Annotated in this window: 56 protein-coding genes (1 of these 56 running past the window's edge); 51 read left to right on the forward strand and 5 right to left on the reverse strand. The window is 69.5% G+C overall.

Annotation, left to right across the window (positions count from 1 at the left end):
* The first annotated feature begins 194 nt into the window (after positions 1-194).
* From thrS to QM591_RS14100, 3 genes are read left to right on the forward strand one after another with little or no spacing between them, the layout of a single operon-like run.
* Positions 195-2,255 carry a threonine--tRNA ligase gene (gene thrS / locus QM591_RS14090; protein ID WP_415133134.1) on the forward strand — a complete coding sequence of 687 codons (2,061 nt, stop codon included), beginning with the start codon at positions 195-197 and terminating at the stop codon, positions 2,253-2,255.
* Entirely contained in the window at positions 2,252-2,812 is a 561-nt protein-coding gene (locus QM591_RS14095; protein WP_415133136.1) for an HIT family protein, read from the forward strand. The genes thrS and QM591_RS14095 overlap by 4 nt, the downstream gene beginning before the upstream one ends.
* Complete coding sequence (locus tag QM591_RS14100; RefSeq protein WP_415133138.1) at positions 2,809-3,258, forward strand: SMI1/KNR4 family protein; 450 nt, start codon at positions 2,809-2,811, stop codon at positions 3,256-3,258. The genes QM591_RS14095 and QM591_RS14100 overlap by 4 nt, the downstream gene beginning before the upstream one ends.
* A gap of 60 nt (positions 3,259-3,318) precedes the next feature.
* Here the strand turns inward: QM591_RS14100 and pdxY are convergent, their stop codons facing one another.
* Together pdxY and QM591_RS14110 are read right to left on the reverse strand one after the other, a co-directional pair.
* On the reverse strand, positions 3,319-4,170 hold the full coding sequence (gene pdxY / locus QM591_RS14105) for a pyridoxal kinase PdxY (protein WP_415133140.1): 852 nt from the start codon (positions 4,168-4,170) through the stop codon (positions 3,319-3,321).
* Between the two features lie 6 nt (positions 4,171-4,176).
* Entirely contained in the window at positions 4,177-5,511 is a 1,335-nt protein-coding gene (locus QM591_RS14110; RefSeq protein WP_415133335.1) for an aminotransferase class I/II-fold pyridoxal phosphate-dependent enzyme, read from the reverse strand.
* A 58-nt stretch (positions 5,512-5,569) separates the two neighbouring features.
* On the opposite strand from QM591_RS14110, the gene pdxS reads away from it, so the two are divergent.
* From pdxS to QM591_RS14160, 10 genes are all read left to right on the forward strand, one after another.
* Complete coding sequence (gene pdxS / locus QM591_RS14115; RefSeq protein ID WP_415133142.1) at positions 5,570-6,490, forward strand: pyridoxal 5'-phosphate synthase lyase subunit PdxS; 921 nt, start codon at positions 5,570-5,572, stop codon at positions 6,488-6,490.
* Positions 6,480-7,082 (forward strand): pyridoxal 5'-phosphate synthase glutaminase subunit PdxT, encoded by a 603-nt coding sequence (gene pdxT, locus QM591_RS14120; protein ID WP_415133144.1) that lies wholly within the window; start codon positions 6,480-6,482, stop codon positions 7,080-7,082. Before pdxS ends, pdxT begins: the two co-directional genes overlap by 11 nt.
* A gap of 57 nt (positions 7,083-7,139) precedes the next feature.
* Positions 7,140-7,898, forward strand: a complete 759-nt coding sequence (locus QM591_RS14125; protein WP_415133146.1) for a YebC/PmpR family DNA-binding transcriptional regulator — start codon at positions 7,140-7,142, stop codon at positions 7,896-7,898.
* 49 nt (positions 7,899-7,947) lie between these two features.
* Positions 7,948-8,511 carry a crossover junction endodeoxyribonuclease RuvC gene (gene ruvC / locus QM591_RS14130; RefSeq protein ID WP_415133148.1) on the forward strand — a complete coding sequence of 188 codons (564 nt, stop codon included), beginning with the start codon at positions 7,948-7,950 and terminating at the stop codon, positions 8,509-8,511.
* A 48-nt stretch (positions 8,512-8,559) separates the two neighbouring features.
* Positions 8,560-9,189 (forward strand): Holliday junction branch migration protein RuvA, encoded by a 630-nt coding sequence (gene ruvA, locus QM591_RS14135; RefSeq protein WP_415133150.1) that lies wholly within the window; start codon positions 8,560-8,562, stop codon positions 9,187-9,189.
* Complete coding sequence (gene ruvB, locus QM591_RS14140) at positions 9,182-10,213, forward strand: Holliday junction branch migration DNA helicase RuvB (protein ID WP_415133152.1); 1,032 nt, start codon at positions 9,182-9,184, stop codon at positions 10,211-10,213. The genes ruvA and ruvB overlap by 8 nt, the downstream gene beginning before the upstream one ends.
* Positions 10,214-10,288: 75 nt before the next feature.
* Positions 10,289-10,753, forward strand: a complete 465-nt coding sequence (locus tag QM591_RS14145; RefSeq protein ID WP_415133155.1) for a preprotein translocase subunit YajC — start codon at positions 10,289-10,291, stop codon at positions 10,751-10,753.
* A 37-nt stretch (positions 10,754-10,790) separates the two neighbouring features.
* Positions 10,791-12,524 carry a protein translocase subunit SecD gene (gene secD, locus QM591_RS14150; protein ID WP_415133157.1) on the forward strand — a complete coding sequence of 578 codons (1,734 nt, stop codon included), beginning with the start codon at positions 10,791-10,793 and terminating at the stop codon, positions 12,522-12,524.
* Positions 12,524-13,513: a protein translocase subunit SecF gene (gene secF, locus QM591_RS14155; protein ID WP_415133159.1), complete on the forward strand. Its 990-nt coding sequence runs from the start codon at positions 12,524-12,526 to the stop codon at positions 13,511-13,513. Before secD ends, secF begins: the two co-directional genes overlap by 1 nt.
* A 54-nt stretch (positions 13,514-13,567) precedes the next feature.
* Positions 13,568-15,832 carry a RelA/SpoT family protein gene (locus QM591_RS14160; protein WP_415133161.1) on the forward strand — a complete coding sequence of 755 codons (2,265 nt, stop codon included), beginning with the start codon at positions 13,568-13,570 and terminating at the stop codon, positions 15,830-15,832.
* Here QM591_RS14160 and QM591_RS14165 read toward each other — a convergent pair.
* The 3 genes from QM591_RS14165 to QM591_RS14175 form a co-directional block, all read right to left on the reverse strand.
* The gene (locus QM591_RS14165; protein ID WP_415133163.1) at positions 15,819-16,373 is read right to left on the reverse strand and encodes an SAM-dependent methyltransferase; all 555 of its coding nucleotides are present in this window, start codon (positions 16,371-16,373) and stop codon (positions 15,819-15,821) included. The genes QM591_RS14160 and QM591_RS14165 overlap by 14 nt on opposite strands.
* An 87-nt stretch (positions 16,374-16,460) precedes the next feature.
* Positions 16,461-17,822, reverse strand: coding sequence for a DUF349 domain-containing protein (locus QM591_RS14170; RefSeq protein WP_415133165.1), 1,362 nt, complete (start codon positions 17,820-17,822; stop codon positions 16,461-16,463).
* A gap of 67 nt (positions 17,823-17,889) precedes the next feature.
* A complete protein-coding gene (locus QM591_RS14175) occupies positions 17,890-18,201 on the reverse strand; it encodes a dioxygenase (RefSeq protein WP_415133167.1) in 312 nt (103 codons plus the stop codon).
* A 106-nt stretch (positions 18,202-18,307) separates the two neighbouring features.
* On the opposite strand from QM591_RS14175, the gene QM591_RS14180 reads away from it, so the two are divergent.
* From QM591_RS14180 to trpC, 38 genes are all read left to right on the forward strand, one after another.
* Complete coding sequence (locus tag QM591_RS14180; RefSeq protein WP_415133169.1) at positions 18,308-19,657, forward strand: replication-associated recombination protein A; 1,350 nt, start codon at positions 18,308-18,310, stop codon at positions 19,655-19,657.
* A gap of 23 nt (positions 19,658-19,680) precedes the next feature.
* A complete protein-coding gene (locus QM591_RS14185) occupies positions 19,681-20,574 on the forward strand; it encodes a tetratricopeptide repeat protein (protein ID WP_415133171.1) in 894 nt (297 codons plus the stop codon).
* A gap of 218 nt (positions 20,575-20,792) precedes the next feature.
* Complete coding sequence (rpsD, locus tag QM591_RS14190) at positions 20,793-21,422, forward strand: 30S ribosomal protein S4 (RefSeq protein ID WP_415133173.1); 630 nt, start codon at positions 20,793-20,795, stop codon at positions 21,420-21,422.
* Between the two features lie 72 nt (positions 21,423-21,494).
* A complete protein-coding gene (locus tag QM591_RS14195) occupies positions 21,495-21,791 on the forward strand; it encodes an ATPase (RefSeq protein ID WP_415133175.1) in 297 nt (98 codons plus the stop codon).
* Positions 21,792-21,856: 65 nt separating this feature from the next.
* The gene (gene alaS, locus QM591_RS14200; protein WP_415133177.1) at positions 21,857-24,526 is read left to right on the forward strand and encodes an alanine--tRNA ligase; all 2,670 of its coding nucleotides are present in this window, start codon (positions 21,857-21,859) and stop codon (positions 24,524-24,526) included.
* Positions 24,523-24,993: a Holliday junction resolvase RuvX gene (ruvX, locus tag QM591_RS14205; protein WP_415133179.1), complete on the forward strand. Its 471-nt coding sequence runs from the start codon at positions 24,523-24,525 to the stop codon at positions 24,991-24,993. Before alaS ends, ruvX begins: the two co-directional genes overlap by 4 nt.
* Positions 24,993-26,480 (forward strand): endolytic transglycosylase MltG, encoded by a 1,488-nt coding sequence (gene mltG, locus QM591_RS14210; protein WP_415133181.1) that lies wholly within the window; start codon positions 24,993-24,995, stop codon positions 26,478-26,480. Before ruvX ends, mltG begins: the two co-directional genes overlap by 1 nt.
* A 3-nt stretch (positions 26,481-26,483) precedes the next feature.
* A complete protein-coding gene (locus tag QM591_RS14215; protein WP_415133183.1) occupies positions 26,484-27,317 on the forward strand; it encodes a shikimate dehydrogenase in 834 nt (277 codons plus the stop codon).
* A gap of 4 nt (positions 27,318-27,321) precedes the next feature.
* Positions 27,322-28,533: a chorismate synthase gene (gene aroC, locus QM591_RS14220; RefSeq protein WP_415133185.1), complete on the forward strand. Its 1,212-nt coding sequence runs from the start codon at positions 27,322-27,324 to the stop codon at positions 28,531-28,533.
* Entirely contained in the window at positions 28,530-29,039 is a 510-nt protein-coding gene (locus QM591_RS14225; protein WP_415133187.1) for a shikimate kinase, read from the forward strand. The genes aroC and QM591_RS14225 overlap by 4 nt, the downstream gene beginning before the upstream one ends.
* Positions 29,036-30,112 (forward strand): 3-dehydroquinate synthase, encoded by a 1,077-nt coding sequence (aroB, locus tag QM591_RS14230; RefSeq protein WP_415133189.1) that lies wholly within the window; start codon positions 29,036-29,038, stop codon positions 30,110-30,112. Before QM591_RS14225 ends, aroB begins: the two co-directional genes overlap by 4 nt.
* Complete coding sequence (locus QM591_RS14235) at positions 30,109-30,669, forward strand: GNAT family N-acetyltransferase (RefSeq protein ID WP_415133191.1); 561 nt, start codon at positions 30,109-30,111, stop codon at positions 30,667-30,669. The genes aroB and QM591_RS14235 overlap by 4 nt, the downstream gene beginning before the upstream one ends.
* A gap of 10 nt (positions 30,670-30,679) precedes the next feature.
* A complete protein-coding gene (locus tag QM591_RS14240) occupies positions 30,680-31,156 on the forward strand; it encodes a type II 3-dehydroquinate dehydratase (RefSeq protein ID WP_415133193.1) in 477 nt (158 codons plus the stop codon).
* A gap of 74 nt (positions 31,157-31,230) precedes the next feature.
* Positions 31,231-31,791 (forward strand): elongation factor P, encoded by a 561-nt coding sequence (gene efp, locus QM591_RS14245; protein ID WP_067159965.1) that lies wholly within the window; start codon positions 31,231-31,233, stop codon positions 31,789-31,791.
* A gap of 18 nt (positions 31,792-31,809) precedes the next feature.
* Positions 31,810-32,220 carry a transcription antitermination factor NusB gene (nusB, locus tag QM591_RS14250; protein ID WP_415133195.1) on the forward strand — a complete coding sequence of 137 codons (411 nt, stop codon included), beginning with the start codon at positions 31,810-31,812 and terminating at the stop codon, positions 32,218-32,220.
* 40 nt (positions 32,221-32,260) lie between these two features.
* On the forward strand, positions 32,261-35,173 hold the full coding sequence (locus QM591_RS14255; protein WP_415133198.1) for a DEAD/DEAH box helicase: 2,913 nt from the start codon (positions 32,261-32,263) through the stop codon (positions 35,171-35,173).
* An 82-nt stretch (positions 35,174-35,255) separates the two neighbouring features.
* On the forward strand, positions 35,256-36,809 hold the full coding sequence (locus tag QM591_RS14260; protein WP_415133200.1) for a Rieske 2Fe-2S domain-containing protein: 1,554 nt from the start codon (positions 35,256-35,258) through the stop codon (positions 36,807-36,809).
* Positions 36,810-36,907: 98 nt separating this feature from the next.
* The gene (gene pyrR, locus QM591_RS14265) at positions 36,908-37,465 is read left to right on the forward strand and encodes a bifunctional pyr operon transcriptional regulator/uracil phosphoribosyltransferase PyrR (RefSeq protein WP_415133202.1); all 558 of its coding nucleotides are present in this window, start codon (positions 36,908-36,910) and stop codon (positions 37,463-37,465) included.
* The gene (locus tag QM591_RS14270) at positions 37,462-38,433 is read left to right on the forward strand and encodes an aspartate carbamoyltransferase catalytic subunit (RefSeq protein WP_415133204.1); all 972 of its coding nucleotides are present in this window, start codon (positions 37,462-37,464) and stop codon (positions 38,431-38,433) included. The genes pyrR and QM591_RS14270 overlap by 4 nt, the downstream gene beginning before the upstream one ends.
* Positions 38,430-39,737 carry a dihydroorotase gene (locus tag QM591_RS14275; protein WP_415133206.1) on the forward strand — a complete coding sequence of 436 codons (1,308 nt, stop codon included), beginning with the start codon at positions 38,430-38,432 and terminating at the stop codon, positions 39,735-39,737. The genes QM591_RS14270 and QM591_RS14275 overlap by 4 nt, the downstream gene beginning before the upstream one ends.
* Positions 39,734-40,267: a hypothetical protein gene (locus QM591_RS14280; RefSeq protein WP_415133208.1), complete on the forward strand. Its 534-nt coding sequence runs from the start codon at positions 39,734-39,736 to the stop codon at positions 40,265-40,267. Before QM591_RS14275 ends, QM591_RS14280 begins: the two co-directional genes overlap by 4 nt.
* Entirely contained in the window at positions 40,264-41,436 is a 1,173-nt protein-coding gene (gene carA / locus QM591_RS14285) for a glutamine-hydrolyzing carbamoyl-phosphate synthase small subunit (protein ID WP_415133210.1), read from the forward strand. The genes QM591_RS14280 and carA overlap by 4 nt, the downstream gene beginning before the upstream one ends.
* Complete coding sequence (gene carB, locus QM591_RS14290; protein ID WP_415133212.1) at positions 41,429-44,716, forward strand: carbamoyl-phosphate synthase large subunit; 3,288 nt, start codon at positions 41,429-41,431, stop codon at positions 44,714-44,716. The genes carA and carB overlap by 8 nt, the downstream gene beginning before the upstream one ends.
* The gene (pyrF, locus tag QM591_RS14295) at positions 44,713-45,570 is read left to right on the forward strand and encodes an orotidine-5'-phosphate decarboxylase (RefSeq protein ID WP_415133214.1); all 858 of its coding nucleotides are present in this window, start codon (positions 44,713-44,715) and stop codon (positions 45,568-45,570) included. The genes carB and pyrF overlap by 4 nt, the downstream gene beginning before the upstream one ends.
* Complete coding sequence (gene gmk, locus QM591_RS14300; protein ID WP_415133216.1) at positions 45,563-46,459, forward strand: guanylate kinase; 897 nt, start codon at positions 45,563-45,565, stop codon at positions 46,457-46,459. Before pyrF ends, gmk begins: the two co-directional genes overlap by 8 nt.
* A 97-nt stretch (positions 46,460-46,556) precedes the next feature.
* On the forward strand, positions 46,557-46,811 hold the full coding sequence (gene rpoZ / locus QM591_RS14305) for a DNA-directed RNA polymerase subunit omega (RefSeq protein WP_067159920.1): 255 nt from the start codon (positions 46,557-46,559) through the stop codon (positions 46,809-46,811).
* 103 nt (positions 46,812-46,914) lie between these two features.
* Entirely contained in the window at positions 46,915-48,108 is a 1,194-nt protein-coding gene (gene metK / locus QM591_RS14310; protein WP_415133219.1) for a methionine adenosyltransferase, read from the forward strand.
* A 4-nt stretch (positions 48,109-48,112) separates the two neighbouring features.
* Entirely contained in the window at positions 48,113-50,092 is a 1,980-nt protein-coding gene (locus QM591_RS14315) for a primosomal protein N' (protein WP_415133221.1), read from the forward strand.
* A 26-nt stretch (positions 50,093-50,118) separates the two neighbouring features.
* Positions 50,119-51,057: a methionyl-tRNA formyltransferase gene (fmt, locus tag QM591_RS14320; RefSeq protein WP_415133223.1), complete on the forward strand. Its 939-nt coding sequence runs from the start codon at positions 50,119-50,121 to the stop codon at positions 51,055-51,057.
* Positions 51,054-52,409 (forward strand): RsmB/NOP family class I SAM-dependent RNA methyltransferase, encoded by a 1,356-nt coding sequence (locus QM591_RS14325; RefSeq protein WP_415133225.1) that lies wholly within the window; start codon positions 51,054-51,056, stop codon positions 52,407-52,409. Before fmt ends, QM591_RS14325 begins: the two co-directional genes overlap by 4 nt.
* Before the next feature lie 61 nt (positions 52,410-52,470).
* The gene (gene rpe / locus QM591_RS14330) at positions 52,471-53,142 is read left to right on the forward strand and encodes a ribulose-phosphate 3-epimerase (RefSeq protein WP_415133227.1); all 672 of its coding nucleotides are present in this window, start codon (positions 52,471-52,473) and stop codon (positions 53,140-53,142) included.
* A gap of 64 nt (positions 53,143-53,206) precedes the next feature.
* Positions 53,207-53,470, forward strand: coding sequence for a phosphoribosyl-ATP diphosphatase (locus tag QM591_RS14335; protein WP_415133229.1), 264 nt, complete (start codon positions 53,207-53,209; stop codon positions 53,468-53,470).
* Between the two features lie 69 nt (positions 53,471-53,539).
* Positions 53,540-54,382, forward strand: a complete 843-nt coding sequence (hisG, locus tag QM591_RS14340) for an ATP phosphoribosyltransferase (RefSeq protein WP_415133231.1) — start codon at positions 53,540-53,542, stop codon at positions 54,380-54,382.
* A gap of 30 nt (positions 54,383-54,412) precedes the next feature.
* A complete protein-coding gene (hisF, locus tag QM591_RS14345) occupies positions 54,413-55,177 on the forward strand; it encodes an imidazole glycerol phosphate synthase subunit HisF (protein ID WP_415133233.1) in 765 nt (254 codons plus the stop codon).
* Positions 55,174-55,536, forward strand: a complete 363-nt coding sequence (gene hisI, locus QM591_RS14350) for a phosphoribosyl-AMP cyclohydrolase (protein WP_415133235.1) — start codon at positions 55,174-55,176, stop codon at positions 55,534-55,536. The genes hisF and hisI overlap by 4 nt, the downstream gene beginning before the upstream one ends.
* Positions 55,533-56,126, forward strand: coding sequence for a Trp biosynthesis-associated membrane protein (locus QM591_RS14355; protein ID WP_415133237.1), 594 nt, complete (start codon positions 55,533-55,535; stop codon positions 56,124-56,126). The genes hisI and QM591_RS14355 overlap by 4 nt, the downstream gene beginning before the upstream one ends.
* A gap of 64 nt (positions 56,127-56,190) precedes the next feature.
* Positions 56,191-56,421, forward strand: a complete 231-nt coding sequence (locus QM591_RS14360; protein ID WP_067159889.1) for a DUF6704 family protein — start codon at positions 56,191-56,193, stop codon at positions 56,419-56,421.
* A 1-nt stretch (position 56,422) separates the two neighbouring features.
* Positions 56,423-57,173, forward strand: partial view of an indole-3-glycerol phosphate synthase TrpC gene (gene trpC / locus QM591_RS14365; protein WP_415133240.1) — the 5' portion only. Its footprint extends 26 nt past the window's final position; only the first 751 of its 777 coding nucleotides appear in the window; its start codon is at positions 56,423-56,425; its stop codon lies off the right edge, out of view.

Genomic DNA, 57,173 nt, shown 5'->3' on the forward strand with positions numbered 1-57,173 from the left:
ACACCGCTAACCAGTACCCCACCACCACGCGGCCCACCATCTGCCGGCTTTCCCCGCCGGCGGGGGGGGCGCGTCGGCCCCCCCGCGGCACCTCGGTAGACTGGGCACCATGGAACCGCTCCGGATCAGGTCGATGATGGCGGTCACCGTCGTCGGCACGCGAACGCTTCACGCCTGAGCGGGCGGAGCGCGCGATGCGCTCGAAGCTGAGTAGCCTTGATTCGAGCCTTGACGGGAGAGTTCCCTTGACTGACGCCATCACCCCGGCCGAAGCGTCTTATCCGACCGACGGATTCGCGCTGTACCCCGACCGTTCCATCGTCGCTCTGCGCGTGAACGGCGAGCTGAAAGACCTCGCCACGGTCGTGGAGGCCACCGACGATGTCGAGCCGATCGCGGTCGACAGCGCCGACGGACTGTCCATCCTCCGCCACTCCACGGCCCACGTCCTGGCGCAAGCCGTCCAGCGCGTGCGCCCGCAGGCCAACCTCGGCATCGGTCCGCCGATCGTCGACGGCTTCTACTACGACTTCGGCGTCGAGGAGCCGTTCACCCCTGAAGACCTGAAGGCCATCAAGAAAGAGATGGAGCGCATCGTCCGCGAGGGACAGCGCTTCGTCCGACGAGTGGTCTCCGACGACGAAGCGCGCGAGGAGCTGGCCGGCGAGCCCTTCAAGCTGGAGCTCATCGGGCTCAAGGGGGGTACGAAGGAGGCGGCGGAGGGCGCATCCGTCGAGGTCGGCGCCGGCGAGCTCACCATCTACGACAACGTCACTCGCGACGGCGAGGTCGCCTGGAAGGATCTCTGCCGCGGGCCGCACGTGCCCTCCACCCGCGTCGTCGGAAACGGCTGGGACCTCACCCGGATCGCGGGCGCGTACTGGCGAGGCAGTGAGAAGAACCCGCAGCTGCAGCGAATCTACGGCACCGCCTGGGCGACGAAGGACGAGCTGCGCGCCTACCAGCAGCGTCTCGAAGAGGCCGCCAAGCGCGACCACCGCAAGCTCGGCAGAGAGCTCGACCTCTTCTCGTTCCCCGACGAGATCGGTTCGGGTCTGAGCGTCTGGCATCCCAAGGGCGGGATCGTCCGCGGTGAGATGGAGCAGCACGCGCGGCGCCGCCACATCGAAGGCGGCTACTCGTACGTCTACACGCCGCACATCTCGAAAGAGGACCTCTTCCTCACCTCCAACCACCTGGTGACCTACAAGGAGGGCATGTTCCCTCCGATCCGGATGGACGAGGAGCGCGATGCCGACGGTGTCGTCACCAAACAGGGCCAGGACTACTACCTCAAGCCCATGAACTGCCCGATGCACATCCTCATCTACAAGGAACGTGCGCGCAGCTATCGAGACCTGCCGCTCCGGCTCGCCGAGAACGGGACGGTGTACCGCAACGAGCTCTCCGGCGCGCTCCACGGGCTCACTCGCGTCCGCGGATTCACGCAGGACGATTCGCACCTGTTCGTGACGCCCGATCAGCTGGAGGAGGAAGCGACCCGGGTACTGGAGTTCGTCATCTCGATGCTGCGCGACTTCGGGCTCGACGAGTTCGAGCTCGAGCTGTCGATGCGCGACGACGAGAAGGAGAAGTGGATCGGTTCGGACGAGTTCTGGGCCTCCTCCACACAGGCATTGCGCAACGTGGCTGTGGCCAGTGGTCTCAAGCTCACCGAGGTGCCGGGCGAGGCCGCTTTCTACGGCCCGAAGATCGACCTGAAGACGAAGGACGCCATCGGGCGCACCTGGCAGCTGTCCACGGTGCAGGTCGACCCGAACCTGCCGGAGCGCTTCGGCCTGGAGTACACCGGGCCCGACGGCGAGAAGCACCGCCCGATCATGATCCACCGGGCGCTGTTCGGCTCGATCGAGCGGTTCTTCGCGATCCTCCTGGAGCATTACGCCGGCGCATTCCCGGTGTGGCTTGCCCCCGTCCAGGTGGTGGGCATCCCCGTCGCAGAGGACTTCGCGCCCTATCTCGACGACATCGTCGCCCGGCTCCGCTCGGCCGGGGTCCGCGCCGAGGTGGATCACTCCGCCGACCGTATGCAGAAGAAGATCCGCACGCACACGACCCAGAAGGTGCCCCTGCAGCTCATCGCGGGGGAGCAGGATCGCAGCGCCGGCACGGTGTCGTTCCGCTTCCGCGACGGCTCCCAGACCAACGGCATCCCCGTTGACGAAGCGATCGCCAAGATCACCACGGCCATCGCCGACAAGGTCCTCGTCAACTCCGCGGAGGACCTCGCGTGACCACGGAGGACACCGGCGACCGCCGCCTCGAGGAGGCGAGCGCGTTCGCCGGTGTCCCCGACGGCTTCCAGCGGCTGTGGACGCCGCACCGGATGGCCTACATCAACACAGGCGCGGAGGCGCTGCGCGGCTCTGGATGCCCGTTCTGCGCGGCACCGCAGAAGACGGACGCCGATGGCCTCATCGTGCATCGCGGGAAGAGCGCGTACGTCCTGCTCAATCTCTTCCCGTACAACTCGGGTCACCTGCTCGTCTGCCCGTACCGTCACATCGCCACCTACGATCAGGCGACGACCGAGGAAGTCGCGGAGATCGGTGCGCTGACCCAGACGGGCATGCGGATCCTGCGGGAGGTCTCCCGGTGCGATGGATTCAACATCGGGATGAACCAGGGCGCCGTCGCCGGTGCCGGCGTCGACGAGCACTTGCATCAGCACATCGTGCCGCGGTGGGCGTCGGACGCGAACTTCTTCCCGATCATCGCGCGGACAAAGGCCCTCCCGCAGCTCCTGGGAGAGGTGCGGGAGTCCCTCGCCACCGCCTGGCCCACGGAATGACAGCGGACCGTGCGGCCGGCGTCGATGCCGCCGAACACCGGCTGCGCGCCCTTCCGGCCGGCGTCGTAGAGCTGAGCGGTGATGTCACCGCTTTCGACGCACGACGTGCCGTCGCAGAGACACGTGAGCGGCAGGACCCGATCTACTGGGTCGATCTCGAGGTCGCCGCGGAGTGGTTCGTGATCGGAGACAACGGACAAGGCGACGAATGGTGGTTCGGTCCTCGCGGCGACGTGTGGTTCTTCGATCACACGGACGGCGAGCGGTCGATCTCACGCTTCCATGCGATGCACCTGTCTGTCACGGAGTGGATCATGACGGGTCATCTCCTCGGAGCATTCGAGAAGATCGACGATCCGACCGACGGCGATGTGGCACGGCTCCACGCCGGGATGGAAGCGATCTCGGCCGAACTCCCGAGCCGCTGGCCCTACGCACCTGTCTGAGCGCGGGAGCTCTCCGGCCTGCGGCCAACGGGGATGGCGAGCCTGCGGAGCGGGCTGAGGTCAGCGGACCTGGGTCACCTCGAACTGGAGACGGGGATGGGCGTAGAACTCCTGCGCTTCGACGAGCTGGAGCTCTCGTTCACCGGAGTCGAAGGTGGTCTGGAGCAGATCGTAGACACTGGAGACCGTTCGGGCGAGGGCGTCGGCGGGGTCGCCCGTCGTCCGCAGGTGCGCCGTGAAGAGCGCGGCGGTGACGTCGCCGGAGCCATTGGCCTTCATCGGGATCCGCGGCGTCTGCACGATCCAGGCGCCCTCGTCGGTGACGGCCAGCATCTCGATCGTCCCCTCGGGCGCGTCCGGACGCTCGACCGAGGTGACGAGGACCGTTCGCGGGCCCATCGCGCGTGCGGCGTCCGCCGACGCCAGCGTCGAGGCGAGGTCGTGCGGATCGGTGTCGGTGAGGAACCCCAGCTCGAACTGATTGGGCGTGATGATGTCCGCCGCCGGAACCACGCGGTCGCGCAGGAGCACGGGAATGGCGGGCGCGACGAAGCAGCCGCTCTTCGCATTCCCCATCACCGGATCGCACGCGTACACGGCCGACGGATTGGCGGCCTTCACTCGGGCAACGGCGTCCAGGATGACGTCGGCGATGCCCTCGCCGCCCTGGTAGCCGCTCAGCACCACGTCGATGGCCCCCAGCACTCCGCGCTCCTCGATGCCCGTGATCACCTCACGCACGTCGTCGGGCGAGATCAACGGCCCGCGCCACGCGCCATAACCGGTGTGATTCGAGAAGTTCACGGTGTAGACGGGAAGCACCTCCACGCCGATGCGCTGCAACGGGAAGACGGCGGCGGAGTTGCCCACGTGTCCGTAGGCGACGGCGGACTGGATCGAGAGGATCTTCATCGGAGATCATCCTGCTTTCGGGGTCGCGACCGCGGCGTTCGCGGCGGCCAGGTCGGCGACCAGACGCTCGAGCTCGGCATCGGTCAGATCGTGGACGGTGAGGCGCAGGTGCCGCGCCGCGAGATCATGCTCCAACACGAACTCGTCGCCGGGACGGGCGAGCCAGCCGCGCCGCATGAGCTGCTCCGACACCGCGCGCGCGGGCACGGGGAGCGGTACCCAGAGGCTGAGGCCGTCGCCGGCGGCGACCGGAATGCCGCGCTCGGAGAGCGCTCGGGCCGCAGCCCTGTTGCGGGCGGCGTAGTGCTGGGATGCGTCAGCGACCGCCCGAACCGCCTCACGGTCGGTCAGGAGCTCGAGCGCAAGGCGTTGCAGCAGGTGACTCACCCAGGTGGCCCCAGGATTGAGTCGCTGGGCCAGCCTCTCGGCGGTCTCGGGATCGGAAGCGACGACCGCGAGGCACATGTCGGGACCGAGGAACTTCGAGACGGAACGCACGAGGGCCCAGCGTCGGTGCTCGGGGCCGATCACGGAGTGGAGCGGCTGCGAGGACAGCAGTGAGAAGTGATCGTCCTCGATCACCAGGACGTAGGGATGATCGACCAGCAGGTCGCGCAGCGCCGCCGCACGCGCAGCGCTCAAACTCGCGCCGGTGGGGTTCTGGGCGCGCGGGGTCAACAGCACCGCGCGGACGCCCGCCTGCAGCGCCGAGCGCAGTCCTTCGACCGTCATGCCCTGCTCGTCGACGGGAACCGCAACGGGCCGGTAGCCGCCGAGACGGACGGTGTTGAGGCTCGCGAGGAAGCACGGGTCCTCCAGCGCGACGGCGTCATCGCGCGTGAGCGTCTGTGCGAGCAGGCGTTCGATCGCGTCGGAGGCGCCCCCCGTGATCGTGAGCCGCAGTGGTCGGTCATCACCGACGGCCTCGTGCATCCACGTCTGGGCCCAGGCCTCCAGTTCCCTGTCGATCACCGGCTCGCCGTACAGCACCGGGCGAGCGGCAATCCTCCCCAGGGCCTCACGCAGATCCGGGAGGCGCCGCGGATCGGGGTTGCCCGCCGCGAGGTCGCGCAACACCGTGCCCTGGGCGAAACCCTCCTGAGCGACGGGAGTGTGCACGGCGACGCGTGTTCCGGCGCGGCCGCGCGCCTCGACGAGTCCCGCCTGCGTGAGGAGCCGGTAGGCCGCGACGATCGTGTTGCGATTGACGCCGAGGTCTTCCGCGAGGGCACGCACCGGCGGCAAGAGGTCGCCGGGGGCGAGCACACCGCGCTCCACGTGCTGGCGCACACTGTCGGCGATCTCGGTCGCCGTTGCACCGAGGATGCGCACACTGTGCATCGGCGGGGCATCGGTCACGCGACAAGTCTATGTGACAGGTCATGCTATGTTTTGGCCTATGTCAAATGATCGCGCCGTCGACACCGAGTCCTCCTCCGCCACCACCGGGTCTACGCGGGTCAAGCGCGGCCTCGCCGAGATGCTCAAGGGCGGCGTGATCATGGACGTCGTCACGCCCGAGCAGGCCCGCATCGCCGAGGACGCGGGGGCCGTCGCGGTGATGGCGCTCGAACGGGTGCCGGCGGACATTCGTGCCCAGGGCGGCGTGTCGCGGATGAGCGACCCCGACATGATCGACGGGATCATCGAGGCCGTGTCCATTCCGGTCATGGCCAAGGCTCGCATCGGGCACTTCGTCGAGGCACAGGTGCTGCAAGAGCTGGGCGTCGACTACATCGACGAGTCCGAGGTGCTCTCGCCCGCCGACTACGTGCATCACATCGACAAGTGGGGGTTCACGGTGCCGTTCGTCTGCGGCGCCACGAACCTCGGCGAGGCGCTCCGTCGCATCACCGAGGGCGCGGCGATGATCCGGTCGAAGGGCGAAGCCGGCACGGGTGACGTCTCGGAGGCCATGAAGCACATCCGCACGATCCGCTCCGAGATCGCGGCGCTGCACGCGCTCTCCCGCGACGAGCTGTACGTGGCGGCGAAGGAGCTGCAGGCCCCGTACGAGCTCGTTGCCGAGGTCGCCGCGACCGGAGCGTTGCCGGTGGTCCTCTTCGTCGCCGGGGGAGTGGCGACTCCGGCCGACGCCGCCATGATGATGCAGATGGGGGCGGACGGCGTGTTCGTGGGCTCGGGGATCTTCAAGAGCGGCGATCCGGCCAAGCGCGCCGCGGCGATCGTGAAGGCGACGACGTTCGCCGACGACCCGCGCGTGATCGCCGAGGTATCGCGCGGTCTCGGGGAGGCGATGGTGGGCATCAACGTCTCCGATCTGCCGGCACCTCACCGGCTCGCCGAACGTGGCTGGTAGCCCGCGCGTCGGAGTGCTCGCCCTGCAGGGCGACGTCCGTGAACACGTCCGGGTGCTCGAGCACCTGGGAGCCGTCGCGGTCCCGGTGCGACGCCCCGAGGAGCTGGCGTCCGTCTCGGGCCTCGTGCTCCCCGGCGGCGAATCGACCGTGATCGACAAGCTCGCGCGCTCGTTCGGTCTCCATGAGGCGATCCGACAGGCCATCGCCGCCGGGCTTCCGACCTACGGCACCTGCGCAGGCCTCATCCTGCTCGCCGACCGGATCGTGGATGCCGCCGCCGGTCAGCAGAGCTTCGGCGGCCTGGACGTCACGGTGCGGCGCAACGCCTTCGGCAGTCAGCTCGACTCCTTCGAGACCGAGCTCGCGATCTCCGGGTGGAAAGCCCCTCCCGTACGGGCCGTGTTCATCCGCGCCCCGATCGTGGTCGAGGCCGGCGAGGCCGTCCAGATCCTCGCAACGATCGAGGACGGGCGGATCGTCGCGGTACGGCAGGGATCGGTCCTCGGCACGTCGTTTCACCCCGAGGTCACGGGAGACGTGCGCTTCCACCGATTGCTGCTCGATCTGATCGAGGAACGCGCCGCCGCCTGATCGAGCAACGCGCCGCCGCGCACGACGCCGTCCACGCGCACCAGTAAACTGGTCGATATGTCCGGACACTCCAAATGGGCAACGACCAAGCACAAGAAGGCCGTCATCGATGCGCGCCGTGCCAAGTCGTGGGCCAAGCTCATCAAGAACATCGAAGTCGCCGCCAAGCTCGGCGGCCCGGACCTCCAGGGAAACCCCACGCTCTTCGACGCGGTCCTCAAGGCCAAGAAGACCTCGGTCCCCAAGGACAACATCGATCGCGCCATCAAGCGCGGCGCCGGCATCGGCGGCGAGTCGGTGGAGTACTCCTCGATCATGTATGAGGGCTACGGCCCCAACGGCGTCGCCCTCATGATCGAGTGTCTGACCGATAACAAGAACCGCGCGGCCGCCGAAGTGCGCACCGCCCTGAGCCGAAACGGCGGGACGCTGGCCGATCCCGGATCGGTCGCGTACAACTTCACCCGCAAGGGCGTCATCGTGGTCTCGGAGGAAGGCACCAGCGAGGATGACGTCATGATGGCCGCGCTGGAAGCGGGCGCCGAGGAAGTCGAGCCGCACGCGCAGGGATTCGAGGTCATCACCGAGGCCTCCGACCTCGTGGCCGTCCGCTCCGCCCTCGCGGATGCGGGGATCGAGTACGAGTCGGCCGACGTCGAGTTCGTTCCGAACCTCAAGGTCGAGATCGACGCCGATACGGCGCGCAAGATCTTCCGCCTCATCGACGCGCTCGAGGACAGCGACGACGTCCAGAACGTCTTCAGCAACTTCGACCTGAGCGCCGAAGTGCAGGCCGAACTCGAGTCGGACGACTGACGGGCGCGCCTGACGCTCTCCCGCCGCGGCGAAACGTAGCGTGAGCGCCATGGCTGCAACGCTCCGCGTCCTCGGGATCGACCCCGGGCTCACCCGATGTGGGGTCGGAGTGGTCGACGTGCGCCGGGACCGTTCTGCCTCGCTCGTGCACATCGGGGTGGTGCGCAGCGATCCCGAAGCACCGATCCACGAACGCCTCGCGACGATCGCGGCCGGCCTGCGTGAGGTCCTGGATGCACACGCCCCGGACGTCGTGGCCGTGGAGCGCGTGTTCGCACAGCAGAACCGGCAGACGGTCATGGGCACCGCTCAAGCGAGCGGCGTGGCGCTCCTGATCGCGGGGGAACGCGGGCTTCCCGCCGCGACCCACACACCCTCGGAGGTGAAGGCGGCGATCACCGGCTACGGCTCGGCCGATAAGCGACAGGTGCAGACGATGGTCGCTCGCGTCCTCCGCCTCGAGACGCTTCCGCAGCCCGCCGACGCCGCCGACGCCCTCGCGATCGCGCTGTGCCACGCGTGGCGCCGAGGAGGCGACGCGGTGCCGGCACAGAACGGCCTCACTCCCGCGCAGCGGGCATGGGCGGACGCGGAGCGCCTCGCCCGCCGCTGACCGCGTGTCGATCGAACATAGATGCGAACGCTCACCTAGGCTCGGAGCATGATCTCTTCGCTGCGCGGGCGCGCGCTCCTCGTGGAGTCCGAGAGCGTCGTGGTGGACGTCGGCGGTGTCGGCTTCTCGGTGGCAGTGACCCCGCAGCTCGCGCGCGAGTTCCATGTCGGCGACGAGGTCACCTTGCACACATCGCTCATCGTGCGCGAAGACGCGCTGTCGCTGTACGGCTTCTCCGATCGCGAGGAGCTCACCGTGTTCACCCAACTCCTCGGCGTGTCGGGCGTGGGGCCCAAGTCGGCTCTCGGAGTCCTCTCCGCGCTGACGGTCGCCCAGATCGCCGACGCCGTCGCGGCCGAGGACGACGCGCCGTTCCGACGCGTGTCGGGGATCGGCCCCAAGACGGCGAAGCTCATCGTCGTGCAGTTGGCGGGCAAGCTCACCGTGACCTCGACCGCGCCGGCGAGCGGCCGCGCGGGGGGTGCACGCGGCCCGGAGATCACCGGGCAGGTGGTGGCCGCGCTCGTCGCCCTGGGCTGGAACGAACGCGTGTCCACCGAAGCCGTCACGGCGGTCTCCGCCGATGCCGACGCCAGCGCGCTCGGATCGGTGTCGGGACTCCTCAAGCTCGCCCTGGCTCACCTGGGTCCCGCGCGGCAGGAGACGGGTCGTGGCTGAACCGCGCGATCCCGGCCAGGCCGAGGACGAGACGGAGCTCGCCGTCGAGGGCGCCCTGCGTCCCATGTCGCTGCAGGAGTTCGTCGGACAGCAGAAGGTGCGCGGGCAGCTCCAGCTGCTGCTCGACGCGGCACGCATCCAGCAGCGACCTCCGGACCACATCCTGCTGTCGGGCCCTCCCGGCCTCGGCAAGACGACGCTCGCGATGATCGTCGCTCACGAGAGCGAACGACCTCTGCGGATGTCCAGCGGTCCCGCCATCCAGCACGCCGGCGACCTCGCGGCGCTGCTGTCGAGCCTGGTTCCGGGCGAAGTGCTCTTCATCGACGAGATCCACCGCATGGCGCGCTCGGCCGAGGAGATGCTCTACCTCGCCATGGAGGACTTCCGCATCGACATCATGGTCGGCAAGGGCGCCGGGGCGACGAGCATCCCGCTCGATCTCGCCCCCTTCACCCTGGTGGGAGCGACGACGCGATCGGGCCTCCTCCCGAATCCCCTGCGCGACCGCTTCGGCTTCACCGCTCACCTGGAGTACTACGAACCGGAAGAGCTGGAGCGAGTGATCGCGCGCTCAGCGGGCATGCTCGCCGTCGACGTGCCTGCCCCGGCTCGGGAGGAGATCGCGCGTCGATCGCGCGGCACCCCCCGCATCGCCAACCGTCTGCTGCGCCGCGTGCGCGACTTCGTCATCGTCCATGGCGACGAAGACGGCAGTGCGTCCGAGAGCGACGTGTCTGCGGCGCTCGACCTCTACGACGTCGACGCGATCGGCTTGGACCGCCTCGACCGCGCGGTGCTGGACGCGGTCATCCGTCGCTTCCGCGGCGGTCCCGTCGGCCTCAACACCCTCGCCGTCACCGTGGGGGAGGAAGCGGAGACGATCGAGTCCGTCGTCGAGCCCTATCTCGTGCGCATCGGCTTCCTCGGACGCACCCCGCGAGGCCGCGTCGCGACGCCGGAAGCGTACGCACATCTGCGAATTCCGCGGTCCGACGAGGCGCTGAGATTCGATGACCTATAATCACTGAAGGCTCAGGCCGCCGATTTCCCCTGTCGCGATTCGCGACGAGCACCCGCGAAAGGCGCACTCACCTTCATGTTCTTTGCCTCGACCCAGACCCCGCCCGCACAGCAGCAGCTCGGTCCGGTGGAGTCGTTCTTCGCCCAGTACGGCCTGCTCCTCCTGCTGCTCGCGCTCATCGTGTTCATGTTCTGGAGCTCGCGTCGTCGGGCGCAGCGCATGAAGGTCGAGCAGGAGAAGAAGCAGCAGGCGATGGTGCCCGGCGTCAAGGTGCTCCTGCAGGGCGGGTTGTATGGCACGCTCGTGTCGTTCGACGCCGAAGACCTCTCCCTTCCGGCGGTCGTGGAGATCGCGCCCGGCGTTCCGATCGAGGTGCACAGCCAGGCCGTGCTCCGCGTCGTCGAGCCCGAGGAGCCGACCCTCACGGAAGACGACTTCATCGAGAGCGATTCCGATCAGGCGGCCGTCGACCCGGAACCGGGTCTGACCTCCGGCGCCGCTGACGCCCAGCCCGACGCGGACGACAAGCCCAAGGGCTGATCGCTCCTCCTCCGTCGTCCATCCCGAAGGACCTTCCGTGGCCGCTCCCACTCCCGTCAGACATGCCTGGCGCGCCCTGACCAGCCTCCTGGTCCTCACTGCGCTCCTGTTCGGCATCAACGCCCTCGGCGTGTTCGCCTTCACCGACGCGGAAGGCAACCCGGCCAGTTCCTGGGCGCCCGAGCTCGCGCTGGATCTCCAGGGAGGAACGCAGATCATCCTGGCGGCGAAGACGCCCGACGGCGCCCCGCCTTCGGCGGAGCAGATGGACCAGGCCGCCTCGATCATCCGTCAGCGCGTGGACGCCTCCGGCGTCGGCGAGGCCGACATCACGACGCAGGCCGGCAACCAGATCGTCGTGCAGGTGCCGGGTCCCGCCGACGAGGAGACGCGCAACCGCATCCAGTCGTCGGCGCAGCTCCAGCTGCGCGCCGTGCTCTTCACCGGCAACCCCGCGACCTCGTTCGTCGGTGAGGACGGCAAGGAGACGCCCTACCCGAGCCCCGCCGCGACGCTGAACGCGACCCCGACCGCCGCACCCACCAACGGCAGCGACCCGAGCTGGATCACCGACGAACTGCAGGCGAAGTTCCTCGCCTACAACTGTGAGGACCCCGCGAACGACCCCGCCAACGAGCCGGCCGACCAGCCGCTGATCACCTGTGACGACACGCGGACGGCGAAGTACATCCTGGGTCCCGTGGAGCTCGACGGCTCGTCGATCTCCGATGCCACCAACGGCCTCAACACGCAGAACAATCAGTGGGCCGTCAACATCGTGTTCGACGCCAAGGGCACCGAGGTCTTCGGCAAGATCAGCCAGCGCCTGTTCGGCGAGACGGCGCCCCGCAACCAGTTCGCGTTCGTGCTGGATGGCAGCGTGCTGTCGGCCCCGTCGATGAACGCCGTGATCCTCGACGGCAAGCCGCAGATCACCGGCAACTTCACGCAGGAGACGTCGAAGACTCTCGCCGACCAGCTCAAGTACGGTGCACTGCCGCTGAGTTTCGAGGTGCAGAGCTCCAACTCCATCTCCGCCACGCTCGGCTCCCAGCAGTTGCAGATCGGTCTGATCGCCGGTCTCATCGGTCTTGCGCTCGTCGCGATCTACTCGCTCGTGGTCTATCGCGCGCTGGGGTTCGTCATCATCGCGTCGCTCGCCGTGATGGGTGTCCTGACCTACATCACGCTGTGCATCCTCGCGTGGCGCATGGGCTTCCGCCTGTCGCTCGCCGGTGTCGCGGGCCTCATCGTGACGATCGGCTTCACCGCCGACTCGTTCATCGTCTACTTCGAACGCATCCGAGACGAGCTCCGTGACGGGAAGTCGATCACGGGAGCCGTCGAGGACGGCTGGGGCCGCGCCAAGCGCACGATCTACATCTCGAAGTCGATCAACATCCTCGCGGCGGTGGTGCTCTACATCCTCGCGGACGCGACCGTGAAGGGATTCGCCTTCACGCTCGGCCTCACGACCCTGATCGACATCCTGATCTTCATCTGGTTCACCCACCCGGTGTTGCAGCTCCTCGCACGCACCCGCTTCTTCGGCGGCGGACACCGCCTGTCGGGGCTCGACCCGGAGGCGCTCGGAGCGGTCTATCGCGGCCGCGCGCAGTTCCGCTCTCCCGTGGAGGCCGGCGGCCGCAATGCCGCTCAGCGTCGGGCGTCGCGGTCACGCGGCGAAGCGGAACGTCGTCAGACCATCGCCGAGCGCAAGCTCGCCCAGCAGTCCGCGGATAGCCGCTCCACGACGGAGGGAGACGACTGATGCGCTCCATGAACGAATTCGGTAACGACCTCTACACGGGGAAGACCTCTTTCCCCTTCGTCGGCCGGCGTCGGCTGTGGTTCATCATCGCCGCCGTGCTCGTCATCGGGGCCGCGCTCGTGCCGGTCTTCCGGCCGATCCAGTTCTCGATCGAGTTCACCGGCGGATCGCAGTTCACGGTCAGCGGCGTGACCGCTCCCGACCAGACCCTCGCGACAACCGCCGTGCAGTCGGTCGTCCCCGGGTCGACGACCAAGGTGACCACGATCGGTGATGACGCCGTCCGGGTGCAGACCGACCAGATGACCGACGCCGAGACGCGTGAGGTCACCACGGCACTGGCGGAGGCGTACGACGTCGCCGAGTCCAAGGTGAGCTCCTCGTTCATCGGCCCCAGCTGGGGACAGGACGTCACCCGTCAGTCGCTGTGGGGACTCGCGATCTTCCTCGCCCTCACCTTCCTCATCCTCGCCATCTACTTCCGCACGTGGAAGATGTCGGTCGCCGCGATCATCGGACTCGTCGACGTCCTCGTCATCACGGTCGGCGTCTACGCGGTGTTCGGATTCGAGATCTCGCCGGCGGCGGTGATCGGGTTCCTCACGATCCTGTCCTATTCGCTTTACGACACCACCGTCGTGTTCGACAAGGTCCGGGAGAACACCCGCGAGGACGGCGAGAAGTCGGGACGCACCTTCGGCGAATCGGTCAACCTCGCGGTCAACCAGACGCTGGTCCGCTCCATCAACACGACCGTCGTGGCAGCTCTCCCCACGGGGGCGATCCTGTTCATCGGCGCGCTGTGGCTCGGAGCACAGACCCTCACCGACATCTCGCTGTCGATCTTCGTCGGAACCATCGTGGCGGCCTACTCGACGCTCTTCGTCGCGGCTCCTCTGTTCTCGCTCATGCGAGAGAACGAGCCCGACATCAAGGAGCGCGACGCCCGCGTCCTCGCGGCCCGCGAGAAGGCTCTCGCGACGGCCTGACCCGCTTCTCACGAGCGTAAGATGAGTGGATTCTGAAGCGGTGGAGGTGACCCGATGACCGAGACCGTCCCGTCGTCGGCGCAGAATCCTCCTCAGAGTTCGCTCCGCCGGCTCGTCCCGCGGCTGTTCTCGCGCGCGCCGTCGCGCAACGGGGTCGAGCAGCTCATCCGCACGGTGCGGACGCATCACCCCAAGGGTGACCTCGCGATCATCGAGCGCGCGTATCAGGTGGCCGCCGCCGCCCACTCCTCACAGAAGCGCCAGAGCGGCGAGCCCTACATCACGCACCCGCTGGCCGTCGCGCAGATCCTCGCCGACCTCGGCCTCGGCCCACGCGCGATCGCGGCCGCTCTGCTCCACGACACCGTCGAAGACACCGACTACGGACTCGATCGGCTCCGCGCCGAGTTCGGCGATGAGGTCGCCATGCTCGTCGACGGCGTCACGAAGCTCGACAAGGTCAAATACGGCGACGCCGCACAGGCCGAGACCGTCCGCAAGATGATCGTCGCGATGTCCAAGGACATCCGGGTGCTCCTGATCAAGCTCGCCGACCGCCTGCACAACGCGCGGACGTGGGGCTTCGTCCCGCCCGAGAAGGCGGCCAAGAAGGCGACGGAGACCCTCGAGATCTACGCACCGCTGGCACACCGGCTCGGCATCCAGGCGATCAAGAGCGAGCTCGAGGATCTCTCTTTCGCCGTCCTGCACCCCAAGCTCTATGTCGAGATCGACAGCCTCGTCAAGCAACGCACGCCGCAGCGCGAGCAGTATGTGCAGACGGTGATCGATGCGGTCGAGGCGGATCTGCGCGATCTGCGCATTCGTGGCCGGATCATGGGTCGGCCGAAGCAGCTCTACTCCGTGTACCAGAAGATGGTCGTGCGCGGCCGGGAGTTCGACGACATCTACGACCTCATCGGCATCCGCGTGCTCGTGGGCACCGTGCGGGACTGCTATGCGGTGCTGGGCGCGATCCACGCCCGGTGGACACCCCTTCCGGGTCGGTTCAAGGACTACATCGCCACACCGAAGTTCAACCTGTACCAATCGCTGCACACGACCGTGATCGGGCCGGGAGGACGCACGGTCGAGATCCAGATCCGCACGAATGAGATGCACCAGCAGGCGGAGTACGGAGTCGCGGCGCACTGGAAGTACAAGGAACGCGTCAACGGCGGCAAGACGGGCGAAAAGGCCCTCGACACCGACATGGCGTGGCTCGCACATATCTCGGACTGGCAGGCCGAGACCGCCGACCCGGGCGAGTTCCTCGACTCGCTCCGCTTCGAGATCGGTGCGAAGGAGGTCTACGTCTTCACCCCGAAGGGCCGGGTGATCGGGCTTCCCGCCGGCGGCACGCCCGTCGACTTCGCGTACGCGGTGCACACCGAAGTGGGGCACCGCACGATGGGCGCCAAGGTCAACGGACGGCTCGTGCCTCTCGAGTCCGAGCTCCACTCGGGGGATGTCGTCGAGGTCTTCACGTCGAAGAACCCGGACGCCGGTCCCAGTCAGGACTGGCTGGGCTTCGTCAAATCCACACGCGCGCGCAGCAAGATCCGCGGATGGTTCACCAAGGAGCGGCGCGAGGAGGCCGTCGACCAGGGCAAGGACGCCATCGCGCGCGCGATGCGCCGCCAGAACCTGCCGCTGCAGCGGCTGATGAGCCAGGACTCGTTCACCGAGGTCGCCCATCAGCTCCGCTACGAGGACGTGACCGCCCTGTATGCGGCCGTCGGCGAGGGACACGTCTCGACGCAATCGGTGATCGAGAAGGTCACCGCGCTCGTCGGCGCGCAAGAGGACACCTCCACGGGACCGATCGACCTCCCTCCCGTCGGACGTTCCCGCGCCCCGCGAGGAGGCGACTCGGGCGTTCTCGTGCGAGGAGCGCCCGACATCCTCGTCAAGCTCGCAAAGTGCTGCACTCCCGTTCCCGGTGACGACATCGTCGGGTTCGTGACCCGGGGGAGCGGTGTATCGGTCCACCGCGCCGACTGCACGAACGTGCGCTCGCTCAAGGACGATCCCGAGCGGATGATCGAGGTGTCCTGGGCGCCCACGACCAAGAGCGTCTTCCTCGTCCACATCCAGGTCGAGGCGCTGGACCGTTCCGGGCTGCTGAGCGACATCACCCGGGTTCTCAGCGAGCACCACGTGAACATCCTCTCGGCGTCGGTGCAGACCAACAACGATCGCCTCGCGCTCAGCCGCTATGTCTTCGAGATGGGCGACATCGTGCATCTCGACCGCGTGCTCAACGCGGTGCGCCGGATCGACGCCGTCTACGACGTCTATCGCGTCACCTCGTCCTGAGCTCCCACTCCCGCAGGAACGCCACCGCCGCTCGCTTGTGGGGCAGTGGCGCTGCCTGGGCGCTCCACCGAAGGGCGGCTGCCGCGAGTGTCGCATCGTTGCGCAGCAGCGTCTCGACCGTGGCGGGGCTGGCACCGTCGCGGAAGACACGGTCGCGAAGAAGGTCGACCACCGTGCGCACCGGGGTGCTCACCACGACGCCGGCCATCGCTCTCCCGTCGGCGGCGGGAAGGCGGACATCGCGGTAGCGGACGCGCGCGTCGAGGATGTGGTGAGGACGCGTCGGCGCGTAACGCTGGAGACTGTGCCGTTTCGGCGGATCTTCCAAAGCCCCGTAGACCCATGCTGCCGACTCGTGAGTGAAAGCGAGTTTGTCACCGCCGAGGTCGCGGAGCGATCCCGCCCGGATCTCCGCCGTCTCCACCGCGTCGGCTGGCATGTAGGCCTCTCCGACCTCGACGACATCGCCGTCGAGTCGCGCCGACATCAGCTCGGCATGGGTGAGGCGATCTCCGGCGTAGTAGAGGAAGGGGGACGTCACCCCTCGACTCTCTCGCACGCGAGACACCGGAAGCGTTGCCGTGACGCGGATTGTGGACAGCGCTTCGGGTGCGATGCCCGGGGAGGGTCAGCCGCCGAGCGCCCGCAACCACGCCTTCCGCGCCTCGAGCGCTTCCTCGGCCTGGGCGATCTTGCGCTTGTCCTTCGAGGCCACGGCGGCGGCGAGCTCCTCCTCGAGCTTGGCGATCGCGTCGTGCAGCTGCTGCGTCATGTCGTTCTGACGCGCCTTGGTCTCGGGGTTGTTGCTCTTCCAGTCCGCATCCTCGCGAGCCTTCACCGACTGCTCGATCTTGCGCAGGTCGTCATCGAGGCTCCGCTCGGCCTCGCGCGGGAAGATGCGGCCGATCTCGTCCCAGCGCCGCTGGACGCCCGTGAGCAGAGCCCGCGCCTTGGCGGTGTCCTTCTCCTTGGGGATGTCCGCGGCCTCGGCCAGAAGCTGCTTCTTGGCCTCGATCTTCTCCCGCGACGCCTCGGCGTCAGCTTCCTCGCGCTCGGCACGAGCCGCGTACAACGCGTCGCCGGCGGCCTTGAAGCGTGCCCAGAGGGCATCGTCCGCCTTCTTGCCGGCCCGACCGGCACGCTTCCACTGATCGAGGAGCCCACGATAGGCGACGATGCCGTCTTCGCCCTGCGGAGCGAGAGCCTCGGCGCGCTCCACGAGCGCGGCCTTGGCGTCACGGGCCGATTTGTGGGTCTCGTCGAGGGCGGCGTAGAACTCGCGGCGGTTCTTGTCGACGATCGCACGAGCGTCACGGAAACGCTTCCAGAGCTGCTGCCCGACCGACTTCGGGAGGCGCGGTCCCGTGCTCTGGTGGGACTGCCACTGCTCGAACAGGGCCGTGACGTCTGCGGTGGTCTGCTTCCACTGGATCGAGCGCGGATCGCGGGCCGCGATCGCCTCCATCTGCTCGACGAGTGCCGTGCGTTCGGCGATGGCCGCATCCACCGCCTCGCGATGCGCCTGCGCCTCTTCGGCCGAGGCTTCGCTCAGTGCGCCGTCGAGCGCGTCGAGTCGCGCCTCGAGCGCCGCCAGGTCTCCGACCGCAGCGGCACCGACGACCCGCTCCCGAACCGCCTGGAGGGTCGATCGCAGATCCGACGCCGACGCGCCGCCGCGACGGTGGCGGACCTCCAGCAACGTCACTTCACCGGCCAGGTCGACGTACTTGCGCTCGAAGTACGCAAGCGCCTCGGCGGGGGTGCCGTCGGGGTACTGCCCGACGACGCGCCAGTCTTCGCCTTCGCGCACCGAAACCGTTCCGTCCTCATCGACGCGGCCCCAGGTCTCGCTCGGGGCCGCAGACGCAGCCGGCCGTGCGGCTCCTGCCGGAGGCCGCGGGACCGGGATGGTGGCGGGGGTCGGGATGGGAGCGGACGACTGCTCGAGCGGGGTGTCGTTCGATGCGGAGTCAGGGGAAGCGGAAGTCACGGGTAGCACCTCGTCGCGGCTCACGCCGCCTGGGGGTTCGGTCGGCTGCCAGCCTATACGGCAGCCGTCAGGGAGTGGGAGTGGGCGTCGGGCTGTCGGTGGGCGTCGGGCTGTCCGTCGGCGACGGCGCGGGAGTGGTGGGCGTCGGCGTGGAGGTCGGCGCGGGTTCGGGCTGGCCGGGGCCCAGCGTGTAGTACGCGACCTGACCACCGATCACGGCGAGGATGAGCGCGCCGCCCACGACCCCGGCCCACAGGTTGTCGCGACGGCGACGCCGGACGATCGAGGCCTGGAACTCCTGGCGCGCCTGGTAGAGACGCGCGCGCTCACGTGCGGCGCGCGCGTCGCGCGCACCCTTCTTTCCCGACCCCAGAGCCACAGGACCTCCCTCGATTCCCGGACGCCCGGGGCAGGGAAAGCCTACGGGGAGCCTGCCGCGGCCGACAAACGCGGCCGGCGTCGGTGACCGCGGCTAGCCTGGACCGGTGACCACCCCCAGCGCCCTGTTCTCGGGGCAGACACCCCTGGCTGTGCGCATGCGGCCCGTGTCACTGGACGAAGTGGCAGGTCAAGCCCACCTCCTGCGTCCCGGTTCCCCCCTCGTCGCCCTCGCCGACGGGGGAGCGACCCCGCGTTCCGCCGTCTCGGTCATCCTCTGGGGGCCGCCCGGCACCGGCAAGACGACACTCGCGCAGGCCATCGCCCGGACGTCAGGACGCCGCTTCGTCGAACTGTCGGCCGTCACCGCCGGAGTCCGCGATGTGCGCGAGGTCATGCAGGAGGCGATGACGCAGCGCGACCTCTATGGCGCCTCGACGATCCTCTTCCTCGATGAGATCCACCGCTTCACGAAGGCCCAGCAAGACGCGCTGCTTCCCGGTGTGGAGAACGGTTGGGTGATCCTCATCGCGGCGACGACGGAGAATCCGTCGTTCTCGGTGATCTCGCCACTGCTCTCCCGGTCGTTGCTGCTGACGCTCCAGCCCCTGACCGAAGCCGACCTCGGCGAGCTCATCGACCGCGCCGTGATCGATCCGCGCGGCCTCGCGGGCGCCGTCACACTCTCGCCCGAAGCCCGCGATGCCCTCGTGCATCTCGCGTCCGGCGACGCGCGGCGCGCATTGACGTCGCTCGAGGCCGCAGCGGCCATGGTGGCTCCCGCAGCCGATGCCGACGACGCCCCCGACGCGGCGGAGGAGCCTCCCCTCATCACTGCCGACCACGTCGCGCAGGCCGTCGACCGCGCCCTCTTGCGGTACGACAAGCAGGGCGACGAGCATTACGACGTCATCAGCGCGTTCATCAAGTCCATCCGCGGGTCCGACGTCGACGCGGCGATGCACTATCTCGCCCGCATGATCGAGGCGGGGGAGGATCCGCGATTCATCGCGCGTCGCCTGGTGATCTCCGCCGCCGAGGACATCGGGCTCGCCGACCCGCAGGCGCTGCAGATCGCCGTCGCCGCCGCCGATGCCGTCGCTTTCATCGGGATGCCGGAAGGACGCATCCCGCTCGCCGAGGCGACGGCGTACCTCGCGACCACCGCGAAATCCAACGCCGCGTACACGGCGATCGACCGTGCGATCGCGGATGTCCGCGCGGGCGGTTTCGGGCGGGTCCCCCCTCATCTGCGCGACGCCCACTATCCGGGCGCCAAGAGGCTGGGGCATGGCAAGGGCTATGTCTACCCGCACGATCTCGAGGTGGGGGTCGCAACGCAGCAGTATCTCCCCGACGAACTGCGCGACCGTCAGTACTACCGTCCCTCGGGGCGCGGTCTGGAGCGCGACATCGCCGCACGGCTCGAGAAGATCCGCAAGATCTTGGGGGACTGACGAAGCCGATGAATGGGGAACGGGTGCCCGAGACGTGGGAAGAACGGATCGGCGCGTTCTGGCGCGACGCCGAGGGACACGATGCGGCGCGGCTGTGGACTCGCCTCGAGGCGATCCTCGTCGAACGCGTCTCCTCGGATCCGGATGCGCTTTTCGAGCGCGCATCGCTGCATGACTACCTGGGCGAGGAAGAACGCGCCGTCCCGCTCTACCGGGCAGCGCTGGCCGGAGGCCTTGCCGGCAGCGCCCGCACCGAGGCGCGGATCCAGCTCGCCAGCTCGCTGCGCAATGTCGGCGAGCCGTCCGCCGCTCTGAGCGTGCTGCGAGACGTCGAGACCGATGACCCGCTGGCCGATGCGGCCGCCGCTTTCCGCTCGCTCGCTCTGTACGACGACGGCAAACCGGCCGAGGCCCTGCGCGTCGCATTGCGCGCACTCGCTCCGCACCTTCCCGCCTACACCCGGGCGGTCGAGGCGTATGCGGGCGAGCTCCGACAGGCCGAGCGCATCCGCAGCATCGTCGTCGGCCTGCTCGTGCACGACGGGCATGTCCTGGCTGAGGAGTACCCGCCCACCGCGCACCACTCGGGGTTCCTTCGAATGCCGGGAGGAGGCATCGAGATCGGAGAGCGGGCCGCCGAGGCCATCCGCAGGGAGTTCTTCGAGGAACTCGGGGTCACCCTCGACGGCGCCACTCTCCGAGCGGTGACGGAGAACATCTTCGATGCGCACGGACGGCGTGGGCACGAGATCGTCCACGTGTTCGAGGTGGCCTCACGAGCTCTGGAGCGACTCCCGATCGGCGAGCGGCTCCCCGTCCAGGACAGCGACACGTTCGTGGCGTGGCACTCGGTCGCGGACCTGCAGCGGGGAAGCCAGCCCGTGTACCCCGACGGCGTGCTCGACCTCCTCACGTGACGCCCGAGGCCACCTGCTCCGCGTCGCCGGGAGCCCGCACGCGGCCAAGACGGCACCTCTGATAGACTTGACCGGCTCGAAACCGGGTTTTCGGGCATCTCCCTCTTCCGACACAGACCGTCTGGCGTGCTCCGGCGTGCAGTCCAGATCGGGCGAAGAGCGGGGGATACGTCCGTGAGTCGTGAGAGACACGACCACGTCATCGGAAGGATCACTTCGTGGCTACGAAGTCCCAGGACCGCCGCAAGGTCCGCCTGTCGCGCGCACTCGGTGTCGCGCTCACCCCCAAGGCCGCCCGCTACCTCGAGAAGCGCCCGTACGCGCCCGGCGAGCACGGCCGCACCAAGCGCAAGGCCGACAGCGACTACGCGGTCCGTCTTCGCGAGAAGCAGCGCCTGCGCGAGCAGTACGGCATCCGTGAGAAGCAGCTGCGCATCCAGTTCGAAGAGGCCCGCCGCAAGGACGGCCTGACCGGTGAGAACCTCGTCGAGCAGCTCGAGATGCGTCTGGACGCCCTCGTCCTCCGCGCCGGTTTCGCCCGCACCACCGCGCAGGCCCGCCAGCTCGTCGTGCACCGCCACATCCTCGTCGACGGCCAGCTCGTCGACCGTCCCTCGTTCCGCGTGAAGCCGGGCCAGCTCATCCACGTCAAGCCGAAGAGCGAAGCGCTCGAGCCCTTCCAGGTGGCAGCTGCCGGCGGTCACGCCGAGGTCCTGCCCCCCGTTCCGGGCTACCTCGAGGTCGAGCTCGACAAGCTCCAGGCACGTCTCGTGCGTCGCCCGAAGCGCGCTGAGGTCCCCGTGACCTGTGACGTCCAGCTCGTCGTCGAGTACTACGCCGCTCGCTGAGTCGGTGACGATCGCGCGAAGGGCGCCGGGGAGACCCGGCGCCCTTCGTCGTTTGCACCTAACATGGAACGCATGAAGAACGCGTTCTGGTTCGTGCTCGGGATCGCCGGCGGGTTCGTCGCTGCCCACCTGGTGAACAAGGATCCGCGCGGGCACGAGGTCCTCGCCGAGGTCGACGCGCGTATCTCCGAGTTCACCGAGCGGATCGGCGATGCCTACCGCGCGCAGGAGGCGAAGATGGAGGGCCTGGTCGCCGATGCGAAGACGGCCGCCAGCGACGCCCTCGACTCCGCGAAGGACGCCGTCGCCGACGCGGCCCACGCCGTCGCCGACGCCGCAGAAGACGGCGCTGCCCGTCTCACCGACTGAGGCCCCACCCGCTCTGCCCGCACGGGCACGACGCACCCGCATGCTTTCCCGAGGACACACCCCTGATGAAGACCGCTGAGATCGCCCGGCGCTACCTCGACTACTTCGAGAAGAACGGCCACACCATCCTCCCGTCGGCCTCACTGGTCACCGACGATCCCGCACTGCTGTTCACGGTGGCCGGCATGGTGCCCTTCATTCCCTACCTGAGCGGCGACGTGCCCTCGCCGTACTCCCGTGTCGCCGACAACCAGAAGTGCATCCGTACCCTCGACATCGACGAGGTCGGCAAGACTCCTCGCCACGGAACGTTCTTCCAGATGCTCGGCAATTGGTCGTTCGGTGACTACTTCAAAGAGGGAGCGATCCGCTTCGCGTGGGAGCTGTTGACCACGTCCGAGGATGACGGTGGTCTGGGCTTCGATCCGGCCGACCTCTGGGTGACGGTGTACGAGGAGGACGACGAGGCCCGGGAGCTGTGGCTGAGGCTCACCGGCATCCCGGAAGAGCGGATCCAGCGTCTCGGAAAAGACTCGAACTATTGGAGCACGGGCCTTCCGGGACCGGCGGGACCGTGCTCGGAGATCTTCTTCGATCGCGGCCCGGAGTACGGCGTCGACGGCGGGCCGGCGACCGACGACGATCGGTACGTCGAGATCTGGAACCTCGTGTTCATGCAATACGAGATCACCGACGTCCGATCCAAGTACGACTTCACGATCGTCGGCGAGCTGCCCGCCAAGAACATCGACACCGGGATGGGTCTCGAGCGTGTCGCCTTCCTCAAGCAGGGCGTCGACAACATGTACGAGACCGACCAGGTGCGCCCCGTCCTCGACAAGGCCGTGGAGCTGTCGGGAAAGACGTACGGCGAGGTGCACGAGGACGACGTCCGCTTCCGGGTGGTCGCCGATCACGTGCGCTCGTCGCTCATGTTGCTGTCGGACGGCGTGACGCCCTCCAACGAAGGGCGCGGTTACATCCTCCGCCGGCTCATGCGCCGGGCGATTCGCGCGATGCGTCTGCTGGGCGTTGACGGCCCCACCTTCGCGGAGTTGTTCGCGGCCTCCCGCGACGCGATGAAGGAGGCGTACCCGGAGGTCGAAGCCGACTACGCCCGCCTGTCGCAGTACGCCCTCGCCGAGGAGGCGACGTTCCTGCGCACGCTCGCGGCGGGATCCGAACTCCTCGACGCGTCCGTCGAGGAGACTCGCCGCGCGGGCGGACGCAGCCTCAGCGGGAGCGAGGCGTTCCTCCTCCACGACACGTATGGATTCCCGATCGATCTCACGATGGAGATCGCCGAGGAGGCAGGGCTCTCGGTCGATCGCGCCGCCTTCGACTCCCTGATGCAGGAGCAGCGGGCGCGGGCCAAGGCCGACGCGCGATCGCGCAAGCGCCAGCTCGCCGACACGAGTGTGTACCGCGACTTCCGCGCGCACGGTGAGACCGTGTTCACCGGTTACAGCGACCTGGAGACACCGTCGTCGGTGCTGGGGCTGTTGGTGGACGGACAGCCGGTCACCCGCGCGACGCAGGGGCAGATCGCCGAAGTGATCCTCGCGGAGACGGCCCTCTACGCCGAGTCGGGCGGTCAGGTGGCCGACAAGGGCGTCATCGTGGGGCCCGGGTTCGAGCTCGATGTCATCGACGTCCAGAAGCCCGTGCCCGGTCTCATCAGTCACACCGTCGAAGTCGTCTCGGGAGAGGTGGGACTGGGGCAACCGGCCACCTCGGTCGTCGACGCGGTCAATCGCCGCGCCGCGCAGCAGGCGCATTCCGCGACCCACCTCGTGCACGCTGCGCTGCGCGACACGCTCGGAACGTCCGCGACACAGGCGGGCTCTCTCAACCGTGCCGGCTACATGCGATTCGACTTCTCCTGGAATCAGGCCCTGTCGGAGGCGACCAAGAGCGAGATCGAGGAGATCGCGAACAACGCCGTGCGCGACAACCTCGAGGTGACCACGCGCGTGCTGCCCCTCGACGAGGCGAAGGCCCTCGGCGCCATGGCCCTGTTCGGGGAGAAGTACGGCGAGACGGTCCGCATGGTCGACATCGGCGGGCCGTGGTCCCGCGAGCTCTGCGCCGGGACCCACGTGGGCCGCAGCGCCGAGGTAGGACTCATCAGCCTCGTCAGCGAGTCGTCCGTGGGTGCCTCCAACCGCCGGGTGGAGGCTCTCGTCGGACTCGACGCGTTCCGCGAACTCGCGGCGGAGCGTGCCATCGTCTCGCAACTGACGACGCATCTCAAGGCACCTCGGGATCAGCTTCCCGCACGCATCGCGGAGCTTCAGGCGAACCTCAAGGCGGCCGAGAAGCGCATCGCCCAGTTCGAGGCGAAGGCGCTGGGGGAGCGGGTCCCCGGGCTGGTCGAGCGTGCACAGCAGGTGGGACCGGTACGCGTCGTGGCGCACGCGATCGGAGCCGTCGGCGCCGCCGATGACCTGCGCACCCTGACCCTGCAGGTACGGGACCGGATGGGCACCGAGCCCGCGGTGGCCGCGCTGGCGGCACTGGTCGGCGACGACCGCCCCGTCGTCATCGTCGCGACCAACGACGCCGCGCGCAACGCCGGCGCGAAGGCGGGCCCTCTGGCCAAGACCGCCGCGGCCGTGCTGGGTGGCGGCGGAGGCGGACGCGACGACGTCGCCCAGGGCGGCGGACCCGACGCACACGCGCTCGCGGCCGCGCTCGAGGCGGTCGTCGCGGAGCTGAGGTCAGCGCTCGCGTGACCGGCTTCCGACGCGGGGTTCGCCTGGGCATCGATGTCGGAAAGGCGCGCGTCGGCGTGGCACGGTGCGACCCCGACGGCATGCTCGCGGTCCCGGTCGAAACGGTTCCCCGAGGCAGCTCCACGATCTCTCGGATCGTCGAACTCGCCACCGAATACGGGCCGTTGGAGATCCTGGTGGGGCTGCCGATCAGCCTGAGCAGGGGTGAGACCGCTTCCACCGCGGATGCGCGTGAAGTGGCCGGACAGATCGCGCAGGCGACGGGGGTGGCGGTGCGCCTGGTGGACGAGCGTCTCAGCACGGTGTCCGCGCATGCGGCGCTGCGCGATTCGGGTCGCACGCAGCGAAATTCTCGTAAGCTTGTCGATCAGGTCGCCGCGGTCGTCCTCCTCCAGCAGGCGATCGACGTCGAGAAGAGCACGGGCAACCCGGCCGGTGCTCTGCACAACCCCCCGGAGCCCGTCTGATGCCCGACACCCCGTCGTCCGACGATCAGTTCGCCGACCTGTTCGGCAAGCTGCCGGCTCCGCAGCGCGGAGTTCCCCCTCGTCCGGACGGCGAGACACCGTCGGCACGGCCCGCCCAGCAGCCGCTGAGCCGGCGAGCCGCGCGAGAAGCCGCACGTGGCGATGCCGAAGCCGCCGCAGCGGACAGCGCCCCGGCGGGTCTCGACGCCGCGGTGCCCGCCGCACCGGTTCCGGCCGCGGATCACGAGGCGACGCGTCCTCCCTCCGACGGTCCGGCCCAGAGCGGGGCGCGCGCCGCAACGCCCGAACCACACCGCGCGCCGGCCACGATCGACGCGCTGTTCGGCGCCGACGCGACCGCGGACGACCACGTGCACGACAAGCGTCACGCTCGCGACCGCCGCAAGGGACGCATCGCAGGATGGGTGATCCTGGGCATCGTCCTCCTTCTGGTCGGGGGCGTCGCTGCGGGCGGCTACTACGTCTGGACGACCTACGAGGACAAGATCCGCGCCTTCATGGGATGGGAAGAGCCCAAGGACTTCGAGGCCGGACAGGCCAACGGCGAAGCGGTCGTCACGATCGTCGAGGGCGACACCGGCTCCTCGATCTCCCAGACGCTGTACGAGGCCGGTGTCACCAAGACCAGCGGCGCGTTCTACGACTACCTGATCTCGAACGCCGTGGCGACGGAGTTCTACCCGGGCGCCTATCGGCTCCAGAAACAGATGACCTCCGCCGCCGCCCTCGAGGCGCTGGAGGACCCGGCCAACAAGATGGAGAACACCGCGCAGCTGCGCGAGGGGCTGACCGTCGAGCAATCGCTTCCGATCCTGGCCGACGGCACGGGCATCCCTCTGAAAGACCTGCAGAAGGCGGTCGCCAAGCCCGCCGACTACGGCGTCACGGCCGACAGTCTGGAGGGCTGGCTCTTCCCGGCGACCTACACGTTCGGCCCCGAGGCCACGGCCAAGGATGTCATCAAGACGCTCGTCGATCGCACCATCACTTCCCTCGACGGCGCCGAGGTGCCGAAGGACCGTCGCGAGGAGATCCTCACGATCGCCTCGATCATCCAGCGTGAAGCACGCTTCGAAGACGACTTCTTCAAGGTCTCGCGCGTGATCCAGAACCGTCTCGACGGCTCCAACCAAGAGACCCACGGGCTGCTCCAGATGGACTCGACCGCCCAGTACGGGTACGGCGAGATGCACGACGGGTCAGCCAGCACGAGCGCGGAGGCGCAGTACGACGACAACCCGTGGAACACCTACGTGCGCAAGGGGCTCCCGGTGGGACCGATCGCCAACCCGGGAGACCTCGCGATCGACGCCGCGATGCATCCCGCCGACGGCCCGTGGCTGTACTTCGTGACGGTCAACCTGGACACGGGGGAGACGGTCTTCACCGACACCTACCAGGAGCACCAGAAGTACGTGAAGCAGTGGCAGTCGTGGTGTGCCGAGAACCCCGACTCCGGCTGCTGACGGATGTCCGGCCACGTCCTGGAGGTGTGGGGAGACCCCATCGCCCACAGTCTCTCTCCGTCTGTGCACACCGCCGCGTACGCCCACTTGGGCTGGGACTGGACGTACGGTCGCCGGCGCGTCGGTGAGGACCGGTTCGCCGCCGAACTGGCGGGGCTCGACGAGCGTTACCGGGGCCTGTCGTGCACCATGCCGCTCAAGTCGGTCGCGTTCGCGGCGGCCGAGTCCCGCGATGACCGCTCCGAGCTGACCGGAGCCGTCAACACCCTGCTTCTCACAGAGGGTCGTCGACGCGGATACAACACCGACGTCGGAGGCATCGTCCGGGCTCTCTCCGAGCACGGGATCACCGGCGTGGAGCGGGCTCGCATCCTCGGGGCCGGGGCGACGGCCACCTCGGCCTTGGTCGCCCTCGCCGAGATGGGTGCACGGGAGGTGGAGATCCTCGCACGACGTCCGGCGGCCGCCGAATCGCTCGTCGCCCGGGGGGAGCGGCTCGGCGTCGCGGTGCAGGCGCGTGCACTGGAGGTAAGCACTCCGGATCTGCGAGAGCTGACGATCTCCACGATCCCGGCCGACGCGGCCATTCCCGCCGCCACGGCCGTCGCCCTCGCGGACGCCGGAGGAGCGCTGTTCGACGTGGGATACGGCCACGGATCCACCGCCCTCACGACCGCGTGGCACGAGACCGGCGCCCTGGCGGTCTCGGGGGAGGCGCTGCTGCTGCATCAGGCGCTCCTGCAGATCCGGATCTTCGCGACCGCCGATGTCTCCGAGCCGCTGCCCGACGAAGGCGCCGTGCTGGCCGTCATGCGCCGCGCGCTCGTGGGAGGATAGTCGAATGCTTCGCGTGATCACGGCCGGCGAATCGCACGGCCCCGAACTCGTCGCCGTCATGGAGGGGCTCCCGGCCGGAGTGCCGATCTCGCGGGCGGCGATCCAGGAGGACCTCGCCCGCCGCAAGCTCGGCTATGGTCGTGGATCCCGGATGAAGTTCGAAGAGGACGAGCTGACCATCTCGGCCGGCGTCCGCCACGGCTTCTCCCTGGGAAGCCCCATCGCCCTGCGGGTGGGAAACACCGAGTGGCCCAAGTGGGTCGAGGTGATGAGCCCCGAGCCGGCAGAGCTGACCGATCGCTCGCGAGGTCGCGGCGCCGCACTCACGCGTCCTCGTCCGGGGCACGCCGATCTGGTGGGAATGCAGAAGTACGGCTTCGACGAGGCCCGCCCCGTGCTCGAACGCGCCAGCGCGCGAGAGACGGCGGCACGGGTCGCGCTCGGCGCCGTCGCCCGCGCCTTCCTCTCCGAGCTCGGCATTCGGCTCGTCAGTCACACCCTGTCGATCGGACCGGTACGTGTTCCCGAGGGGGCAGCGCTCCCGACACCCGACGACGTGGGCGCCCTCGATGCCGACCCGTTGCGCTGTTTCGACGCCGCCACCAGCACCGCGATGGTCGCCGAGATCGACTCCGCGCGCAAAGACGGTGACACCCTGGGCGGGATCGTCGAGGTGCTCGCCTACGGGCTCCCCCCGGGGCTCGGCTCACATGTGCACTGGGACCGTCGCCTCGACGCCAAGCTGGCACAGGCTCTCATGAGCATCCAGGCCATCAAGGGAGTCGAGGTCGGCGATGGCTTCGAGACCACGCGTCGCCGCGGCTCGGCGGCCCACGACGAGCTCTTCTCCGCCGGAGACGGGATCACGCGTGCGGGTGACCGCGCCGGGGGCACCGAGGGCGGGATGTCGACCGGCACCGTCTTGCGCGTCCGCGCCGGGATGAAGCCCATCGCGACCGTGCCCCGGGCGCTGCGCACGGTCGATGTGGCCACCGGCGAGGCCGCCACTGCGCACCACCAGCGATCCGACGTCTGCGCCGTTCCCGCGGCGGGGGTCGTGGCGGAAGCGATGGTCGCACTCACCCTCGTCGACGTGGTCCTGGAGAAGTTCGGCGGCGACAGCGTGGCCGAGACACGACGGAACCTCCAAAGCTACGTCGACGCCATCCCGGAATCTTTGGCGACCGCGTCCGCGAGCGACGAATCGCTGGGATGACCGAGAGCGCGATCGTCCTCATCGGCCCGATGGGGGCGGGAAAGACCAGCGTCGGCAAACGTCTGGCGAAAGAGCTCGCCGTCTCCTTCTACGACAGTGACGCCGCGGTCGTCCGCGAGCACGGCCCGATCGACCGGCTGTTCGCGGACCACGGCGAAGCGCATTTCCGCACGCTCGAACGCGAGGCCGTGCGAGGCGGACTCGCGCGGGGCGGGGTCGTGTCGCTCGGCGGGGGAGCCGTCCTCGACCCGGAGACGCAGCGGGACCTGTCCGCACACCGAGTGGTGCTCCTCACCGTCCGGCCCGAGACGGTCCCCTCGCGCATCCGGCGGACCCGGCGTCCGCTGCTGCAGGACGAGGATCCACTCGCCCGGTGGAACGCGCTCTACGAACAACGACGAGAAATCTATGAACGCCTGGCGAACGCGACGTTCGACACGTCGGTCGGCCCGCTGCAGGACGTGGTGACGGCCATCGCGTCCTGGGTGAGAGGAGAAACCGCGTGAGTGCAACCACCGTCATCCCCGTCGGCGGCGAGCAGCCGTACGAGGTCACGATCGGTCGAGGCGTGCGCGACGTCGTCAGCGCGGCGCTGCCCCCCGAGGCGCGCAAGGTGCTGATCGTCCACCCCCCGACCCTCGCTGCTCACGCGGAGGACCTCCGGGCGCGGCTGTCCGACGAGCGCCAGGTGCTTCTGGCCGAGATCCCCGATGCCGAGCAGGGCAAACGGGTGGAAGTGGCCGCCTTCTGCTGGCAGGTGATGGGGCAGGCCGACTTCACGCGCACGGATGCTGTCATCGGCTTCGGCGGCGGCGCGGTGACCGACCTCGCCGGGTTCGTCGCAGCCACCTGGCTGCGCGGCGTGGCGGTCGTGCAGGTTCCCACGACGGTCCTGGGGATGGTCGACGCTGCCGTCGGCGGCAAGACCGGGATCAACACGGCCGAGGGAAAGAACCTCGTCGGCGTCTTCTGGCCGCCCCGGGCGGTGGTCTGCGATCTGGACCTGCTGGACACGCTGTCGGAGAACGAGCGTGTGGCGGGGTTCGCCGAGGTCGTCAAAGCGGGTCTCATCTGGTACCCGGAGATCCTCGACCTGATCGAGGCCGACCCGGCCGCGGCCGTCGACCCCCGCAGCGATGCGTTCCGCCGGTGCATCGAGCTGGCGATCGACATGAAGGCGCGCGTCGTCGGCGAGGACCTGCGCGAGGCGGGCCTTCGGGAGGTCTTGAACTACGGGCACACCCTCGGGCACGCCATCGAGCACGCCGAGCGGTACCGCTGGCGACACGGGGCGGCGATCTCGGTGGGGATGATGTTCGCGGCGGAGCTGTCCCGACTCGCCGGCCGTCTCAGCGACGCCGGCGCCCAACGCCACCGCGACATCCTCGAGACGCTCGGCCTGCCGACGTCCTACCGCGGGGGAGCGTGGAACCAGCTGCTGGCGACCATGCAGCGCGACAAGAAGACGCGCGGTTCGCTTCTGCGCTTCATCGTGCTCGACGACATCGCCAAGCCGACGGTCCTCCAGGCTCCCGACGAGTCGCTGCTGTTCGCGGCCTACCAGGAGGTGGCCGAATGACCTCGGAGGTCACCGTCCGGCGGATTCGCGCCGACGAGTGGGCGGCCGTCCGCGCACTCCGCCTCGAGGCGGTCGGTGATCCGGCCGCCCCCTTGGCCTTCCTGCACACGTTCGAGGAGGAGTCCGCGCACGACGACGACTTCTGGCGGGATCGCGCCGCCCACGCCGCCGAAGACGATGACGCGGCACAGTTCATCGCCGAGAGCGACGGGCGATGGGTGGGCTCGGCGACCCTCCTGCTGCGCGAACCACGCACGGTCGACCACCACGGCCGTGCGGTGATCACGCGACGAGCCGACGTCGTCGGGGTCTACCTCGCTCCCGACCATCGCGGATCCGGCATCCTGGGCCGCCTCGTCGACGCGGCCGGCGCGTGGGCGCGTGCTCGCGGCGCGACGAGCCTCACCCTCGACGTGCATCGCGACAACGAGAGGGCTCGACGCGCGTACCTCCGCCTGGGTTTCGTGCCGACGGGTGTGACGTTCACCAGCAGCATCGGCCCCGAGATCGAGATGCGTCGTGACGCGGCTCCCGCGCCGCTGAGGCGCGAGGGCTAGGGTGCTGCCTGTGCAGACACCCGTCCGACTGCTCCTCGTGAACGGTCCGAACCTCAACCTCCTCGGCGTCAGGGAGCCCGACATCTACGGTCGCGAGAGCCTCGCCGACGTCGAAGACCTGGTGCGCCAGACCGCCGGCGAGCGGGGTGCGGAGGTGCGGACCCTCCAGAGCAACCACGAAGGCGTCCTGATCGACGCGATCCACGCCGCGCGCCTGGACTGTGCCGGCATCGTGATCAACCCGGGAGGCCTCACGCACACCTCCGTCGTCCTGCGCGACGCGCTCTCGGGCGTGGCTCTCCCCGTCGCCGAGGTGCACATCTCCGACCTCTCCGCGAGGGAGCCCTTCCGGCATCACTCCTTCGTCCGCGACGTGGCGGCCGTCCACGTCGTCGGTGAAGGTGTCGCCGGGTACGCCCGCGCGACCCGCGCTCTCCTCGACGTGATCGAGGGCAGCACCGACAGTGCGGGGCGAGCGATCCCGTAGAATCGACTGTCGGCCTGCGACCGGAGCCTCGGCGAGCGGCCCCGAAACCCACACGAACGGAAACCTCCACTCTCATGGCATCCACCGCAGACATCAAGAACGGCGTCGTCCTCAACATCGATGGACAGCTCTGGAGCGTCGTGGAGTTCCAGCACGTCAAGCCCGGCAAGGGCGGCGCGTTCGTTCGCACCAAGCTCAAGAACGTGATGACCGGAAAGGTCGTCGACAAGACGTTCAACGCCGGCGCCAAGGTCGAGCTCGAGAACGTCGACCGTCGCGACTTCACCTACCTCTACAACGACGGCGAGGGCTTCGTGTTCATGGACGTGGCCGACTACGACCAGATCACGGTGGGTGCGGCAACGGTCGGCGACGCCGCGAACTTCCTCCTGGAGAACCAGCAGGTCCAGATCGCTCTGAACAACGGGAACCCGCTCTACATCGAGCTTCCCGCCTCGGTCGTGCTCGAGATCACCTACACCGAGCCGGGCCTGCAGGGCGACCGCTCGTCGGCCGGCACCAAGGCGGCCACCGTCGAGACCGGATACGAGATCCAGGTGCCCCTGTTCCTGGAGACCGGCACGAAGGTCAAGGTCGACACCCGCACGGGCGACTACCTCGGCCGCGTCAACTGATCGACCGACGCCGACTCCATGAGCGCCCGCAGTAAGGCGCGCAAACGCGCCCTCGACATCCTGTACCAGAGCGACGTCCGCGGCGACGATCTGGCCGCCACCCTCGCCGCCGAAGCCCGGCGCGCCGCCAGTGAGCCGGCCCGAGAGGCGTCGTGGCTGTACGCGCGGGAGATCGTCGACGGCATCATCGACAACCGCGAGGAGATCGACGAGCAGATCGTCAGCCACGCGCGCGACTGGAAGCTCGAGCGGATGCCGACGGTCGATCGCGCGGTGCTGCGGATCGGTGTCTGGGAGATCCTGTTCAACGAAGCCGTTCCCACCGCGGTGGCGATCGACGAGGCGGTGGAGCTCGCCAAGGAACTGTCGACCGACGATTCCGGCGCGTTCGTCCACGGCGTGCTCGCCCGCATCGCCCGAGCCAGCTGACCGCGCCGCAGCGTCGGAGGCCGGGGCGAGGATCGATGACATGACCTCCGCACGGCCCCGCTCTTGGCGCGCCGTGCTGGCGCCCGCCGTCACCGAACCGATCGAGGTCGCCCTCGGTGTCCAGCTTCGGAAGCGAGAGGGCGACGAGGCCCACTGGGGTCCCCGCCGCGTGCGGCCGGCGACGGCGCGGAGCGTGGAGACGTCCTCGGGTGAGCTCCGCCTCGCCGTGCGTCCGCTCGTGCGCAGCGCGGCAAGCGGCGCGTGGGTGCAGGGAGCCGAGACCTGGGAGTCCCTGCGACGTGGTGCGTGGCGCGTGGACACAACGCGACGTCGATGGTTCGCCGCGCTCCACGGCATCGCTCACGACGTGCGCGTGTTCGGCGGCTATGGCGACTCCGAATGGCTCACCCTCGACGGCGTCGACTCCGATCTGCTCTGGCCGCATCTCACCTCCGCCGATGCCCTCGGCATCCCGATCATTCCCACTCGCGGCGACCAGGACGTCTCGTTCGCCGCGACGGCGACGGTGGACCTCCGCGTCGACGCCGAGGGAACGGGGCTGCGGCTTGCGGCACAGACCACGATCGACGGGGAGGAACCGGGATCCACCTCGGTGATCCGCCCGATCGGTCACGTGGGTGTCTACAGCGTTACTCGCCACGGGGACGGCCTCCGTCTGCGACTGGCACCGGTCGCGCTCGGCGAGGCCGCTCACGCGCTGCTGAGCGCCGGCGGGGCCGTTCTCGTTCCTGACGGCGAGCGCGAGGAGTTCCTCCGGGAGGCCTATCCGCGGATCGCGCGAGAAGGGGTGGTGATCGCGGGCCCGCGCGTGGAGCTCCCTCCGCAGCGGCCTGCGGTTCTCCTGATCCGCGTAGACCTGCAGCCCCGCGACGTCGTCTCGTGGGAGATGACGTGGCAGGACGACGTCGCAGGGAGCATCGCACTCGGGGCCGGCGACGAGAGCGACCCGTCATGGCACAGACGCCGACAAGAGGTGGAGGCTGCCTGGAACGCGTCGCTCGATGCGCCCTTCCAGCCCTCCGGGCGCGCGTCGGGCATCGCAGCGGCGGAGTTGGTCGCGGTGCTGCTGCCGGCTCTGGCAGAGCTCGACGGCGTCCGGGTGGAGACCTCCGGAATCCGCCGCGATTACCGGGAGCTGCGCGGGGATCCGCGGGTGACGATCACGACCGTCCCGTCGCGCGAGGCCGACTGGTTCGAGCTGGGCGTGCTCGTGGAGATCGACGGGCGCCGTATCCCTTTCGCTCCGCTGTTCACCGCGCTCGCCCAGCGGCGGAAGCGGATCCTCCTCTCGGACGGGGCCTACTTCTCGCTGGCCCATCCCTCCTTGGATCGCCTCCGCGACCTCATCGACGACTCCCGCGATCTCATCGAGTGGGAGGCGGGTCCGCGAGTGAGCCGCTACCACGCCCCGTTCTGGGAGGACTTCGAGGACGTGGCCGACGTCGCCGCTCCGGCGGTCGCCTGGCGGGAAGCCACCGAGGCGCTCCGCGCCGCCACACCCGTCGACGCCGCCCTTCCGACCGGCCTCGCGAGCGACCTGCGGCCGTATCAGCGCGACGGTTTCCGATGGCTCGCCGCCCTGTGGGACGCCGGCCTCGGCGGCGTGCTCGCCGACGACATGGGCCTCGGCAAGACGCTCCAGACACTGGCGCTGGTCCTTCACGCGCGCACCTCCGGCGCCGCACGCCCTGCACTGGTCGTCGCCCCGACCTCGGTGCTGTCGACCTGGCGCGACGAGGCCGCGCGACATGCGCCGGGTCTCACCGTGCACGTCGCGACGGCCACCGGTATCCGACCTCCCGACCTCGACGTCGACGTCGTCGTGACCTCCTATGCGCTCCTCCGCCTGGATGAGGCCGCCTACACGGCGTCGGACTGGTCGGTCGTGGTCTTCGACGAGGCACAGGCGCTGAAGAACCCTCGCACACGGGTGCACCGCGTGGCCCAGGGGCTCCGAGCCCGCGCACGGTTCGCGCTGACCGGCACCCCGCTGGAGAACAGCCTCGTGGATCTGTGGGCGATCCTGTCGCTGACCTCACCCGGTCTCTTCGCCTCTGCCCGGCGGTTCCGGGACGAGTACGTGCAGCCCATCGAGCGCGGCGGCACGGGGGAGGACACCGACGAGGGCGCCTCGCGTCGCCGACGGCTCGACCGGCTCCGGCGACGACTTCGGCCTTTCCTCCTCCGCCGGACCAAGGACGTCGTGGCCGCCGACCTCCCCCCGCGCCAGGAACAGGACGTGCGCATCGAGCTCACCAGCGGACACCGCGCCGTGTACGACCGGGTGCTGCAGCGCGAACGGCGGAAGGTGCTGGGGCTCCTCGACGACCTCGACAGTCATCGCTTCATCGTGTTCCGTTCGCTCACCCTTCTCCGGATGCTCGCCCTCGCCCCGTCCCTCGTCGACGCGGGCGGCCCGGGCGTCGTCTCCAGCAAGCTCGACGCCCTCCGAGAGCGACTCGTCGAGGTGGCCGCGGAGGGGCACCGTGCGCTGGTGTTCAGTCAATTCACCTCCTATCTCGACATCGTCGAACGGGATCTCGGCGCGCACGGGCTCGACCTCGTGCGGCTCGACGGTGCGACGACGCGTCGTGAGGACGTCATCCGCACTTTCCGAGACGGATCCGCGCCGGTCTTCCTCATCAGCCTGACCGCGGGTGGCGTGGGTCTGACGTTGACCGAGGCGGATTACGTCTTCCTCCTCGACCCGTGGTGGAACCCGGCCGCCGAGCAGCAGGCGATCGGACGCGCTCACCGCATCGGGCAGCCTCGGCCCGTGACGGTCTACCGGCTCATCGCCTCGGGGACGATCGAAGAGAAGGTGCTCGAGCTGCAGCAGCGCAAGGCTCGTCTCTTCCACTCCGTCATGGACGCCGACGGCGCGTTCTCGACGGCCCTCGGCGCCGACGACATCCGTCGGCTCCTCGAGTGAGGCGGTGCATGCACGGCCCGTCGCCCAGGGTGCGGCGAACCTGCTCGCGTAGACTCGTCGGGCTCGACAGGAGGTAGCCATCATGCGGATCACGGGCTTGGGCCACGCGGGAATGTTCATCGAGACGGCGGGGGGCAGCATCCTCTGCGATCCGGTGATCGGCCCGAGCTTCTTCGGGTCCTGGTTCCCGTTCCCCGACAATCGGGCGCTGGACTGGGAGCGGTTCGGCGCGGCGGACTTCCTGTACATCTCGCATCGCCACCGCGACCACTTCGACCCTGCGCTCCTGAACCGCTACGTCCGCAAGGACATCCGCGTGCTGCTGCCGGAGTATCCGACCGACGACCTCGAGCAGGACATCCGGGCCCTGGGGTACGAGAACATCGTCTACACGCAGGCCGGTGTGCCCCTCGAGTTCGGTGACCTGCACGTGATGGTCACGCCACTGCGCGCCCCGAGCGACGGACCGATCGGCGATTCGTCGCTCAGTGTGTTCGACGGCACCGCGAGCGTGCTCAACCAGAACGACTCGCATCCGCTCGACCTCGAGAAACTGCTGTCGTTCACCAAGCCCGACGCCTACTTCACCCAGGTGTCCGGCGCGATCTGGTGGCCCATGGTCTATGACCTTCCCCAGGATTCGAAGCAGACGTTCGCACAGCTCAAGCGCGACGCGCAGAACAAGCGGGCGATGTACTACATCGAGAAGGTCGACGCGGAGCACGTGTTCCCGATGGCGGGCCCCCCGATGTTCCTGCGCGAGGAGCTGTTCCGCTACAACGGCTGGGGTCTGGAGGACGACTCGATCTTCACGGATCAGCGCCAGTTCCTCACGCACATGCGTGAGCTTCGCCCCGAGCAGAAGGGGTACGAGTTCGTTCCGGGCACCCAGGTCGATCTGAACCACGGCGAGATCTCGGTCACCCAGACCCTCTACACCGAGGCGGAGATCGATCGCATCTTCGACGACAAGTGGGCCTACCTCGCCGATCAGCGCGACTCCCGCCAGGACGAGATCCGCCGGGAAGAGGGCTCGCGCGCCGCGGTCCTTCCCCCCGAGGAGATGCTGCAGGCCATCAAGGAGTGGTGGGAACCGCTTCTGCGCCGCGCGCGGACCATCCGCAACGGCGTCGGCGGCAACGTCCGTTTCCGCATCGGCGAGCTGGACATGGTCGTCGACTTCCCCAAGGCCAAGGTGCGGGAGTACGCGGGGGAGGAGTGCATCTACTGGTACACCATCCCCGCCGACCTCGTCTCGACGAACATCGCCGACCACGAGATCGACTGGTCGAACTCCATCTTCCTCTCGATGCAGTTCGAGGTCGGACGCAGCGGCAAGTTCAACGAGTTCCTCACGACGTTCCTGAAGTGCCTGTCTCGGGACCGGATCGAGTACGTCGAGAACTGGTACGCCGAGCAGTCCGATCAGACCGAGGACACCGAGCTCGGGGAGTGGACGGTGCAGCGGCGGTGCCCGCACCTGCGTGCCGACCTCACCAAGACCGGGAAGATCGAGGACGGCGTGCTCACGTGCTCGCTGCACGACTGGAAGTGGGACCTCGCCACCGGACGCTGCCTGACCTCCCAAGGTCATCCGATCCGCGCCGCAAGGACGTCGGAGACTCAGGTGGCGTAGGCGGCGTCGACCTCGCACGCGGGCCGGATCCGATAGGCTGGCGGGCGAACCACAGCAACCTTTAACACCGTCCCGTGAGGCGGAGAAGGGAGCGGCGGATGAGTACCCAGGAGCCTGTGCGCACCGGGGCATCACGAACCGTCCTGCACGGCGCCGACATCGCCCGTGCACTGACTCGGATCTCGCACGAGATCCTCGAGTCCAACAAGGGCCCGGAGGGGCTCGTCATCCTCGGCATCCCGACCCGCGGAGTCACCCTCGCTGATCGCATCGGCGCCCTCATCGGCGACGTCTCCGGCCACGCGGTGCCCGTGGGCTCCCTCGACGTCACGATGTACCGCGACGACCTGCACCGCAACCCCACCCGGACACCGCAGCGCACCCGTATCCCCGCCGGCGGCGTCGACGGCCGTACGGTCGTCCTGGTCGACGACGTCCTGTTCTCGGGCCGATCCATCCGGGCGGCCCTCGACGCTCTCAACGACATTGGGCGACCGGCGGCGGTGCGGCTGGCGATCCTCGTCGACCGCGGGCACCGGGAGCTCCCGATCCGCCCCGACTTCGTCGGCAAGAACCTGCCGAGTTCACGGGACGAACGTGTCAACGTCCACCTCGCCGACACCGACGGTGTCGAGGAGGTGACGATCGAGTCATGAGGCACCTGCTCGACACCGCCTCGCTCGGTCGCGAGGAGGCGCTTCGCATCCTGGACGTGGCCGAGGACATGCGCGACACACAGTCGCGCGAGGTGCGCAAGCTCCCGACCCTTCGGGGAAAGACGGTCGTGAACCTCTTCTTCGAAGACTCCACGCGCACCCGGATCTCCTTCGAGGCCGCCGCCAAGCGACTCTCGGCGGACGTCATCAACTTCTCGGCGAAGGGGTCATCGGTCTCGAAGGGCGAGTCGCTGCAAGACACGGCTCAGACCCTCCAGGCGATGGGCGCGGACGCCGTCGTCATCCGCCACGGCGCGTCGGGCGCACCGCACACGCTCGCCACGAGCGGCTGGATCACCGCGGGAGTCATCAACGCGGGGGACGGCACCCACGAGCACCCCACCCAGGCGCTGCTCGACGCATTCACGATCCGCAAGCGCACCTTCGGCGAGGACAGTCGCGGTCGCGACCTCGCGGGGCTGCACGTCGCCATCGTCGGAGACATCCTGCACTCCCGGGTGGCGCGGTCCAACGTCTGGCTGCTCACTCTTCTCGGAGCCCGGGTCACGTTGGTGGCTCCGCCGACGCTCGTGCCACAGGATGTCTCGGCGTGGCCGGCTCGCGTGGTCTACGACCTCGACGAGGCGATCGCCACCGCTCCGGATGCCGTCATGATGCTCCGGATCCAGCTGGAACGCATGAACGCCGCGTATTTCCCGACTGAACGGGAGTATTCCCGGCGCTGGGGTCTGGACGCGGAGCGCCTGGCCGCCCTGCCGGACGGTAGCATTGTCATGCACCCGGGCCCGATGAACCGTGGCCTGGAGATCTCCGCCGACGCCGCCGATTCACCCCGGTCAACGGTGCTCGAGCAGGTCGCCAACGGAGTGTCCGTGAGGATGGCGGCGCTCTATCTCCTCCTGGCCGGGGAACGCACCGACACCAATGCAGAGGAAGACGCCCGATGACCTCGACACTGATCCGCGGTGCCCGCACGGTGGAGGGCGCCGTCACCGACATCGTGTTCTCCGGGGGAGTGATCGAGGAGGTCGGCTCCGGATTGAGCCGCGCCGGCGCGACGGTCGTCGACGCCGACGGGCTCCTCGCCCTGCCCGGCCTCGTCGACCTCCATACCCACCTACGCGAACCCGGATTCGAGGCGTCCGAGACGATCCTCACCGGCTCCCGCGCCGCCGCCGCCGGCGGCTACACGACCGTGTTCGCGATGCCCAACACGTCGCCCGTCGCCGACACCGCGGGGGTCGTGGAGCAGGAGCTGGCCCTGGGCGAGGCCGCCGGGTACGTCCACGTGCAGCCGATCGGCGCCGTCACCGTCGGACAGAAGGGTGAGCGTCTGGCGGAGCTGGGAGCGATGGCCGATTCCCGCGCCCGGGTTCGGGTGTTCAGCGACGACGGCTCCTGCGTCTTCGATCCCCTCATCATGCGACGCGCACTCGAGTACGTGAAGGCGTTCGACGGGGTCGTCGCCCAGCACGCGCAAGACCCCCGGCTCACCGAGGGCGCGCAGATGAACGAGGGAACGGTGTCCGCCGAGCTGGGGCTGGCCGGCTGGCCGGCCGTCGCCGAGGAATCGATCATCGCGCGCGACGTGCTGCTGGCCGAGCACGTGGGATCGCGGCTGCACGTCTGCCACCTGTCCACGGCCGGCTCGGTCGACATCATCCGGTGGGCGAAGAAGCGCGGGATCGCGGTGACCGCGGAGGTGACTCCGCACCACCTGCTCCTGACCGAGGAGACGGTGCGTGGCTATGACCCGCGCTACAAGGTGAATCCTCCGCTGCGACGGGAAGAGGACGTCCTCGCGGTGCGCGAAGGTCTCGCCGACGGCACGATCGACATCGTCGCCACCGATCACGCTCCGCACCCCGATGAGAGCAAGTCCTGCGAGTGGCAAGCGGCCGCGCACGGGATGGTGGGCCTGGAGTCCGCGCTGCGCGTCGTCCATCGGGCGATGGTGGAGACGGGGCTGCTGGAGTGGGCCGACGTCGCCCGCGTGATGTCGTTCGCACCGGCACGGATCGGGCGTGTGGCTTCGGCCGGAACCCCGCTGGAGGCCGGGGCCCCCGCGTCGCTGACTCTCTACGACCCAGCCGCATCGTCGTCCTTCGGCCGCGCCGACCTGCACGGCCGGAGCCACAACTCGCCGTACCTCGGGAGTGAGCTCCCGGGCGCCGTGCAGTGGACGTTCTACCGGGGACGCACGACGCTCGCGTCGGGCGTGGTGACCGACGATCCGGCGGGCATCGCATGACCCGCGAGCTCGCCCTCCTCGTGATCGTCGCCGTCACGTTCGTGCTCCTCGGGCTCGGCGTGTGGGCATGGCGCCGCCGTGCGCGCCGAGACAGCGGCATCGTGCCGCCCCATGGTGACGTGCCCGCCGGCGCGGAGGTGATCTCCACGGCTCACGGGTTCTATGTGGCAGCCACGCGCCACGACCAGCCGCTGGAGCGTCTGGCGATCCGCGGCCTCGCCTTCCGCTCGCGCGCCGACGTGACCGTCACCGACCAGGGCGTGGCGGTGGACCTTCCGGGGTCGGAGCGCCTGTTCCTCCCTGCCGCGCAGATCGCCGGGGCCGATGTGGCCACCGTCGCGATCGACCGCGTGGTGGAGAGAGGCGGCCTCGCCCGGATCACCTGGTGCCCCCTCGGCGCGGGCGACACCGACGCGCTCGTCGACCTGTACTTCCGCCCGCAGGACAGCACGGCGCGCGCGCTGGCCGACGCGATCGCCACACTCCTTCCGACCCCAGCCTCGACTACCCCGACGGGATCCGACGAATGACCACCCCGACTTTCGCACAGACGCTCGACCCCGCCGTCCTCGTCCTCGAAGACGGCACTCGCCACCCCGGACGCGCGTACGGCGCGCGCGGGACGACGATCGGCGAGGTCGTCTTCGCTACCGGCATGACCGGCTACCAGGAGACCCTCACCGATCCCTCCTACGCCGGACAGATCGTGCTCCAGACGGCGCCGCACATCGGCAACACCGGCATGAACGACGAGGACCCCGAGTCGCGACGCATCTGGGTCGCCGGCTACATCGTGCGCGATCCCTCGCGCGTGGTGTCCAACTGGCGCGCCGATTCGTCCCTCGACGAGGCGCTCGCTCAGGACGGCGTCGTCGGCATCAGCGGGATCGACACGCGAGCCATCACCCGCCGACTCCGTTCGGTGGGAAGCATGCGCGGGGCGATCTTCTCCGGCGAGGCGTCCCGGCTCGCCGAGGATGAGCAGCTGCGGATCGTGCGCGAGGCACCCCAGATGGCGGGGCAGAACCTCTCCGCCGCCGTCTCCGTGGCCGCCGCCGAGGTCACTCCCGCGCACGAGGGGCCCGAGCGGATCGGCGCCCTCGCGGTGCTCGACCTCGGCGTGAAGCAGGCGACGGTCGACAACCTCGCCGCCCGAGGCTTCGACGTTCACGTGCTGCCGCAGGACGTGACGATCGACGACATCCGCGCCATCGACCCCGTCGCCGTGTTCTACTCCAACGGTCCGGGCGACCCGGCCGCGTCCGACGATCACGTGAGCCTGCTGCGCGCGGTGCTCGATGACCGCCTGCCCTTCTTCGGCATCTGCTTCGGCAATCAGCTCCTGGGGCGCGCGCTCGGGTTCGGCACTTACAAGCTGCCGTTCGGCCACCGCGGCATCAACCAACCGGTGCTGGACAAGCAGACCGGGCGCGTGGAGATCACGGCGCACAACCACGGCTTCGCCGTCGACGCACCCATCGACCGCACCGTTGACAGCCCCCACGGATACGGCCGCGTCGAGGTGAGCCACGTGGGGCTCAACGACAACGTCGTGGAAGGCCTGCGAGCCCTCGACATCCCCGCCTTCTCCGTGCAGTACCACCCCGAGGCCGCTGCCGGCCCCCACGACGCCAACTACCTTTTCGACCGGTTCGCCGACCTGGTGCGCACCACTTTGGAGACCACGAAGAATGCCTAAGCGCGCAGACATCACGAGCGTCCTCGTCATCGGCTCCGGTCCGATCGTCATCGGCCAGGCGTGCGAGTTCGACTACTCCGGCACCCAGGCCTGTCGCGTGCTGCGCGAAGAAGGCGTGCGAGTGATCCTCGTCAACTCCAACCCGGCGACGATCATGACCGACCCCGACTTCGCCGACGCCACCTACATCGAGCCGATCACTCCGGCAGTGATCGAGACGATCATCGCCAAGGAGAAGCCCGACGCGATCCTGCCGACCCTCGGGGGACAGACCGCCCTCAACGCGGCCATGGCGCTTCACGAGCAGGGCATTCTCGACAAGTACGGCGTCGAGCTCATCGGCGCCAAGGTCGACGCGATCCAGAAGGGCGAGGACCGCCAGATCTTCAAGCAGCTGGTGCTCGATGCCGGGGCCGACGTGGCCGCGTCGCGCATCGCCCACACGATGGACGAGGTTCTCGCCGCCGCCGACGAACTGGGCTACCCGCTCGTCGTCCGCCCGTCCTTCACGATGGGGGGCCTGGGATCGGGGTTCGCCTACGACGAATCCGACCTCCGGCGCATCGCCGGGGCGGGCCTCCGGGACTCTCCGACCACCGAGGTCCTGCTGGAGGAGTCGATCCTCGGCTGGAAGGAGTACGAGCTGGAGCTCATGCGCGACTCCGCCGACAACACCGTGGTCGTCTGCTCGATCGAGAACGTCGATCCGGTCGGTGTGCACACGGGCGACTCGATCACCGTCGCTCCCGCCCTCACCCTCACCGACCGCGAGTACCAGAAGCTCCGCGACATCGGCATCGACATCATCCGCGCCGTGGGCGTGGACACCGGGGGCTGCAACATCCAGTTCGCCGTCGACCCCGAGACCGGGCGGATCATCGTCATCGAGATGAACCCGCGCGTGTCACGCTCCTCGGCACTGGCCTCCAAGGCCACCGGCTTCCCGATCGCGAAGATCGCCGCGAAGCTCGCCATCGGCTACCGCCTCGATGAGATCCCCAACGACATCACCAAGGTCACTCCGGCAAGCTTCGAGCCCACGCTCGACTACATCGTCGTGAAGGTGCCGCGGTTCAACTTCGAGAAGTTCCCGAACGCGGACACCACCCTCACGACCACGATGAAGTCGGTGGGGGAGGCCATGGCGATCGGCCGCAACTACGCCACCGCACTGCAGAAGGCGCTGCGCTCTCTGGAGAAGCGCGGCTCCAGCTTCCACTGGGGTGAGGAGCCGCGGTCCGTCGATGAGCTGCTGGAGATCGCCAAGACGCCGACCGACGGCCGCATCGTCGTGCTGCAGCAGGCGCTGCGGAAGGGCGCCACCCCCGAGCAGGCGTTCGAGGCCACCAAGATCGACCCGTGGTTCATCGACCAGATCGTGCTGATCAACGAGGTCGCCGCGTACGTCCGCGAGGCCGCCGAGCTGGACGCCGCCACGCTCCGTGTCGCCAAGGATCACGGCTTCAGCGACGCGCAGATCGCTCAGCTGCGCGGTGACGACGAGCGGGAGATCCGCGGAATCCGTCACGCGTGGGGCCTGCGCCCCGTGTACAAGACGGTCGACACGTGTGCGGGGGAGTTCCCGGCCCTCACGCCGTACCACTACTCGTCGTACGACGTCGAGACCGAGGTCACCCCGAGCGATCGGCAGAAGGTCGTCATCATCGGCTCGGGCCCCAACCGCATCGGTCAGGGCGTCGAGTTCGACTACTCGTGCGTCCACGCCTCGTTCGCCCTCGCCGACGCCGGGTTCGAGACCGTCATGGTCAACTGCAACCCCGAGACGGTCTCCACCGACTACGACACGAGCGATCGTCTCTACTTCGAGCCGCTGACCCTGGAGGACGTCCTGGAGGTGCTCCACGCGGAGGCGGCCTCGGGGGAGATCCTCGGGGTCATCTGCCAGCTCGGCGGCCAGACGCCGCTGGGCCTGGCCAAGGGGATCGCGGAAGCGGGCTACCGCATCCTCGGGACCCAGCCTGAGGCGATCGACCTCGCCGAGGAGCGCGAGCAGTTCTCGCGTCTGCTGGACCGCGCGGGACTCGTCGCCCCGCGCAACGGCACGGCCATCGACGAGGCCGGCGCCGTTCGGATCGCGGAGGAGATCGGTTACCCCGTCCTCGTCCGGCCGAGCTTCGTCCTCGGGGGCCGAGGCATGGAGATCGTCTACGACACGCCGAGCCTCCACGACTACTTCGCGCGCATCGCGGACCAGGCCATCATCGGCGAGGGCGCGCCCCTGCTCGTGGACCGCTTCCTCGACGACGCGGTGGAGATCGACGTCGATGCCCTGTTCGACGGCGAGGAGCTCTACATCGGCGGCGTGATGGAGCACCTGGAGGAGGCCGGCATCCACTCCGGCGACTCCAGCTGCACGCTCCCGCCGATCTCCCTCGGACGTACCGAGATCGACCGCGTCCGCACCGCGACCCTCGCGATCGCGGAAGGTGTCGGCGTGCGAGGGCTCCTCAACGTGCAGTTCGCCGTCTCGGCGGGAGTCCTCTACGTCATCGAAGCCAACCCCCGGGCCTCACGGACCGTGCCGTTCGTCTCCAAGGCGCTGGGGATCCCCCTGGCGAAGGCGGCCAGCCGCATCATGGCCGGGGCCCGCATCGCCGAGCTGAAGGAAGAGGGTCTTCTCCCGGTCGAGGACGGTTCACGCGTGCCGCTGGACGCTCCCGTCGCGGTGAAGGAGGCGGTCCTGCCCTTCAAGCGGTTCCGGACCGCCGACGGGCACACCGTCGACTCGGTGCTCGGCCCCGAGATGCGCTCCACAGGGGAGGTCATGGGGATCGACCGCGATTTCCCGACGGCCTTCGCCAAGAGCCAGGCGGCCGCCTACGGCGGCATGCCCACTTCCGGCACGGTGTTCCTCTCGGTGGCCGACGACGACAAGCGTGCGGTCATCCTGCCCGCTCACCGTCTGCAGGAACTCGGCTTCCGATTGACCGCCACCGAGGGCACGGCGGAGATCCTCGCCCGCAACGGCATCCGCGTCGAGGTCGTCGCGAAGTACTCGGCGGCCCAGGAGTCCGGCGAACGCAACGTCGTCGACCTCATCAACGCCGGCGAGATCGACATCGTCGTCAACACCCCGTCGGGCGGAATCGCCCGGGCTGACGGCTATGAGATCCGCGCGGCCGCGGTCGCCGCCGACAAGGCCCTCTTCACGACGATGGCCGTCCTCGGGGCCGCCGTCAGCGCATTGCCCGTCCTCCGGGAGGGATTTGCCGTGCGAAGCCTGCAGGAGTTCGCGGAGGACCGGAAGACGACGGCATGACGGGATTCGGCGACACGCTCCAGCGGGCGATCGACACGCGAGGGCGACTGTGCGTGGGCATCGACCCGCACGAGGAGCTCCTGCGGTCATGGGGGCTCTCCGCGGATGCGTGCGGAGTGCGTGCCTTCGGCCTCCGGGTCGTCGAAGCCGCCGCAGGTCGTGTGGGGATCGTCAAGCCGCAGGTCGCGTTCTTCGAGCGCTACGGGTCGGCAGGGATCGCCGCCCTGGAAGAGGTGATGGGACGGGCTCGCTCCGCAGGACTCCTCGTCGTCGCGGATGCCAAGCGCGGGGACATCGGCACCACGATGGCCGCCTACGCCGCCGCCTGGCTCACCCCCGGCGCCCCGCTGGAGGCCGATGCCCTCACCGTGAGCCCTTACCTCGGCGTCGGCGCTCTCACCTCGACGTTCGAGCGGGCGCACGAAACCGGCAAGGGGGTGTTCGTGCTGGCGGCGACGAGCAACCCGGAGGGCGCCTCCCTCCAGCGAGCGATCGCCCCCGGGACCGGCGGACGCTCCGTCGCGGCGCAGGTCGCCGCGGAGGTGGACGCGGTCAACGGCTCCTTCGGCGGTCGACTCGGAACGGTCGGGCTCGTCATCGGCGCGACCGTCGCCGCCGAGGAGTACGGCCTCAGTGTCCCGGATGAGGCACCGCGATCGGTCGCCAGCCCCATCCTCGCCCCGGGCTTCGGTGCGCAGGGGGCGCGCCTGTCCGACATCGCGACCCTCTTCGGTCGCCGTTCGCCCCACGTTCTGGCCAGCGTCAGCCGCAGCGTCCTGCGCACCGGCCCGACGGGGATCGAACAGGCCATCGACGACCACGTCCGCGAGCTCGAAGGAGCACTCGATGTCTGACGCCCGCCGCCCCCCGGAGGTCGACCGCGCGGCCGCCTCCCGCCGCGCCGTCGCGGCCCGACGAGAGCGGGCCGCCCTCAAGCGCGATGTCACCACGCGGGTCATCAGTCCGCAGGAGCTGTTGCGTCGCGCCCTCGCCGAGCCGTCGTCGGCGGCGGGAGCCATGCGCGTCACCGAGTTCCTCACCGCCATTCCCGCCGTCGGTGAGAGCAAGCGGGACCGCATCCTCGCAGATCTCGGGATCTCTCCGGTCAAACGTCTGGGCGGCCTCGGCAGCCGTCAGCGCGACGCCCTCCGCGCGTTCCTCGATTCGCGGTGGCCCGAGCCGCAGCCGCGTTCCGGCCGCAGCAGGCTGCTCGTGTTGGCCGGGCCGACCGCCGTGGGGAAGGGGACGGTCGCGGCGCACATCAAGGACCATCATCCGGACATCCTCCTCTCCGTGTCGGCGACCACCCGTTCCCCGCGCCCCGGCGAGGTGAACGGCGAGCACTACTACTTCGTCGACGACGCGGAGTTCGACCGCCTGATCCGCGATGGCGAGCTCCTGGAGCATGCGACGGTGCACAACAAGTACCGCTACGGAACGCCGAAGGCCCCGATCGCCGCGGCGCTGGAGCAAGGACGCACGGTGCTCCTCGAGATCGATCTCCAGGGCGCCCGGCAGGTTCGAGCGGCTGCTCCCGACGCCAACCTCGTCTTCCTCCTGCCGCCCAGTTGGGACGAACTCGTCGACCGGCTGATCGGACGCGGCACCGAGGACGCCGAGGAACGCGCCCGGCGCCTGCGGACGGCGCGGGTCGAGCTGGCCTCGCAGGGAGAGTTCGACCACCACGTCGTCAACGATGACGTGGCGCGTGCCGCCGAAGAGGTGGCCGCCCTCGCGCGTTGAGGCCCGTCCATCTGTAGAATGGTCCGATGCCGCCGTTTCGTCGTCGACGAGCGTGCGCCCTCGAACTTCCGCCGCCATCCGATTCAGGAGGTCCCTCATGGCCACTCGCGACAAGGGCATCATCGATCCGCCGATCGACGCGCTGCTCGACAAGGTCGACTCCAAGTACCAGCTGGTGATCTACGCGTCCAAGCGCGCTCGCCAGATCAACGACTACTACTCCGACCTGCACGAGGGGAACCTCTTCGACAACGTGGGCCCTCTCGTCGACTCGACAGTCGAGGACAAGCCGCTCACGATCGCGCTGCACGAGATCCACGAGGACAAGCTCCGCCTGCGGTCGCTGGACTGACCATGACGCCGTGTGGCGTCGCCGTGCCCGCGAGACCCGACGTGTCGGGGATCGCGGGCATGATGGTTTTCACCCCTGTTCGCGCCCGTCCTCTGGAGCACCGATGACACAGCTGCGTCTGTTCACGTCCGAATCCGTCACCGAGGGGCACCCCGACAAGATCTGCGATCAGATCTCCGACAGCGTGCTGGATGCCCTCCTGACGGTCGATCCCGGAAGCCGTGTCGCCGTCGAGACGCTCGTGACCACGGGTCTCGTGCACGTCGCGGGCGAGGTCCGCACCGACGGCTACGTCGACATTCCGGGAATCGTCCGGGGCGTCGTCAACCGGATCGGATACACCTCGAGCGAGACCGGCTTCGACGGCGACTCGTGCGGGGTGACGGTGTCCATCGGAGAACAGTCGGGCGACATCGCGGCCGGTGTCGACAATGCCCTCGAGCACCGCGAGGAGGGATCGGTCGATCCGACCGACGCGCTCGGGGCGGGCGACCAGGGGATCATGTTCGGATACGCGACCAACGAGACCCCTCAGCTCATGCCGATGGCGATCTGGACGGCGCACCGTCTGGCCGAGAGCCTCACCGACGCGCGGCGTTCCGGTGCGCTGCCCTTCCTCCGCCCCGATGGGAAGACGCAGGTCACCCTCGGCTACGACGGCAACGTTCCACGGACGGTCGAGACGGTCGTCGTCTCCACGCAGCACCAGCCCGACATCTCGCTGACGGCGCTCCGCGCGGCCGTGCGCGCGGAGGTCATCGACCCCGTCCTCGCGCGCACGGGCCTCGACATCGACGACGTCGAGTACGTCATCAATCCCGCGGGACCCTTCGTCATCGGAGGGCCCAAGGGCGACGCCGGGCTCACCGGGCGGAAGATCATCATCGACACCTACGGCGGTGCGGCCCGGCACGGCGGGGGAGCCTTCAGCGGCAAGGACCCCTCAAAGGTCGACCGCTCCGCCGCGTACGCGATGCGCTGGGTAGCCAAGAACGCCGTCGCGGCAGGCCTCGCCGACCGGCTCGAAGTCCAGGTCGCCTACGCGATCGGTCGGGCCGCGCCGGTGGGGCTCTACGTCGAGACCTTCGGGACGGGCCACGTCTCCGACGAGGCGATCTCGTCGGCGATCCGCGAAGTGTTCGATCTGCGACCGCAGGCGATCATCGATCGCCTCGACCTGTTGCGCCCGATCTATGCGCAGACGGCTGCCTACGGACACTTCGGTCGTGAGCTTCCCGATTTCACGTGGGAGCGCACCGACCGTGTCGAGGAGCTGCGCGCGGCCGCCGGCCTCTGACCCCGTGGTCACCGTCGCGCGCGTCCTCGTCGACTCGCCGCTGCCGCAGCTGGACCGGCTGTTCGACTACGCGGTTCCCGACTCGCTGCGCGCGGAGATCGCCCCCGGCGTCCGGATCAAGGTCCCGCTGCGCACCGCCGGCCGCATGATCGAGGCGTGGGTGATCGAGGTCACCGACATCGAACAGCCCGAGCGACGACTGTCGGAGATCGACAGCGTGGTCTCGACCGTCATCGCCCTGCCGCACGAGCTCTACCGCCTGGCCCGCCGCGCCGCCGATCGCGCCGCTGGATCGGCGATCGACATCCTGCGGCTCGTCGTCCCCAAACGGATGGTGCGCGCGGAGAAGGCCTGGCAGGCAGCCCCCGTCCCCGAGGCGCCGACCGTCGCGCCTGCGGCCCTCGCCTGGGCCGAAGCGGAGCTGTCCGGCTTCCCGGGCCTGACCGACGCCCTCGGCGACGGCGAGCGCATCGCGGTCGACGCGCCGCCCCGCCCGAGCCCCGCGGGGCCGTGGGGGGCATGGGCCGACCTGCTGGCCGCGCAGAGCCTCGTCGTCCTGTCGCGGGGGCGGAGCGTCGTCCTGACGCTTCCCGATCATCGCGATCGCGCCCAGGTGATCGCCTCGCTGCAGCGGTGGCTCCCCGAGGACGCGGTGGTGCGCGACGACGCCGACCGCTCGGGACCGGAACGCTACGCCTCCTACCTGCGCCTGCGCCATCCGGTGCCGGTGATCGTCGTGGGCAACCGTTCCACCGTCTACGCCCCCGCGCACGACACCGGGCTCGTGGTGGTGTGGGACGACGGCGATCCGCTGCTGTCGGAGCCCTTGAGCCCCGGAGTGCACGCGCGAGACGCGGCACTCATCCGACAGGAGCTGGAGGGATCGGCGCTCGCCTTCGTCGGACACACCCGCACGACCGACGTGGAGCGTCTCGTGCAGCGAGGGTGGGTGCGGGAGATCCCCGCGGCACGGCGCGAGAGTCCCCGCGTCGTCCTCTCGGGAACGCACGAGGGCGCGTCGCCCGGTCAACGGGTACCTTCGGCGGCCTTCGCCGCCGCGCGCGAGGCGCTCACGCAAGGCCCCGTGCTCGTCCAGGTCTCCCGTCCCGGGTATGCACCGGTGCTCGTGTGCGCCGACTGCCGGGCTCCCGCGCGCTGCACGCACTGCGGGGGACCACTGCGCGCGACGAGGCCGGGGCGGGCCCCCGACTGCACCTGGTGCGGGCGCACCTATCCGCGGTGGACCTGTCCTCACTGCACGTCGACGCGTCTGCGGATGGCATCCTCCGGCAGCGAGCGCACGGCCGACGAGCTGGGCCGTGCCTTTCCGCTCACCCGAGTGATCGTCTCCGACGGCTCCCACCCGGTCACCGAGGTCGACGAGCGGCCCGCCCTCGTGATCGCCACGCGCGGTGCCGAGCCCATCGCCCGCGGCGGGTACCGCGCCGTCCTCCTGCTCGATGCGGACAAGATGCTGTTGGCCGAGCAGCTGCGGATCGGGGAGTCATGCCTGCGGTGGTGGTCCAATGCTGCGGCACTGGCCGCTCCCGGCGCCCCCGTGCACCTCGTGGGAGTCGCGGGCCCGGTGGCACGGGCGCTGGCCACCTGGACGCAGCCGGCGTACGCGCGCGCCGAGCTGGCCGAACGCGCACCGCTGCACATGCCACCCACCGTGCGGGTCGCCACGATCGAGGGAACGGCAGGCTCCGTGCACACCGCGATCACGCGCGTGCGGGACCGGCTGCCGAGCCTTCCCGCCGACGCCGTGCTCGGTCCGGTGCCGCAGGAGGACGGAGCAGTGCGCGCCCTCCTCCGATTCGATTACGCCGTGGGAAGGGCCGTCGCCGAGTCGCTGCGGGCATCCGTCGTGGAGGAGGCTCTCGCCAGTCGCAGCCGTGCCGCCCGAGCGGCGCGTAGCGGGGGGGAGCGATCGGCGCGGACTACACTCAGGGTGCGGCTCGACGTCCCCGAGCTCGATCTGTGACCGGTCCGAGACGCCCGAAGGTACCCATGCGCATCGTCTTCGCCGGAACGCCGCAGCCGGCTGTTCCCTCCTTGCTCGCCCTCGCCTCCTCCGTACACGAGCTGGTCGGCGTGGTGACTCGTCGCGACGCGGCGCTCGGACGAAAGCGCGTGCTGACGCCATCGCCGGTGGCGGCGGCGGCGGAGAAGCTGAGTGTCCCCGTCATCAAAGCCGACCGCCTCGACGACGAAGCGACCTCCGCCATCGAGGAGCTGGATGCCGACCTGGGCGTCATCGTCGCCTACGGGGGCCTGGTCCGCGACCCCCTCCTGTCCATGCCCCGTCATGGCTGGATCAACCTGCACTTCTCCCTCTTGCCACGCTGGCGGGGCGCGGCGCCGGTCCAGCACGCCCTGATCGCAGGGGATCGTACGACCGGTGCATCCGTGTTCCGGCTCGTGCCGGAGCTCGACGCGGGCGATGTCTACGACGAGGTCGTCTACGACATCCCGCGCGGCCAGACGGCAGGGGAGGTCCTCGACGCCCTCGCCGACCGCGGCGCAGCCCTCCTCCGCGACGTCGTCGACGGCATCGCGGCGGGGACGGCGGTCGCCCGGCCCCAGCGGGGAGAGCCGAGCTTCGCCCCGAAGCTCTCCCTGGTCGACGGAACCCTCGATGTCACCGCCGGAGCAGACGCGCTGGTCGACCGATTCCGCGGCACGACGCCTGAGCCGGGTGCACACCTCACTGTGGAGGGCCAGCGGCTGAAGGTGCTGGGCGCGCACCGAGGTCCAGACCTCCCGCCGGCGGAACGGGTGCCGGGACGGATCATCGCCCGCGGCCGCGACATCCTCCTCGCCACAGCCGACGGCACTGTCGTGCTGACCCGCGTGCAACCGGCCGGCAAGTCCGCGATGGCGGCGACGGACTGGTGGCGCGGTCTGCGCCGGGACCACCTCGACGTCGACCACGGGGGCGTGTCGTGACGTCTGCGCGGTGGGTCGCCTTCGACACCTTGCGAGCCGTCCACGACTCGGACGCCTACGCCAACCTCCTGCTCCCCACCGAGATCGCCCGCGCGGGGCTCTCCGGCGCCGACGCCGGCCTCGCGACCGAGCTGACGTACGGAACCCTCCGCCGGGAGGGGACCTACGATGCCGTCGTCGCCGATGCCGCCGGCCGCCCCGCGGGCGAGATCGACCCCGTGATTCTCGACGCCCTGCGCCTCGGCGTGCACCAGCTGCTGTCGATGCGCATCCCGGCGCACGCGGCCGTGAACGAGACCGTGCGCCAGGTGCGTGCGGCCGCCGGCCCCGGTCCCGCCCGCTTCGCCAACGCGGTCCTGCGGAGGGTGTCGGAGCGCTCACCCGACGAGTGGATCACGCGTATCGAGGCCGGAGCCCGCTCCGACGATGAGCGTCTCGCACTCCGCTACGCGCACCCGGTCTGGGTCATCCGCGCCTTCCGGCGAGCACTGGCGGCCGAGGGGCGTTCCGACGAGCTCCTCGCCCTGCTCGCCGCCGACAACGCCGCTCCCGCGGTGACGATGGTGGCGCTCCCGGGTCTTGTCGACGTGCCCGAAGGAGCCGAGCGTACGACGTACTCGCCGATCGGCTTCCGCCACGGCGGGGGAGACCCCACACGCCTCGTCGCAGGATCGGGCGGACGGATCCGCGTGCAGGACGAAGGCTCGCAACTCGCGGCTCTCGCACTGGCCCGGGCATTCCCCGTCGCCGACGGCGAACGCTGGCTGGACCTGTGCGCGGGCCCCGGCGGCAAGACCGCCGTCCTCGCCGCCGAGGCGCTCGCGACGGGCGCGCGGCTGGAGGCGAACGAAGTGTCTGCGGCGCGCGCCGGCCTCGTCCGAGACTCGGTGTCCGGTGTCCCCGTGGACGTTCCGGTTTCCGAAGAGGACGGTCGAACCCGCGCCGCACACGGCCGGTATCACCGCATCCTCGTGGACGCCCCGTGCACGGGGCTGGGGGCGCTGCGGCGCCGTCCCGAGGCGCGTTGGCGCAAGACGCCGTCAGACGTCCCGGAACTCGCAGCCCTGCAGACCGAGCTCCTCAGCGCCGCGGTGGCAGCGCTCGCCCCCGGTGGTGTGGTCGCCTACGTCACGTGCTCACCGCATCTCGCCGAGACGGCCGCGATCGTCGCGGAGGTCCGCCGCGCGAGCGACGTCGAGCTCGAGGAGCTGAATGCCCGAGAGGTCGTGGCCTCCCTGTCGGCGTCGCCCATCGACCTGGCGCCTCCTGCCGACGGTTCCGGCCGGGCCCAGTTGTGGCCCCACCGCCACGGCACAGACGCGATGTCGATCAGCCTCCTGCGTCGCCGGTGACGCGCCGAGGAGCGGGCGCCGTCCGAACCGCGCAGCGCGGAGGCTCGATAGGGTGGTCGGCGTGACCGGCGACGACCTCCGAATCAATCCCAGCATCCTCGCCGCCGATTTCGTCAACATGCAGGCGGAGCTCGGCCGTATCGCGAACGCGGATTTCGTGCACGTCGACGTCATGGACAACCACTTCGTCCCGAACCTCACCTTCGGTCCGCAGATGGTGGAGCGCATCCAAGCGACGAGCCCCGTGCCGCTCGACGTGCACCTGATGATCACCGACCCCGACAGGTGGGCACCGGGTTATGCGGAGATCGGCGCCGCGTCGGTCACCTTCCACCTCGAGGCAGCGACCGATCCGGTGGCACTGGCGCGTCGCCTGCGGCAGATCGGTGCTCGTGCCGGAGTCGCCGTGAAGCCGGACACTCCCGTCGAAGGACTCTTCGACGTGCTGGACGAGTTCGACCAGATCCTCGTGATGACGGTGGAGCCCGGCTTCGGCGGACAGTCGTTCCGGGCCGACCAGATGCCCAAGCTCGCTCGACTGAGCCAGGAAGCCCGGCGGCGGGGATCCCGCGTGTGGCTGCAGGTCGACGGCGGAATCGGCGAGGCCACGATCGCTGAGGCCGCAGACAGCGGCGCCGACACCTTCGTCGCCGGTTCCGCCGTCTTCGGTGCTGACGACCCCTCCCGCGCGATCGAGTCGCTGCGCAGCGTGGCCGGCTCCCATCGGCACTGATCCCGCTGGGCTACACCGTCCCGTGCGGCGCCGGACCTGACGCGCGGGACGGTAGCCTGGAAGGGTGAAGACCTTCGACGCCCTGTTCGCCGAGCTCACCGAGACGGCCAGGACGCGTCCCGACGGCTCCGGGACGGTTGCGCAGCTCGACCGCGGTGTCCACGCGATCGGCAAGAAGATCGTCGAGGAAGCAGCCGAGGTCTGGATGGCCGCCGAATACCAGTCCGACGCCGAGACGGCGGAGGAGATCTCCCAGCTGCTGTACCACCTGCAGGTGCTGATGCTCGCGAAGGGTCTGTCCCTGCAAGACGTCTACCGATATCTCTGAGAGCGGCCGGCGCCTCCGCGCCCCGCACTCCCGATTCCTCCTCCGACTCCGACATCGAAAGCCCGCACCATGCTGCGAATCGCCGTGCCGAACAAGGGATCGCTCGCCGAGACCGCGACCGAGATGCTCGCCGAGGCCGGATACACCGGCCGTCGCGACCCCAAAGACCTCCACGTCATCGATCCCGTGAACGAGGTCGAGTTCTTCTACCTCCGGCCGAAGGACATCGCCACCTACGTGGGATCCGGCGCCCTGCACGTCGGCATCACGGGGCGCGACCTGCTCCTCGACGCCCGCATGCCGGGTGCCCGCGAGATCGAGAAGCTCGGCTTCGGCGCCTCCACCTTCCGCTTCGCCGGCCCTCCCGGCCGGTTCCAGGAGCTCACCGACCTCGACGGCGTCCGTGTCGCGACCGCCTATCCCGGCCTCGTCGACGCCTACCTCGACGAGCACGGCGTCGCGGTCGACCTGGTGCCGCTCGACGGCGCCGTGGAGTCGGCCGTGGAGTTGGGCGTGGCCGACGCGGTCGCCGATGTCGTGTCGACCGGGACGACCCTCAAGCAGGCGGGGCTCGAGATCTTCGGGCCGGTGCTGCTGGAGTCCGAGGCCGTGCTCATCGGTGCCCCGGAGGAGGCGGAGGGGACGGAGATCCTGCTGCGGCGCCTCCGGGGCGTCATGGTCGCCCGGCAGTATGTCCTCATCGACTACGACCTCCCCGCCGACCTCGTCGATGCGGCCGTGGCCCTGGCCCCCGGGATCGAGTCGCCGACGATCTCGCCGCTGCGCGATCCCGAGTGGGTGGCGGTGCGGGTCATGAGCCCGCGACGGACGGTGAACCAGGTGATGGACGCGCTCTACGCGATCGGTGCCCGCGCGATCCTGGTGACCCCGATCCACAACGCGAGGCTCTGAGACGATGCGAGCTTGCGAGGACGTGAGGTCATGAGTCTGGCCTGCCGGGTGATCCCCTGCCTGGACGTCAAGGACGGACGGGTCGTCAAGGGCGTCAACTTCGAGAATCTGCGGGAGATGGGCGACCCCGTCGAGCTCGCCCAGCGCTACTACGCGCAGGGCGCTGACGAGCTCACCTTCCTGGACGTGACGGCGACGGTAGACGACCGCTCGACCACCTACGACGTGGTGCGCCGGACGGCCGAAGAGGTCTTCATCCCGCTCACGGTCGGTGGCGGCGTGCGCTCGGCCGACGACGTGGCACGGCTGCTCGGTGTGGGTGCCGACAAGGTGGGGGTCAACTCCGCCGCCATCGCCCGACCCGCCCTGATCGACGAGATCGCCGACCGATTCGGGGCCCAGGTGCTCGTGCTGTCGCTCGACGTCAAGCGGGCCCCCGGCACCGCCTCGGGCTTCGTCGTGACGACCCACGGCGGCCGGACCCTCACCACGCTCGATGCGATCGCGTGGGCCCGCGAGGCGATCGAGCGCGGCGCGGGGGAGCTCCTGGTCAACTCGATCGATGCCGACGGGACCAAGGACGGATTCGACCTGGAACTGGTCCGCCTCATGCGCGAGGCCTCGTCGGTGCCGGTGATCGCCTCGGGGGGAGCGGGCGCGGCCGAGCACTTCGCTCCCGCGATCGAGTCCGGCGCCGACGCCGTCCTCGCCGCGTCGGTGTTCCACTCGGGCGCACTCACGATCGGTGACGTCAAGGAGGCGCTGTCCGTGCGAGGCATCGAGGTGAGGTCATGACCGAAGACATCCCCGACCTGCTCGCGCGGGTCTCGTTCGGTCCCGACGGGCTGGTGCCGGCGATCATCCAGCAGCACGACTCCGGTGAGGTGCTCATGCTCGGGTGGATGGACGCCGAAGCCCTCCGGCGCACCTTGAGCACGGGTCGAGTGACGTTCTGGTCGCGTTCCCGGCAGGAGTACTGGCGCAAGGGCGACACGTCCGGACACGCTCAGTATGTCCAGGGTGCCCGCCTGGACTGCGACGGCGACGCCCTCCTCATCGCGGTCGACCAGGTGGGGGCTGCCTGTCACACGGGCGATCGCACCTGCTTCGACGCCGACGACCTCCACCCGGTGACCATGCCGAGGCCGGCATGAATCGACGGGCGCGCTCACTCGCGGTCGTCACGATCCTCGCCGGCGGAGCGCTGGCGCTGATCGCATCGACGCAGACGTGGCTCGACGTGGTCCTGCGCGACGCCGGCGTCACCCCCCTCCCCGTCGCCGGGGCGGTGGCCGTGCCTCTCCTCGCCCCGCTGAGCCTTGCCGCCCTCGCCCTCGGGCTCGCCCTGACGATCGTCGGCCCCGTCCTCCGCTACGTGTTCGCCGTGATCGGTGCGGCGATCGGTGGCGCGCTCGTCGTCTCGGCGCTGCGCGTCGCGATCACCGCACCCCTCGACGCCGTCGCTTCGACCGTCACCGAGTCGACCGGCCTCAGCGGGGCCGGCACGATCACCGGTCTCGTCCACAGCGTGACGGCGACGCCCTGGCCCGCGCTCACCGCCGTGGCCGCCCTCGCCGTCCTCGCCGGGAGCATGTTCACACTCCTCACCGCCCGACGCTGGCCCGGGGCGGGACGCCGCTACCGGACGGAGGAGGCGCGTCGCCCCGACGTCTCCGGCAGCCGTCCGCACGACGCGATCGACTCCTGGGACGACCTCTCCCGCGGCGACGACCCCACCGCCTGAGGGCCGGCGAGGCGGCAGGCTCCCGCTAGACTGGCCCTATCCCGCCCGCCTGCGAAGGAGAACCATGAGCAACGCCACCGACGAACCCGGCCACGGACACTCCCCGGCTGCGTGGACGGCCGTGGTGATCATGCTCGTCGCGATCTCGCTGGGCACGCTGTTCTTCTTCCTCGAGATGCCCGCCCTGGTCTGGGCCTCGGTGGTTCTGCTGGTCGTCGGCGCTCTCTCGGGCTGGGTCTTGGCGAAGGCCGGCTACGGCGTCAACGGCCCCAAGTACCTGCCGAAGCAGCACTGAGGTGCTCGCCGACCTGACGGCCGGCGCAGTCGCGGACGCCGAGGAGCGCCGGGTCGCGCGCCCTCTGGCGGCCGTGGAACGCGACGCCCAGGAACGCCCCGCCGCGATCGACGCCCTCGCCGCTCTCGCACCGGCCGCCGGGGTGAAGATCATCGCCGAGGTGAAGCGCGCCAGTCCGTCCCGTGGTGACCTGGCCCGTATCCCCGATCCTGCGCTGCAGGCAGCACGGTATGAGGAAGGCGGTGCGTCCGCGATCTCCGTGTTGACCGAGGGACAACGATTCAAGGGCTCCCTCGCCGACCTCGAAGCGGTCAAGGCCCGCGTGGGGGTGCCGGTGCTGCGCAAGGACTTCATCGCGACCGAGTATCAGGTGCTCGAGGCGCGCGCAGCCGGAGCCGACCTCGTGCTCCTCATCGTCGCGGCTCTCGACCAGCCCGTCCTCCAGCGACTGCACGATCTCGTGCTCGCTCTCGGAATGACACCACTCGTGGAGACGCACTCGCGCGACGAAGTGCATCGCGCGGCGGATCTGGGCGCCCGGCTGATCGGCGTCAACGCCCGCGATCTCTCGACGTTCGAGCTCGACCGCGACCTGTTCGCAAAGCTGCACGACGATCTCCCCGCCGATGCGGTCAAGATCGCGGAATCGGCCGTCCTCCGGCCCGAGGACGTCACCCACTACCGTTCGTCCGGCGCCGATGTCGTGCTGATCGGCGAAGCCCTCGTCACCAACGATCCGGTGACGACCCTGC

It is taken from the genome of Microbacterium sp., from assembly GCF_047607225.1.
Lineage (GTDB): Bacteria > Actinomycetota > Actinomycetes > Actinomycetales > Microbacteriaceae > Microbacterium.

What these genes read in the sequence shown, in the direction of transcription:
- QM591_RS14270 (WP_415133204.1), top strand. Translation starts at nt 37,462, where the DNA reads ATGAGGCACCTGCTCGACACCGCCTCGCTCGGTCGCGAGGAGGCGCTT.
- aroC (WP_415133185.1), top strand. Translation starts at nt 27,322, where the DNA reads ATGCTTCGCGTGATCACGGCCGGCGAATCGCACGGCCCCGAACTCGTC.
- ruvA (WP_415133150.1), top strand. Translation starts at nt 8,560, where the DNA reads ATGATCTCTTCGCTGCGCGGGCGCGCGCTCCTCGTGGAGTCCGAGAGC.
- QM591_RS14160 (WP_415133161.1), top strand. Translation starts at nt 13,568, where the DNA reads ATGACCGAGACCGTCCCGTCGTCGGCGCAGAATCCTCCTCAGAGTTCG.
- hisF (WP_415133233.1), top strand. Translation starts at nt 54,413, where the DNA reads ATGAGTCTGGCCTGCCGGGTGATCCCCTGCCTGGACGTCAAGGACGGA.
- QM591_RS14355 (WP_415133237.1), top strand. Translation starts at nt 55,533, where the DNA reads ATGAATCGACGGGCGCGCTCACTCGCGGTCGTCACGATCCTCGCCGGC.
- QM591_RS14195 (WP_415133175.1), top strand. Translation starts at nt 21,495, where the DNA reads ATGAAGAACGCGTTCTGGTTCGTGCTCGGGATCGCCGGCGGGTTCGTC.
- QM591_RS14260 (WP_415133200.1), top strand. Translation starts at nt 35,256, where the DNA reads ATGCGGATCACGGGCTTGGGCCACGCGGGAATGTTCATCGAGACGGCG.
- pyrF (WP_415133214.1), top strand. Translation starts at nt 44,713, where the DNA reads ATGACGGGATTCGGCGACACGCTCCAGCGGGCGATCGACACGCGAGGG.
- QM591_RS14235 (WP_415133191.1), top strand. Translation starts at nt 30,109, where the DNA reads ATGACCTCGGAGGTCACCGTCCGGCGGATTCGCGCCGACGAGTGGGCG.
- QM591_RS14215 (WP_415133183.1), top strand. Translation starts at nt 26,484, where the DNA reads ATGTCCGGCCACGTCCTGGAGGTGTGGGGAGACCCCATCGCCCACAGT.
- gmk (WP_415133216.1), top strand. Translation starts at nt 45,563, where the DNA reads ATGTCTGACGCCCGCCGCCCCCCGGAGGTCGACCGCGCGGCCGCCTCC.
- QM591_RS14255 (WP_415133198.1), top strand. Translation starts at nt 32,261, where the DNA reads ATGACCTCCGCACGGCCCCGCTCTTGGCGCGCCGTGCTGGCGCCCGCC.
- QM591_RS14145 (WP_415133155.1), top strand. Translation starts at nt 10,289, where the DNA reads ATGTTCTTTGCCTCGACCCAGACCCCGCCCGCACAGCAGCAGCTCGGT.
- efp (WP_067159965.1), top strand. Translation starts at nt 31,231, where the DNA reads ATGGCATCCACCGCAGACATCAAGAACGGCGTCGTCCTCAACATCGAT.
- fmt (WP_415133223.1), top strand. Translation starts at nt 50,119, where the DNA reads ATGCGCATCGTCTTCGCCGGAACGCCGCAGCCGGCTGTTCCCTCCTTG.
- carB (WP_415133212.1), top strand. Translation starts at nt 41,429, where the DNA reads ATGCCTAAGCGCGCAGACATCACGAGCGTCCTCGTCATCGGCTCCGGT.
- metK (WP_415133219.1), top strand. Translation starts at nt 46,915, where the DNA reads ATGACACAGCTGCGTCTGTTCACGTCCGAATCCGTCACCGAGGGGCAC.
- QM591_RS14280 (WP_415133208.1), top strand. Translation starts at nt 39,734, where the DNA reads ATGACCCGCGAGCTCGCCCTCCTCGTGATCGTCGCCGTCACGTTCGTG.
- hisG (WP_415133231.1), top strand. Translation starts at nt 53,540, where the DNA reads ATGCTGCGAATCGCCGTGCCGAACAAGGGATCGCTCGCCGAGACCGCG.
- pyrR (WP_415133202.1), top strand. Translation starts at nt 36,908, where the DNA reads ATGAGTACCCAGGAGCCTGTGCGCACCGGGGCATCACGAACCGTCCTG.
- QM591_RS14125 (WP_415133146.1), top strand. Translation starts at nt 7,140, where the DNA reads ATGTCCGGACACTCCAAATGGGCAACGACCAAGCACAAGAAGGCCGTC.
- QM591_RS14100 (WP_415133138.1), top strand. Translation starts at nt 2,809, where the DNA reads ATGACAGCGGACCGTGCGGCCGGCGTCGATGCCGCCGAACACCGGCTG.
- carA (WP_415133210.1), top strand. Translation starts at nt 40,264, where the DNA reads ATGACCACCCCGACTTTCGCACAGACGCTCGACCCCGCCGTCCTCGTC.
- nusB (WP_415133195.1), top strand. Translation starts at nt 31,810, where the DNA reads ATGAGCGCCCGCAGTAAGGCGCGCAAACGCGCCCTCGACATCCTGTAC.
- QM591_RS14225 (WP_415133187.1), top strand. Translation starts at nt 28,530, where the DNA reads ATGACCGAGAGCGCGATCGTCCTCATCGGCCCGATGGGGGCGGGAAAG.
- mltG (WP_415133181.1), top strand. Translation starts at nt 24,993, where the DNA reads ATGCCCGACACCCCGTCGTCCGACGATCAGTTCGCCGACCTGTTCGGC.
- pdxY (WP_415133140.1), bottom strand. Translation starts at nt 4,170, where the DNA reads ATGAAGATCCTCTCGATCCAGTCCGCCGTCGCCTACGGACACGTGGGC.
- QM591_RS14360 (WP_067159889.1), top strand. Translation starts at nt 56,191, where the DNA reads ATGAGCAACGCCACCGACGAACCCGGCCACGGACACTCCCCGGCTGCG.
- hisI (WP_415133235.1), top strand. Translation starts at nt 55,174, where the DNA reads ATGACCGAAGACATCCCCGACCTGCTCGCGCGGGTCTCGTTCGGTCCC.
- pdxS (WP_415133142.1), top strand. Translation starts at nt 5,570, where the DNA reads ATGTCAAATGATCGCGCCGTCGACACCGAGTCCTCCTCCGCCACCACC.
- QM591_RS14275 (WP_415133206.1), top strand. Translation starts at nt 38,430, where the DNA reads ATGACCTCGACACTGATCCGCGGTGCCCGCACGGTGGAGGGCGCCGTC.
- alaS (WP_415133177.1), top strand. Translation starts at nt 21,857, where the DNA reads ATGAAGACCGCTGAGATCGCCCGGCGCTACCTCGACTACTTCGAGAAG.
- rpoZ (WP_067159920.1), top strand. Translation starts at nt 46,557, where the DNA reads ATGGCCACTCGCGACAAGGGCATCATCGATCCGCCGATCGACGCGCTG.
- QM591_RS14110 (WP_415133335.1), bottom strand. Translation starts at nt 5,511, where the DNA reads ATGCACAGTGTGCGCATCCTCGGTGCAACGGCGACCGAGATCGCCGAC.
- thrS (WP_415133134.1), top strand. Translation starts at nt 195, where the DNA reads ATGCGCTCGAAGCTGAGTAGCCTTGATTCGAGCCTTGACGGGAGAGTT.
- ruvC (WP_415133148.1), top strand. Translation starts at nt 7,948, where the DNA reads ATGGCTGCAACGCTCCGCGTCCTCGGGATCGACCCCGGGCTCACCCGA.
- secF (WP_415133159.1), top strand. Translation starts at nt 12,524, where the DNA reads ATGCGCTCCATGAACGAATTCGGTAACGACCTCTACACGGGGAAGACC.